Genomic DNA, 55,277 nt, shown 5'->3' with positions numbered 1-55,277 from the left:
GCCGCCCTGCCCTTGTGCTGTCAAGTCTTGGCGCCTCCGGAGGGTGGACAGCCTGAGCCGGATCCCGCTCGAAGTCGCGCGCCAGGACCTGGCTTCGCACTCCGCTCCGGCAAATGCTCATTCTCGGCCATAGAGCGACAAGCAGGTTTTCCGCCCCCTTGCTGTGCTCAGACTTCAGCCCGAGGACCGGCGGATGAACGCCCGGTCGGCAGCTAGGGGGACGGCTGAATGGCGGATGAGCCGACTGAGACCGCGTGGCGTATTCAAGCAGCTGTTGCAGATTGGACGGCCAAGGCTGATGCGAAGGCGTCGTTCGCCCTGACGATGCAGTCCACGGCGTTGGCTGTCTTGGGGCTGCTTGCGACTTCCAAGCGAGCGGTAGGTGATCTCGACTCCCCTGTGCCACGGCTGTTGTTGTGGGTCGGGGTCCTGCTCATGGTGGCAGGAGTCAGCTGCGCGGCTTGGGCGATCTCACCCAACCTCCGTAAGGAGCGACGGGGGCCAGAGATGAGCGACGACTTCCTGTACTTCGGGCACGTTCGGCACCTCGACCCGGCAGTGCTGGAAGCGGCGCTGCGGGACAAAGATCCCCTGCCGTCGCTGTCCCGGCAAGTGGTGGTGATGAGCGAGATCGCCTGGAACAAGCACCGCCGGGTGCAGTGGTCGCTGATATTGGCGGTCGCGGGCTGCGCCGCCTTCGGCCTGGCGACCGTGGTCGCATGACGCACCGGGAGGGCACTGTGATGAACTTCCGCTCCCTGGTATCCGCCGACGTATGGCGTGACTTGATCGACCGAGGACGGCGGCGGACCTATCCGTCCAACGCCGTGCTCCTCGCCCAGGGCGAGTCGCCCGACTGCGTGATCGCACTGGTCGACGGTCTGGTGAAGGTCGCGCAGAGCAATGAATGCGGCGACGAGTTGACTCTGATGCTGCGTGGGCCAGGCGAAGTCTTGGGGGAAATGGGCGCCTTGCTCGGCCGCCCCCGCTCGGCCACCGTCAGGGCGGCACGCCGGTGTACCGGAGTCGTACTGCCCGCTCATGCCTTCCGTGGCTACGTGGAACGCCACCGTCTGGAGACGGTCATCTACCAACTGACCGTCGAACGGCTCAACAGCCACGAACGCTTACGGGCTGACCTGGTTCACCTGCCTACCCTCGCCCGTGTGGCCCGGGTGGTAAGTCACCTCGCGGACGAAGTCGGCCACTCCCAGGGGACGACCGGCACGCTGGTAGAACTGGGCATGCCCCGTGCAGAGCTCGCCACGATGGCGGCGATGCGACGCTCGTCCGCACTTGCAGCCCTGGGCGAGCTTCAGGCCGCCGGCATCCTCGCACTCGGCCGTCGGCGCCTAATCATCACAGATGTGGACCGTCTCAGAGCGGTCGCCCGAGGCGAGGAGCCGCCCGGCGGCAAGAGCCGCCAGGATGCCACCCCCGCGATGTGACTCACCGCACCCCCGTACCGTCCAACGCTGGACTATTGCGTTTTCGGCTCTCCACGAGGGTGGCGTTCGCCGCGATTTGCGCGGCGACACACACGTCACGTGAGAGAGGAGCGGCACATGTTGCCGTCCTGGGAGCCGTTGTGGCCCTACCGGGCCGTCCTGGCCGTGGACGCCCGGAACTTCAGTGCGCTGGACAGCAAGAGCATGCAGCGGGTGAACGTCGATATCCCGCCCCTGCTGGCGCAGGCGCTCAGCGCCAGCAACGTCAGTGCTCACTGGGAGCGACGGATGTTCGGCCAGCACACCGGCGACGGATACGTCGCCGGCATGGACCCGGAAGTTCTGCCCGCACTGGTGGGCTGCTTCCCCGACGCACTGCGCAACGCTCTCTCGCGCCGCCGCGCCGAGGCACCAGGAGATGTGCTCCTGCAGCTGAGGGTCAGCATCCACGTCGGCCCGCTGCCGCACAGCGGGCTCGGCAGGCCGATGGTGCACACCCACCGGCTGCTGGACGATGACACACTCCGGGCGGTACTGAACCGCGCGAACCCGGAAATCACCAACACCGCAGTGATCATTTCGCAGCGGGTGTACGAAGACGTCTTCGACAGCGGATGCCTCAACGGTGACGCCCTGTCCGCCCAGTTCGTCCGGCACCTGGTGAAGGTGAAGAAGTTCCGGCAGCCGGCGTTCGTCCACATCCCCGGCTTCGACTGGGCCCTCGCGGATCCTGACATCTTCGAGCCGGTCGATGCCGCGGAACCGGTCGCGGACCAGCCCGAGGCCTCGGCGTCCGCACGGCCGCCCCTGGCAGCTGCCTCGGCGCCGGGAACCGTGAACTTCACCCACCACGGCACCGACGGCGTCCAGGCCTACAACCACTTCGGCGCGGGACGGGGGCAGCAATGACCGACCACGCGACGGAACCGCAGGCCGGCATCGGGCCCACCGCGCCGCCCAGGCCCGCCGAGCCCCACGAGCCTGCACAAGCGCCGCTCCAGCCGCAGGACGGCAATCCGAGCGGGCAGCCACAGCCCGGCCCGGTGAACTTCAGTCACTACGGGGAACAGGGCATTCAAGCCTACAACCTGCACCTGAACGGCGAGCAGGTCATCCCCGTCCCCATCACCGAGACCGACCCGGCCTACAAGGCGAGCCAGGAGGGCCGGTTTGTTCCACCGCGGACCGCGGAACCCTGGGCAGCCGCCTCCAAGCACTTGGACGAATACGGCATCGTCGTCTTGTGCGCACCACCAGGCACCGGCCGCCGTACGGCCGCCGTACGCCTACTGCGCACCGTGACAAGCAGTCCTCTGGCCCTGTTCGAACTCGACCCGGAGTGGTCCAAACCGTCGGTGCAGCCACTGCCGAAAGACAGTGCGGCCGGATACGTCCTCGATCTCTCCGATCTCCCCGAGGAACCCGAGGAACATCTGGGCAGTGACTTCGTCCGTCACGGGGAAGACCTCCGCAAGAAGGGCTCCTTCCTCGTCATCCTGGCCACCCCCGCAGACTGGTTCGGCCACTGGGCCGAACCCACATTGCCGTTCACTGTCCGCCTGGAATCACCCGACGCGAAGGCACTCGTGACGGCGGAACTCACCGCCCACCACCGAGGCGAGCGTGTGACATGGCTGAACGAAACCGCCTTCACAGGCATCTGGGAGGCCAATCCATCCGCGCGCGCGGCGTGGCGCCTGGCCGGCAAACTCATCCAGGCAACCGATGCCGAGCAGATCCAGGCAATCATCACCGAGTTCGGCGACTGGCACACGGACGTCGAAAGGCTCCTTCGCAAAGACCGGACAAATCAGAGCGACACGCAACTGCTGTCCATCCGGGTCACCGTCTGGGCCGGTGCTCTGCTGCACGGAGGGCAGCGCAGTTCCGTCATCAGGGCAGCCGACGACCTCCTGACCCGACTGGGGCTTGCCCGCACCCCAGCCAACGTCCTGACTGACGCCACGACCACAAGTCGGTTGACTGCCGCGGAAATCACCAGCAACGGGAATCTGGCCTTCCACGACGCGAAGAAGGACGGCCTGCCCTCGGCCATCCTGCGCCACCTGTGGGATGAGTTCCCCACCCAGCACGAGTTGCTTCGCTCCTGGGCCACCGGCATTGCCGCGGACCGGATCATTCCGGAAGAAGATGCCCGCCTGGTCACCGAGGCCCTGCTGCGCCTTGCGGTGGACCGCCACGAGCGGACCATCCTTGACGGCCTGGCCGACGACCTCGTCGGCGCCCGACGCTGGCTGGCCGTGGAGGCACTGACCGAAGCCGCCGACGACGCCGAACTCGGCCGCTACGTCAGGGACCGTCTGCGTACGTGGATGGATGCCAGGAACCCGTCCGAAGCCAAAGTCGAGCTCGTCATCGAGATCTGCGGCGGCACCTGGGGCATTGAGCATCCGGCGCTCGCCCTGACGCGGCTGGGCAAGGCCGCAGGCCGCGCCGACTACGGCTCCGTCACCTTGGCCAACGCCTTTCGCGAGTTGACGGTGCACAGGCCGGCGGAGGTACACAAGGCCCTCGGTCAATGGCTCAGCGATATGGAACGCCGCCAGGGGGATGCGAACCTGCGCCGTCAGACCCTCGGTGCCTTCCTGGCCCTCATCTCCAGCGGTGAGGGAACAGGCCTGATCCTGGACACGAACAGCCCCGAGACCCGACTGCACATCGTCCATGCATGGCAGAAGCTGCTGCTCACCAATGACGCCGTGGACGTGGCCCTCTTGCAACTGAAGCATTGGCACCAGCGTTTCGAGGACGACCCCGAGCGCAGGGAACGCCTGCTGGACGTGCTCGCCGATATCTTCACCCCACCGAGCCTGCGCCCCCGTCTGGACCGCCTCATGGTGACGGAGGAAGCGGCCATTCATCCGTTCTGGACGGAGGTCCTGGTACAGGCAGCCACCCGCTACCAGGCGTCCAAGGAGGAATCGTCTCCTTGAGCCAAGGACCCGCCCCCTGGTGGAACAGGCGGCGCTGTCGGATCCGGTCGCAGTGGCCAACCTCTCTGCCCGGCATTCGCTTCTCCGCCCGCGGAACCCTCACCTACCAGGCCCCCGCCCACACCAGAGCCAACGGCACCGCCTCCGCCCGAGCCGCAGCACGACTGGCCCTGGACAAACTCGGACGCGGCATCACTCAAGATCACCGTCCCGAACAGCTTGATGCTGCACAGGAAAACGTCACCCTCGCGGCTGCCCACTGGCACACCACCAAGGACACCCCGGGACTCTGGCTGAAAGCACGCATCACGCTCATGCTCACCGAGCAGGACGCAGCCCGCGCACAGAGGTTCCAGGACGCCCTGCGTGACGTGACACTTCAGCTCGAACAGGAGCAGGAACGTCGCAACCTGTTCCGACACGCAGTCTTCGACACCCCGGACACCACACGGATGTGGTGGCTCGAACGCCACCTGGACCAGCTGGACACCCTCGACTGGAACGCCTTCACCGAGAAGATCCTCCCGTTGGTCGGCGCAGCGGACGACATCCAGTCCAAAGCCGAACGCATCGCCCGAACCGTCCTGTACGTCTGGGAGAAACTGGGCCGCGACCCCGGACAGCACGCACGATTCACCACCACTGTGCGCACCGTCGCAGAACAGATGGGATGGACCGATGCCCTCTGGCCTGCATCGGACGACCCGGCCACCACCGACTCACCTGACAGCGGTGGCGACAGGGGCACGCCCGGCCCCCTCGCCGGGACGAACGCAGAGCGATGAAGCTGACTGCCCTGCGCTGGCTGCTCGACCCGGCAACCAGCCTCCTGGCCCTGCGGTTACGTGCTCAAGAACCACGCCGCATGTCCTACGACGCGGCCTGGCGGCTCGCACGGGTGACACGGCATCCCGACGAAATGGTGTACCGGCACCACGGACACCTTGCCGAGGATCCCGGCGACGAAATGCAGTGACCAATCAGTATGACGATCTTCAGAAGCTACCCTCCAAAACTAGGCAACGGGGGAGGCAGAACAACCACGTGAGGACCAGCACTTCGGTTGCACCGTCAACCTCGCCGCGCGTCGGGACTTCGAGTCCACTGGACCGCTCCACGAGTGACTCACACCTCAGGCCTCAATGTTTACAGGCTCCTGGTGCCCCGGGCAGCGTACAGGCCTCGGGCTGCGTCCGGTAGAAACGACGCATGTTGTGGAAGCGGACACGGTTGGCTGCCCTGACGGTGATCGGTGCGGGGCTGCTCGGCGGAGTGCTGGCTCTTGTTTTCACCCCGCTCACTAGGCGTCTGGCGCGTTGGGTGACGAGTGATGACTGGTCTGCCCTAGACGATGCTGCTAGGGCAGCCGCCGTGGGCCAGTTCCGTCTGGCTGTCGTTCAGGTTTTCGCCGCTGTGGGGGCCGGTATCGCCCTGACCTATACCGCCCGTACGTTCCGGCTCACTCGACGCGGCCAGGTCACGGACCGCTTCACAAAGGCACTGGAGCGGCTGAGTTCAAGCGAACCGTATGTGCGTCTCGGAGGAGTCCTGGCGATGGAGCAGATCGTTCAGGATGCGCCGGATCAGGGCGATCATGCGGCACGGGTCCTCAACGCGTTCGTGCGAGAACAGGCACCGGCCGCCGCGACGACGCCAGTTGCGGCGACGCAGTTGGTGAGGAAGCCAGATGAACAGGTGCAGGAGGCTCTGCGCGCGCTTACGGTGGCACGCTCGCGGCGCGGTGGCAGGCGGGCGCCCGTGGATTTGGCTGGTCTCCATCTGAGAAAGGCACAACTAGCGGACGCCTATCTGAACGGTGCTCTCCTGGAGGGCACTACTCTCAGTGAAGCGAACCTGCGCGGCGCGCGACTGAAGGGCGCCGATCTCAAGGGCGCCGATCTTAGAGGGGCGGATCTTACAGGCGCTGGTCTCAAGGGCACCGATCTGACCGGCGCTGACCTGTCCACGGCATTGGGTCTGACTGTCACCCAGGTCCTTCAGGTCAAGAGTTTGCTCGGGTGCCAGCTGCCGAATGCCCTAGCGGCAGACAGCTCAGTTGCCGCACGGCTTACCACGAGTGAGTGAACGGCACCCGCCTCAAGCCTTCATTCCGCCTCGGCCGGCTGTGGGCCGGAGGCACCGGAAATCAGGCTTCCAGCGCCCAGTCCGCGATGGGCTCCGGCAGGCGATCCAGGACCTCCGTGCAAGTGGTCAATTCGCGCAGATTCTGCCAGAAGCGGCGTCGGATCATCTGTGGTGTCGTGGCGTGCAGCTCGGCCAGGCGCTGTTCGAGCCGGGTGACCACTCCTGGACGGGTCGCACCGGTGGCCCGCCTGCTGGCGGGAAAGTCGGTTTCGGGCAGCAGTCGCTGCAGGGGAAATGCGGCCAGGACATCGTCTGGCATGGCGGCGTTCACCGAGAAATAGGCACCTAGGTCGATGGCCTGCTTCTGCTCTGCGGGGCTTCCGAGGAACCAGTGCAGGATGATCCCTGGATGCGGGTGACTGGTGAGCAGGTCCATGAGTGGGCCGGTGCGCCCGCTGCTGTGCACAGAGAGAATGACTGGTTCGTCGCGCGCAGCTGCGAGGATCTGGGCGAGGACGGAACGCTGCGTTTCGAAGTTGCCACGTCGGTCGAGCCCGACCTCTCCGATGAGACAGGTCTGCTGCAAGGTGGTCCGGAACTGCTGTGTGTTGAAAGCCTTAAGGGCGGTAGGCACCGCTGGATGTACACCGGTGCCCCAGACCAGGGTGGTATCCCGGCGTCGGATGGCATGGCTCGTCTCGGCCGGTGTACGGGACATCGCGAATACAACGGCGCCGTTCAGTGCCTCGACCTGAGGGGAAGTCACGTCAGGCGCAATATGAGCGTGGCAGTCCAACGCAGGCAGTTCGTTAGGGAAGAGGGACACGGCTCAGTTCCTGAAGGCCGCGCTGACACAGGTCCGCGACGGCGTCGAAGTCGGTCTCGGAAGGCAGATCACCCAGGGCGAGGATATCTATCTCGTCGATGCCGCGGAGGACGGCCTGTTGGACATCCAAGACGTCTCTGCGGCGGCGCCTGAGCAGCGACTCCCGCGCAGAACCTGCAAGATGCTTGACGAGGTAGATGGTGCGGTCCTGGCGAGGGCCGACGGTGAACGAACCCCGGCGGACCAGACAGGCCACGCACAGCCCGCAGTTGAAGTTGGCGTTGCCACCCAGGTAGCGGGCTCCGTCGAGTTTGCCGCACGACACTGTCGCGGCGGCCACGGCGAGGAGCGCGTCGCCGACCCGGTCGTGAGCCCGTTCCAGCAATTCTCCCTTGGTGCAGTGGAGATAGGGATTGCCGACCGTGACGGGGATGTCCACGGCGGTCAGGAGCGCATTGAGACGGCTGAAGGTTCCGGGGTGGGTGGACCGAGTGGTCAGGGTGCCTCCGCGGGCGGTGGTTAGCGGCGGATTGATGCTCGTGAAACCGTTCTCCGGCACCGTGACCTGTGGGCTTGAGACGGTGGCCGCAGTCGCGGCTGCGAGCGCGGCGAACAGCAGGCTCCGGCTCCGCGAGGTGGGTTCACCAGGGGTGCCGTTCTGGCGGATCTTGATGCTGTGGTGCCGCAGGCGATAAGAGGCGTGACTTCGCAGCCAGGATCCGGCAGTGGTCTGCGCGCGGCGTACCGCGGTGCTGCCGTCGTGGTGGCTGAGGTGGATCCGTGCCCTTCCGTCCGGAAGGTGGTCGACGGCGCCGCACAGCGAGTCGAGACCGCCGCTGAGAAGCATCACGTCGTCGGCTGGTGGGGCGGGCGTGAGGGTCCGGTCGGTGGGGGTGGCGGGAACGGCGTGCAGATGCCAGACATCCCCGGTGAGCCAGTGCAGGAGCTCTTCGGTGAGCTCGCCGGGTGCGCTGTTCCAGGGTTCGGGATTGACCGTGTGGGCAGTGAGCTCGATCGTTCTGACGAAGGTGGTGGGACGGGGAGTTCTGCGGTCGGCGAGATACGCCGAGACGGCGACGCGCACGAGGTCGGCGGCTGCCACAGGGACAGGGCCGATCAGGTCGAGGTCCCATCCAAGAGTGCCAGCCACCTCCGGGGTGGGGCTGTTAGCGGAGGTGCGAGCCCAGTGCAGGTGCGTGGCGGAGCGTTCATGCTGCTGAGCGTCGTGCGGCAGTACTTCGATAGCGGTTGTCATGAGCGTCGCGCGCGGAGCATGCGCAGTGCCTCCCCGGTCACCTCGGCTGCTGTTGCGGTGAACTCCCGCACGGTCATGCGTCGCGTGTCGGGCACGTTGATCTGTTTCAGGCGACGCTCCAGCCAGGAGCGGACCAGTCGTTGTTTTCCGATCGCTTCCTGCGCGGTCAGGTTGCCTTCAGCCTTTTGCGATCCGAGCTCGACCAGGGACAGCTCGTAGATCCATTCAGTGACGAGTCCCCGCAAGGCGTCCTGCTGTACGAGTGGTTCAGGATCGACGAGGACGGCCTTGACATATCTTGTGGCAGCCTTTCGTAGAGCAGCCTCGTCGGGGTGGCCTGCGTCGCCGAGGACTGCCTGCAGGATGCGGGAGACCTGCGCGAGCGGGCGCAGGCTGCGCAGTTCGGTGAGATCCAGGCCGAGTTCTTGCAGGCTGGCTGCGTCACCGTTACGTAGCGCGTAGGCGCCGGCCAGGGCAGCAGCGCCGCGGGCAGAGCCTTTGATGACTTGGCGTCGTGATCCTGCGCCGGCTCTTCCGGTGGGTATGCGTGTCCCTCCGGCCCCTCCTCCCCCGCCGCGGCCGCCCCTGGGGGAGGTCAGCAGGGCGGAGAGCGGGTATCCGCTGGCGGGTGGACTTCCGTGGTCCGCATCATCTTTGTGCAGTGCCGTAGACAGCGCGCTAAGGAGGTTGTCGAGGAGCTGCTGCTGACCATCCGTGGTGTCGGGCGGGTTTTGGAGGCCGGTGCCGGAGGGCGAGGAGCTGGGCAGAGCGTCGAAGGCGTCATGGGCTTGCTTCCAGTCCGCGCTGCCGCTGCCTCCGTAGGAACCGGAAGTACCCATCAGCTTGTCCGCTCCACCGTGACCTGCGCGATTTCCTGCGTCGCCGGCGCGATATCGGTGGCCTTGGCCAGCCGGGGAATCAGCGCCTGCAGTTCCTCGACGCCGCTGTTGTCCATGTCGACGATGGCGCCAGGACCGAGGTATTTGCGGATCTCCCACAGTCCCTGTGCGACAGCTGGACGCAGCTGGGGGGTGTGGATCGCGATGTGCGCAAGTGATTCGGCCAGCGGGTCGGTTTCACTCTCGCGGCGCGCCCGCTGAACCAGCGCATCGACGACGGCCTGTTGGTCGGCGATCAGCGCGGCCACGATCTCGACCTGGGCATCACGTCGGTGAGGTTCGGAGGCACTGGCCAAGTCGCCTACCCAGGTGAGCTGTTGCTGAGTCAAAGAGGCTGCGGCGGTGAGGCTGACGAGGGATGCGGCCAGACTCAGATAGGGACCGATCGGAGCTGTGGTCAGGTCAGGGTCGGATGCGGCCCATTCCTTGCTGTCCTCAGTGACCTCGGCAGGCTTGTCCTTCTGTTCGTCCCGCCCCCAGGCCTGCCAGCGTTCCAGCAGCTCGACACGCTGAGCCTCCTGAAGTCGGACGAGGGTCTCGAAGTCCTTGGCGTGACTGTCTTCCAGCAACATGAGCTTGGCGATCACCGCGGGGTCGATGTTGATGCCGTGCCGTTCGGCAATCCGAGTGCGGAGCGCGAACGCGTTGAGGAATCTCTTGATGCTGCGAGGGCTCCCCGAGCGGTGTGCGGCCAGACCTGCCGCGAAGCGGCTGGCCAGCCCCAGGGTGACGGCGTCGGGCACCCACGGCAACTCCTGCATGTCGGCCAGGACGGGTGAGCGTCCTAGAGCACGACGTTGCTGCGCGTGTGTGACCAACTGCCTGTAGTGGTCTTCCTGTTCGCAGCGGCGTTGAGAAAGAAGAAGAGCGATGAAGGCACCTGCTTCGTCCGTGCTGATGCGCGGCAGCGACAGCGGCAGTTGGACAATCTTCTCCAGATAGCGGAGCGCGAACTGGTCACCCCGCCCTGTGGCGTCAAGGCTGACAGCAATGGACTCCCGCACCATCTCCTGATCGGCCGCCAGGACGAAGGCCACCTTCTTGACCGACAAGAACAACTTGATGGCTTCCAGGGTGGCCATCACTGCATCTGGCAGGCATCGGTCGAGGTCGTCCACGAGGACGACCAGACGCTTTAGAGACCCCAGGCCCTGCAGCAGCTTGGCGAACTCACTGCGGAATCCCGCCAGGTTCTTCGCGTCCTCCCTCGGCTGCGGAGTGAACGCTTTGACGAGCTCTGCGGTCTGAGCCACCAGTTGGCCGCGGGCCATGCTGGCCGCGACACGTGCCCAACTGATGCGCTCCAGAAGCCCTTTAACCGGACCCTCAAGCTTCTCCTGCTCTTCCGGGTAGGCGGTTAGCAGGTCCTGCAATACTTCACCGACGACGGCGCCGCGTACGTCGAACTGGTCGTCGAACTCCCACGGATCGAGGCGGATGACGCGATAACCGTCCTCCCCTTCCAACGCACTCTTCAGGAGGCCCAGGACGGTGGATTTCCCTCCGCCCCATGGAGCGTTAATCCCAATGGTCACGGGGTCCAGAGACGCCGACTGCAGGGCAGCAACGACAGTCTCGACGATTGAGGTGAACCCCAGGAGGTCATCCGTGGTGGGGTTGTCGTCCCACAATTGCAGTTCGCTCATCAGGCGCCCCCCGGCAGGCCGATCCTCGCGCTCCCCGTCTCGCCTCGTCAGCCGGGCAGATCTCAACGAGCCGAACGGCAGGTAGAGCAGCGCCGCCACGGCAGCGGGCCTAGGTGTTCGAACGCATGCAGAAGACTCTGATGTCAGCCTCACTGCACATCATCTTCATCAGGACCATGCTTATCACAGCGCTGATGTGGCCCGAGGACGCGACACGCCGCCCGGCACGTCGTCGTATCAGGTCCCCGTCTACCCAGGACCCCCGCCGGAGCAAGCCGACGGAGGTTCTCACGTGTTATGAACAATCACAGGCGGGTCACCAACCCGGCGGACCCAGTATCCCCTCCAGGGAGCAGCACCAAGGCGCTCCCGCTCCGGCCACCCGCATCTTGTGGAACTTCCACAAGACGACAGGCCGAGCACCAAGTCCCCGTCCGGCGTGCGACTCGGTCACTCGCCAAGTCGGCATCCGTCCGGTGGCCACCCAGCCTGCAGCGACCGCCCTACCGCCGCAGAGGGCAGGCACTAGCCCTGCTGGCATCTGATAACGCGTCAGTAGAGTTAGCAAAGGGTTAGCAAGAGTCCTGCCACAGCCACCCACAGATGGAGACACCGTGGAATGGCGCAGCACCGCGCATCGGGCGCGCAACGCGCCCAGCCGCCCTCCCGCACACGACGGAACTGCGGAGGACAACGCACGGCGGCAAGTCATCACCCGTCACCGACCAATCAGCCGTTTCCGCAGGTCAGCGCACCCTTCCCCGCGGCTTCAGACGCGTCACCGGCAGGTCTGGAGCCGGCAACGGGCCCCCGTCGTACCCCTTCACCTCGCCGAACCGTGTCCCTTCCATCCAGTCCCGGCGGGCCTGTACGATCTCCTCCTGCGACCGTCCGATCCAGTTCCAGAACATGATCAGCTCCTCCTCGAACGGTTCGCCGCCCAGGAGCATCAGGCCCGCGTCCGACTCCGCCCGCAGGGGCAGTTCGCCGCGGCCGCAGCCGAGGTAGAGCATGGAGCCGGGCAAGAGGGGGACGCCGTCGACGTGGGCCTCGCCGGACATGGACAGGACCGCGTACTCGAAGTCCGGCTCGAGGGGGAGGCGTACGTCCGTGCCTCGGGTCAGGGCCAGGTCGGCGCCGACGATCGGGGTGTACGCGGTGCCGGGTGAGGTCGCCCCGTCGAGGTCGCCGAGGATCAGCGTGGCCGTGAGGCCGGGTGCCGTGACGACCGGCAGATCGGCGTGGTGTTCGAAGCGCGGCTCGGTGTGGCGGTGGCCGTCGGGGAGCGCGACCCACAACTGCGCGCCGTGCAGGAAGCGGGCGTGCGAGCGCGGGCTCTCCTCCGAGTGACTGATGGCCCGGCCGGAGGTCATCAGCCCGAGTTCACGCGGGCGGATCGTCTGGAGGCTGCCGGTGGAGTCGCGGTGCAGCACCTCCCCCTCGTGCAGCCAGCTCACCGTCTGCAGACCCATGTGGGGGTGCGGGGGAACCTGCATGCCGGGCTCGTCGGCGATGTCGTCGGGACCGTAGTGGTCGACGAAGCACCAGGCCCCGACCATGCGGCGGCCCAGGTTGGGCAGCAGTCGGCGGACCTCACTGGACTCGCCCAGCTTCACCCGGCGGGGGCTGAGAAGTTCACGCACCGGCTCCGCCACCACGAAGCCACGGCCGCCGCACAGGGAGGGGGCCGCTTCGCGCTCAAGATTGCTCATGGCGCACAACCTAGTCCGGCGCACGGGCCTGCGTCAGCGTCATGTTCGCGCCGTGGAGCAGGGGCGTGCCCCGGACGTCCGCACAGGCTGGCGTCAGCGTCACGTTCGGGCCCTGGGATCGAGGTCGTCCACGACTCCTCGGGTCGCCCTGGCCCATTACGCCGGCCGGGCTCTCCCGGAGAACGTCCTGGCCCGGCACGGCATCACCTACCCGCAGTCCGTCACCCTCCGGCTCGCCGCTCTCGCCGCTCTCGCCGCTCTCGCCGACGGCCCGGTCGGACTCACGGGCCGGGTGCTGAGCCCGATCACCGAGCGGGCCGATGCCGAGCCGGCCGTCCTGAGCAGCTGACCCCGGCCCTTCCGACCGGCGGAATATCCGGCCGACAGGCCCGGTTGTCGGCCTCGAAGGAGGCACCGAGTGAACACGACCCAGGACACCACGTACTACGCCCACGGAACCCCGGCCGAGCGCTGGGAGCGCGCGCAGCTGTTCTTCGACGCCAAGGACTACGCCGCCGCCGCGCGCGTCCTGGTCGGGCTGGTCGAGGAGGTGCCCGAGCAGACCGGGCCCCGGCTGCTCCTGGCGCGTTCCTACTACCACTCGGCCCAACTGCATCGGGCCGAGGCCGAGTTGCGGACGATCGTCGAGCGGAACCCCGTGGAGCATTACGCCCGGCTGATGCTCGGCCGCACGCTCCAGCGGCAGAGTCGGCACGAGGAGGCGGAGTCGCACCTGCGGATCGCCTCGGCGCTCGCGGGTGACTTCGAGCAGGACTGACCCGCACCGCACCCGACGATGCCCGGCTCCCTGCGGAGCCGGGCATCGTCGGCTCCGGCCGGGTCCAAGGAACCGGCCGACAGGGAGGCGGGCACGCCGGTCCACGTGCCCGGGCCCGCCGTCCCGTTCGCGGCGCTACGAGACCGGTGTTCCGTACGAGCGGCGCCCCCGCCGGTGGGCGATCTCCCCCAGCAGGATGTCGACCGCGAGGAAGGCCGCCAGTGGGATGCCGAACAGGGGCAGGAAGTATCCGAGTACGGCGATGCCCGCCAGCAGCGGCACCAGGATCTGCGGCGGAACCTGCTGCCAGGCGCCGCGCGGGATCGGGCGGCCGAAGGAGGCGCCCCGGCCCCGCTGCCACCACATGCGGTAGCCCCAGACGATCAACAGGATCAGACAGGCCGCGAGCAGCATCAGGGCGATCTGGTTGGCCAGGCCGAACAGGACGCCCGTGTGCAGGTCGATGCCCCATCGGGTGAGCTTCGCGAGCACCGGGTGGTCCGCGAAGCGCACCACGTCGGTGACCTCGCCGTCGGCCGGGTCGATCGCGACGGCGTCCTGCTTGGTGGGCCAGCCGCGCTGCACCTGCTTGACCACGTACGCCGAGTTCGCGTCTGCAGGCGGCACGATCTCCACCGGGTCGCCCAGCCCCTCGGCCCGCGCCGCCGAGAGGATCTTGTCCAGGCCGACGCCGTGCGCCGCGTCGCCCGCCTGCCCGGCGGCGGAGCCGTGGCCGGCGTGTTCGCCGCCGGCGGCCGCCGACACCGACGGTGTGGCCTGGCCGAGCGAGGTCCGCAGCTCGTCGATGGTGGCCCCGGCGTAGGCGGACCAGGTCAGGCCGGTCGCCGAGAGGAAGAAGAACCCGATCGCCGCCCATACGCCGACGGTGCCGTGCAGTCCGAGGGTGCGGCGCCGGCCCTTCGTCCCCCGCACCTTGCGCAGGGCCCGGCGCCGGGAGAACCACAGCGCCAGCCCGCCCGCCGAGATCACCCACAGCCAGCTGGCCGCCAGTTCGCTGTACAGCCGCCCCGTCTCCCCCAGGTGCAGGTCCCGGTGGAATTCGTCGATCCAGGTGCGCAGCGGCAGCGCGCCGGTCGAGCCGTACTGTTCGAGGGAGCCGCGCACTGTGGCGGTGTACGGGTCGACGAACACGGCGAGGGCGTGGCCCTCGTCGACGCCCGGGACGCCGGACAGCATCACCCTGGTCGTCGCGTCGGCCTCGGGTGAGGGGCGTACGGCCGAGACGGTGCCCTCGGGGTGGGTCTTGCGGGCCGCGGCCACCTGCTCGCTGATCGGCAGCTTCCTCTCCCCCACGGGGACGGTCAGTTCGTGGTCGTACAGGAGCTTCTCGGCTTGGAAGGAGCCGGCGTACAGCAGACCGGTGGCGGCGGCGACGAGCAGGAACGGCGCCACCAGGACCCCGGCGTAGAAGTGCAGACGGAGGATCAGCGGGCGCAGGGAGGCCCAGCTGCTCTTCGGCGATGCCGGGGCGGCTGGTGGCGGGGCCTCGTCCGTGGTGGTCGAGGGAGCGGTGGTCATCGGCGGGCTTCTCCGGGGACGTCTTCTGGGCCGTTGCGGTGTGAGCGGTGGCCGTTGCGGTGCAGTAGTCGGGGCGGCGGGGCGTTCAGTTCCCGGGAAACATGTGTGACGTGCGTCACGTGAGGCTGGAGGGTGCCGTGTCATCCTGACGCGATGGGAACACCGAGCGATCGCGCGCCCCTGGCCGAGCGGGTCGGGCAACTCCTCGACGGGGGACTCCCGTTGACCATCGTCGCGGCCGGCGACCCGGTGCTGCGGCAGGGCACCGAACCCTACGACGGTCAACTGGGGCCCGCGCTGCTGGCCCGGTTCGTCGAGGCCCTGCGGGTCACCATGCGCGCGGCCCCCGGGGTCGGCCTGGCGGCGCCGCAGGTCGGCGTGGAGCTCAGGATCGCGGTGATCGAGGATCCGGCGCCGGTGCCGGAGGAGGTGCGGCTCGTGCGCGGGCGGGTGCCGCAGCCGTTCCGTGTTCTGGTCAATCCCTCGTACGAGCCGGTCGGGGACGCGAGGGCCGCCTTCTTCGAGGGCTGCCTGAGCGTCCCGGGCTGGCAGGCGGTGGTGGCGCGGCCCGCCGAGGTGCGGCTGACCGGGCAGGACGAGCACGGACGGGCGCTGGACGAGGTGTTCACCGGCTGGCCGGCGCGGATCGTGCAGCACGAGACGGACCACCTCGACGGCGTCCTGTACCTGGACCGCGCCGAGCCGCGTTCGCTGTCGTCCAACCTGGCGATGGCGGAGCGCTGGGGCCAGCCGACACCACGGGAGGCGGCGCGGGCGCTCGGTTTCGAACTGCCGTGACGCGCGCGGAGCCGCCCCGCCGAAGGACACGTCCGACAGCGGCCGGGCGTGGCGTGCTGTCCGGCGGGAAGGCCCGCGTCCTGGCAGGTCTGGTGCACAGGACCTGTGGGACGACGACTACCGGGAACTGGTGGTGGCCGCGCACGTGTGTGGCCGGTCGGCGCCGCTCGGGCGCCGACCGGCCCGCGGGTCAGGCGTCGCGGTACGCCTCCAGCAGCCGCAGCCACACCTCACTGATCGTCGGGTAGGACGGGACGGCGTGCCACAGGCGGCTGACCGGGACCTGGCCGGCGACGGCGATGGTCGCGGAGTGGATGAGTTCGCCGACGCCGGGGCCGACGAGGGTGACGCCGCGCAGGATCTCTTCCTCGACGTCGACGACCATGCGGGCGCGGCCCTGATAGCCGTCGGCGTACAGGCCGGCCCCTGCGACGGTGGACAGGTCGACGTCGACGGCCTTCACCCGGTGACCGGCCTGCTCCGCCTCGGCCAGGGACAGACCCACGGCCGCCGCCTCCGGGTCGGTGAAGACGACCTGGGGAACGGCCGCGTGGTCGGCCGTCGCGGCGTGGGCGCCCCAGGGCTCGGCCGCGAGGGTCTCCCCGGCGGCGCGTGCGGCGATGGCGGCGCCCGCGATACGGGCCTGGTACTTGCCCTGGTGGGTGAGCAGGGCACGGTGGTTGACGTCGCCGACCGCGTACAGCCAGTCGTGGCCGTCCACACGGAGGCTGTCGTCGACCGGCAGCCAGGCGCCGGGGTCGAGGCCGATCGTCTCCAGGCCGATGTCGTCGGTGCGCGGGGCGCGGCCGGTGGCGAAGAGGATCTCGTCGGCCTCGATGCGGTCGCCCGTGCCGGTGAGGGCCACGACCGTCCCGTTCTCCCGGGTCACCGACTCCACCGAGGTGCCGGTACGGACGTCCGCGCCGGCCTCCGTGAGCGCCTCGGCGATCAGTTCCCCGGCGAAGGGCTCCATACGGGGCAGCAGGCCCTTGCCGCGGACCAGCAGGGTGACCTGCGAGCCGAGGGCCTGCCAGACGGTGGCCATCTCGGTGGCGACCACGCCGCCGCCGATCACGATCAGCCGGCCGGGCACCGTGCTGGAGCTGGTGGCCTCGCGGCTGGTCCACGGCTTGACGGCGTCGAGCCCCGGCAGGCCGGGCAGGGAGGCGCGGCTGCCGGTGCAGACGGCGACGGCCTGCCGGGCGGTCAGGACGCGCTCGCCGCCGTCGGGGCCGGTGACCGTCACCGTGCGGGGACCGGTGAGGCGCCCGTGGCCGCGGTACAGGTCGGCGCCGATGGAGTCGAGCCACCCGACCTGACCGTCGTCCTTCCAGTTCGAGGTGTAGTAGTCCCGGTGGGCGAGGACCGCGGACGCGTCGAGGGGGCCCTGCACGGACTGGCGCAGGCCCGGCACGCGGCGGGCGTCCGCGCGGGCGATGACCGGACGCAGCAGGGCCTTGCTGGGCATGCACGCCCAGTAGGAGCATTCGCCGCCGACCAGTTCGCTCTCCACGACCGCGGTGGTCAGTCCGGCGGCGCGGGTGCGGTCGGCGACGTTCTCCCCCACGGGCCCGGCCCCGAGCACCACGACGTCGTACGCGTTGGTTTCCGTTTCCGTCATGGGGTCAGTCTGGTGGGTGGTGTGCGCCCTGGCCACATGGGTAGGGGCGCGGAATACGTGTCCGGTCGGCCGTGTTGTGCCGACGGCTTGACCCCACACCAGGAAGTAGGGATGTACGCCATGAGCAGCACCGTGGAGCTCACCAAGGAGAACTTCGACCAGACGGTCACGGACAACGAGTTCGTCCTGATCGACTTCTGGGCCGACTGGTGCGGGCCGTGCAAGCAGTTCGCCCCGGTGTACGAGAAGGCGGCCGGGGAGAACCCGGACCTGGTGTTCGGCAAGGTGGACACCGAGGCGCAGCCCGAGCTGGCCGCGGCCTTCGGTATCCAGTCCATTCCCACGCTGATGATCGTCCGCGACCAGGTCGCCGTGTTCGCGCAGCCCGGTGCCCTGCCCGAGGCCGCCCTGACGGACGTCATCGGGCAGGCCCGCAACCTCGACATGGACGAGGTCCGTAAGGCGGTCGCCGAGCAGCAGGCCCAGCAGCCGGCCGAGTGACCCGGCCGGGGGGCCCGGACGGCCGGGCCCTCCCACACCGGGCTCTCCCACCCCGGGCTCTCGGGCGAGGCGCGAGGGCTCTAGAACGCAAGGGCTCTAGAAGGGGTACGGGGCGACGTCTCCGCGTACCGTCGTCCAGCGCAGTTCGGTGAAGACCTCCAGGTTGGCCTCGCCGCCGAAGCGGGCGCCTGTACCGGATGCGGCGACCCCGCCGAAGGGTGCCACGGCCTCGTCGTTCACCGTCTGGTCGTTGATGTGGACGATGCCGGTCGGGATGCGCTCGGCGAGGTCGAGGCCGCGGGCCGGGTCCCTGGTGACGATGCCCAGGGAGAGGCCGTAGGGGCTCTGCGCGGCCAGGGCCGCCGCCTCGTCGGGCGTGGTGAAGGAGCGGACGGGCGCGACCGGGCCGAAGACCTCCTCCGTGTAGGCGGGGGTGCGGTCGTCGACGTGGGCGAGGACCGTCGGCCGGTAGAAGAGCCTGTCGTGGGTGCCGCCGGCGGCGAGCTTCGCGCCCGCGGCCGTGCTGGCCTCGACCAGACCGCTGATCTTGCCGAGCTGGCCGGAGTCGATGATGGGGCCCAGGTGGACCTGGTCCCGGTGCGGGTCGCCGACGGCGAGTGAGTCCGCCTTGGCGGCCAGCCGCTCGACGTACTCGTCGTAGAGGGACGCGTGCACCAGATGGCGTCCGGTGGTCATGCAGATCTGGCCCTGGTGGAAGAACGAGCCCCAGGCGGCCGTGGAGATCACCGCGTCGAGATCGGCGTCCTCCAGCACGATCATGGCCGAGTTGCCGCCCAGTTCCAGGTGGGCCCGCTTGAGGTGACGGCCGGCGGCCTCGCCCACTGCCCGTCCGCCGGCGGTGGAGCCGGTGAAGGAGATGATCGGCACACGCGGGTGGGCGACCAGGGCCTGTCCGGCGTCCGGGCCTCCGGGCAGCACGTGCAGCAGGTCCTCCGGCAGGCCCGCGGCGGCGAAGACAGCGGCCAGGGACAGTCCTCCGCAGACGGCCGTGCGGGGGTCCGGCTTCAGCAGGACCGCGTTGCCCAGCGCCAGGGCCGGTGCGACGGAGCGGATGGACAGGATCAGGGGGGCGTTGAACGGCGAGATCACGCCGACCACGCCGGCCGGGACGCGGCGCGTGTACGACAGGCGCGGCGCCTCGCTGGGCAGCACCTGTCCGGCCGGGCGGGAGGCGAGCGCGGCGGCCTCGTAGCACTCCTGGGCCGCGACGTGCAGCTCGAAGTCGGCCTTGCCGGGGACGGAACCCGATTCGCGGACGAGCCATTCGCGCAGTTCGGCGGCGTGCGCGGTGAACAGGTCGCCGGCCTTGCGGAGCACGGCGGCACGGGCGAAGTGCGGGGTGCGTGCCCAGGCGATCTGGGCGCCGGCGGCCCGGCCGGCGGCGGCTTCGACGTCCTCGGGGCCGGCGAGGGCGAGTGTGCCGAGGGCTTGGCCGGTGGCGGGCTCGGTGACGGTGTACCCGGGCCCCGCGAGGCTGCGGGGCTGCCAGGTTTTCGTGTCGAGCAACGGCATGACGGCTCTCCGATCGATCGGTCACCGGCTGACGGGCGAGCGGAACTCCCGTGCGTGCGCGGCCGGTTCGGCGGTCACATGGCGGAACGCACGGAGCGGGCGCGGCGGTGCGTGCCGCGGCCCGCGCAGGAGCGCGTCCCCGTTTTGTTGAGCATGCAACATCCTAGCCCTGCCAAGCCCGCGGACCGGACCGTCTGCCGATTACCGTCTGCCGTCTGCCGTCTGCCGTCTGCCGTCTGCCGTCTGCCGTCTGCCGTCTAGTGCACGCTGCCCGCTGCCCGCTGCCGCTGCCCGCCGCCCGCCGATTGCGGGCCGGCGTCCGGCGTCCGGCGCTCACCCTCCGGCGGATGGCGGCCGACGTCCGCCGTCCGGCGGAAACATCGTGCCCGCCGGGTCAGCTCGATTCGCGGTGCAGCACCGTCGCCCCGAGCACCTTGTGCGTCTCGGGCTCGGTGGCGGGATGACGAACCGCCCGGTCGACCAGTTCGGCGAGTTCACGTCCGGACGGCAGCCGCAGGCGGACCGTGCTGAGCCGGGGTCGCAGCAACCGCCCGAGCACCAGGTCGTCGGCCCCGATCACGGCCGTCTCCTCGGGGATGCGGATGCCTTCGTCCAGCAGGGCCCGCATCAGCAGCATCGCGTACTCGTCGTTGTAGGTGAACACGGCGTCCAGGCCGAGCGTGCGCCAGCGGGCGGCGAGGAGCGCCGCGGCCTGCTCGTCGTAGGCGAGGGGCAGTTCCGTCACGGTGGCGTCCGTGCCGTGCACCGACTGGCGCACGCCGTCGAGGCGGGGTGCGGAGAACGCCTCGAGACCGGGCTCCTGCGGGACGACGACGCCGATCCGGCGCCTGCCGCGGTCGTACAGGTGGGCGCCCGCGCTGTGGCCGACGACGTCGTGGTCCATGAGCAGCGCGTGTGCGCCCTCGATGGTCTCGGGGCCGAGGGTGACCACGGCCCGCGCCCCCGAGCGCTTGAGCACCGCGACCCCGTGCGGGCCCAGCCCGGAGCCGGGCACGAGCACGGCCACGGGCCGCAACTCGGCCCAGACGCGGGCGGCTTCGTCGCCGTGCGGACCACCGGTACCGTGCTGCACGACGGTGTAGTCCAGGGCGGCGAGGGATCCCTGGAGGTCGGTGAGGAACCGGCCGTAGAGCGGGCCGACGGGGAAGGTCGGCGCGGGGATCAGGACCATGCGGCTGTGCCCGGCGCGCAGACTGCGGGCCGCGGCATGGGGCACGTACCCGAGTTCCTTCGCGGCCTCGTGCACCCGGCGGCGGGTGGGTTCGCTGATCCGTACGGCACTGGTGTTGTTGAGGACGTAGGAGACGGTCGCGCGCGAGACGCCGGCCAGGCGGGCCACATCGGCGCTCGTGGGCACGGAGCGCGACGGTGCGGGGGACGGGGGCGCGGGCGTTTTCGGTATCTGCACCATGACGTACGGCATCTTGGCAGAAGGCTCAACGCGCCCGTCCGGCGGGGGAGTTGTGAGAAACCCGTGAACGCTCACGGGGTACGGTGGGTGTCTACCGGCAGGCGGTGTCCGCGCCGGTCACCCGGTCGACGAGGTCGACCCACGCGGCCTCCAGCCGGGCCAGGGGGACCTGACACTGCCTGGTCAGATGGTGGATCAGGGCCGGGTCCAGCTGGCCCATCAGCGCGTGGGAGAGGAGATCGCAGTCCGCCTCGGGGACGGCCTGGCGCAGCAGCATCTCGATGTGGTGCCGCAGCACGCGGCGGGCGGGGACCACGAAGCGGCGGTGCGCGCCGGGCTCGGCCGCCAGCTGCAGTTCCAGGTCGTCGGCGGAGCGGCGCAGCATCGCGCAGCCGAACGCCCGCAGCCGCTCCACGGGCGGCGCTCCGGGCCCGAGCGGCGGCGGGCCGCCGAGGAACGCGGCCTGGAACTTCTTCTCGGAGTGGTCGAGCAGTGCCGTCAGCAGCCCCGTACGGTCGCCGAACCTGCGGAAGACCGTGCCCTTGCCGACGCAGGCCTCGGCGGCCACGGCCTCCATCGTGACGGCCTCCGCGCCGCGCTCCGCCACCAGCCGCCCGGCAGCCTCCAGCAGCCTGGCGCGGTTGCGCGCGGCGTCGGCCCGCAGGCAGGGCTCCTCGCCCTCCAGGGCGGTGCCGAGCTGAAGAAGCTCGGGGTGATCGAAGGGCTCCTGGGGCGTCGAGGAGGGGGGCGGGGCGGTGGACATGAAGCCAGCGTAAAGCATCGGGAACAAAACTGGACCGCGGTCCGGTTAAGATGCTAGAACCTTAAACGGACTCCGGTCCGGATCGTCGTCAGTGCCTCAGAGCAGCGCCTCACATGTGGGAGTCAGCATGTCCGTTCGTATCCTCGCCCTCGTCGGCAGCCTCCGCGCCGGTTCGCACAACCGCCAGCTCGCCGAGGCGGCCGTCAAGCTCGCCCCCGAAGGTGCCGAGGTCGACCTGTTCGAGGGTCTGGCCGAGATTCCCTTCTACAACGAGGACATCGACGTGGAGGGCAGCGTCCCGGCCGCCGCCGCGCGGCTGCGCGAGGCCGCGAACGCCGCCGACGGCCTGATCCTGTTCACCCCCGAGTACAACGGCACCATCCCGGCCGTGCTGAAGAACGCCATCGACTGGCTGTCCCGCCCGTACGGTGCGGGTGCCCTCAGCGGCAAGCCGGTCGCCGTGGTCGGCACCGCGTTCGGCCAGTACGGCGGTGTCTGGGCGCACGACGAGACCCGTAAGTCCGTGGGTGTGGCCGGCGGCAAGGTCCTGGAGGACGTCAAGCTGTCCATCCCCGGTTCGATGACCCGCTTCGCCGAGACGCACCCGGCCGACGACGCCGAGGTCGCCGAGCAGCTGACCGAGGTCATCGCCCGTCTGCACGGTCACGCCTCGGAGCCCGCCGCGGCCTGACACCTCACCTCGCGCCCATGGAGGGGCCGCGGCCGGACACGGCCCCGGCCCCTCCGGCACGTCGGCGGCAGCCGCTCGGGCGGGCCGGGCGGCGCCTCGCGCCCAGACCCGCCGCGGCCGCGGCTCGCGCTCGGTCCGGCCAGGGTCGCGGCCGGCGCTCACACCGGCTGCGGCTCGCATTCACGGCGGTGGATCGGCCTGACCGAGCCGGTGAGCGGTTCTCCCGTGCCGCCGTGTCGTGCCGCGATGATCTCCGCCGCGATCGACACGGCGGTCTCCTCGGGCGTACGGGCCCCCAGGTCCAGGCCGATCGGAGACCTGAGCCGGGCCAGCTCGTGCTCGCTCACCCCCGCATCCCGCAGCCGCCGTTCGCGGTCCTCGTGGGTGCGGCGGGAGCCCATGGCGCCGACATAGGCGACGGGCAGCCGCAGCGCCTCCGTGAGCAGGGGGATGTCGAACTTCGCGTCGTGGGTCAGCACGCAGAGCACCGTGCGCCCGTCGGTCCTCGTGCGCCGCAGGTAGCGGTCGGGCCAGTCGACCACGATCTCGTCGGCCTCGGGGAAGCGGGCCCGGGTCGCGAAGACGGGGCGGGCGTCGCACACGGTGACGTGGTACCCGAGGAACTTCCCCGCCCGCACCAGGGCCGCCGCGAAGTCGATGGCCCCGAAGACGATCATGCGGGGCGCGGGGGCGGCCGACTCGACGAGCAGCGTGAGACCGCCGGGGCAGTGCGACCCGTCCTCGGAGAGTTCCACCGTGCCGGTGCGCCCGGTGGCGAGCAGGGCGCGGGCCCGGTCGAGCGCGGCACGGTCCAGGTTCGGGGCGCCGCCGAGACCGCCGGCGTACGAGCCGTCGGGACGGACCAGCAGCGCCCGGCCGAGGAGGCCGGACGGGCCGCGGGCCACCCGGGCCAGGGCCACGGCTTCCTCCCGGGCGGCGGCTGCCAGAGCGGCCGTCTCGGCCGGACGACCGCCCAGGAACGGGGTGATCATGACGTCGATGGTCCCGCCGCAGGTCAGTCCCACCGCGAAGGCGTCCTCGTCGCTGTAGCCGAACCGCTCCACCACGGTCTCGCCGTCCTGGAGGGCCTGGAGGCACAGGTCGTACACCGCTCCTTCCACGCAGCCTCCGGAGACCGAGCCGACGGCCGTGCCGTCGGCGCACACGGCGAGTGCGGCGCCGGGAGGGCGGGGGGCGCTGCCGCCGACGGCGACCACCGTGGCGACGGCGAACTCCCGGCCCTCCTCGATCCACCCGTGCAGGGGCCCTGCGAGATCAAGCATCGCCGCCCGCCAGCACACGGTCGGGCCGGATCGGAAGGTCCCGCTGACGTACGCCGGTCGCGTGCCACACGGCGTTGGCGACCGCCGCGGCCGCGCCCACGATGCCGACCTCACCGATGCCCTTGATGCCCACCGGGTCTTCGGGGTCGGGGTCGTCGACCCAGTCGGCCTCGATGTGCGGCACGTCGGCGTGCGCGGCCACGTGGTAGCCGGCGAGGTCGGCACCGTAGAGGCCGCCGCTGGCCCGGTCGCGGACGGCTTCCTCGTGCAGGGCCATGGAGATGCCCCAGATCATGCCGCCGACCAACTGGTTGCGGGCGGTGAGCGGGTTCACGATCCGGCCGGCCGCGAAGATGCCCAGCATGCGGCGGACGCGGATCTCGCCGGTGGCGGGGTCGACGGCGACCTCGGCGAACTGGGACCCGAAGGCGTGCCGCTCCTTGAGGGCGAGGGCACCGAGGGCTTCGGCCGTGTCCGACCGTACGGTGACGCCCTCCGGCGGGATGTCCGCGCCCGGCGCGAGGCTGCGGCGCAGTTCCTGGGCGGCCACCGTGACGGCCCAGCCCCAGGAGCGGGTGCCGGCCGACCCGCCGGCGATCGTCGCGGCGCCGAGGTCGCTGTCCCCGATGTGTACCCGGACACGGTCCGCCGGGACATCCAGGACGTCGGCGGCGACCAGGGTCAGCGCGGTGCGGGCGCCGGTGCCGATGTCGGCGGCGTTGATCCGCACCGTGAAGGTGCCGTCCGCCTCTGCGGTCAGGGCCGCCGTGGACGGCATGGCCAGCGTCGGGAAGGAGGCGGCGGCGGTACCCGTGCCGAGCAGCCAGCGACCCTCCCGGCGCACGCCGGGCCGCGGATCCCGCCCGGCCCAGCCGAATCTGCGGGCGCCTTCCCGGAAGCAGGCGATCAGGTTGCGGCTGCCGAACGGCAGCCCGGACACCGGCCCGACCGCGGGCTCGTTGCGGACCCGCAGCTCGATCGGGTCGACGCCGCACCGCTCGGCGAGCTCGTCGAGCGCCGACTCCAGCGCGAACGAGCCCGGCGCCTCGCCCGGGGCGCGCATCCAGGTCGGGGTGGGGACGTCGAGCTTCACGAGCCGGCTGGCGGTGTGGTGGGCGTCGGCGGCGTACATCGACCGGCTCGCCGCGGCGCTCGGCTCCACGAAGTCGTGCACGGTCGAGGTCTGGTTCAGAGACCGGTGCTCCAGGGCGCGCAGCCGCCCGTCGGCGTCGGCGCCGAGCCTCACGCGCTGGGCGGTGGGGCTGCGGTGGCCGGCGAGGGAGAACATCTGCCGGCGGGTCAGAACGACCCGGACGGGGCGCTGGAGCACGGTCGCGGCCATCACGGCGGCCACCTGGTGCGCCCGGGTGCCCTTGCTGCCGAAGCCGCCGCCGACGTGTTCGGAGCGGACCCGTACGGAGGCCCGGTCGAGGGAGAAGAGGCGCGCGAGCTCGTCGGCGACCCAGCCGGTGCCCTGGTTGGAGTCGACGACCTCCAGTCGGCCGCCCTCCCACCGGGCCGTCGCCGCATGCGGCTCCATCGGGTTGTGGTGCTCCTCGGGCGTGGTGTACTCCGCGTCCACCACGACGGCGGACGCCGCCAGTCCGGCCTCCAGGTCGCCTTTTTCCACCACGGCCGGCATGTGCCCGTCGAGCGGGTAGGCCTCGGCTTCGCGCCGCGCGGAGAACGCGACGTCGTGCGGCTCGCGGTCGTAGCGCACCACGAGGGCCCCGGCGGCCTCCCGGGCCTGCTCGGAGGTCTCGGCGACGACCAGGGCCACCGGCCAGCCCATGTGGGGCACCCGGTCGTGCTGGAAGAGGCCGGTGCTCGGGTCCGGCGGGACGCCCATCATGCCGACGAAGGCGGTGTCGACCCGCGGGGCGTTGCCGTGGTGGAGCACGGTGAGGACACCGGGCATCGCGAGCACGGCGTCGGTCTCCAGGGCGCGGACGCGGCCGCGGGCCACGGTCGACAGCACCAGCCAGCCGTGGGCGAGGTCCGCGAAGGGGATCTCGCCGGCGTAGCGGGCCGCGCCGGTGACCTTGTCGCGGCCTTCGACGCGGGTGTGCGCGGTGCCCGCGCTCCGGTGGATGGCGGTGCCGGCGCTCTCCCGGGTGGTGGTGGCGGCGTTGCCCTGGGTGGTGGCGTTGCCCTGGGTGGTGGTGGTCATCGGGCGGCCTCCTCGGCGAGTTCGCTCAGGACGGCCACGACGAGGTTGCGCATCAGGGTCACCTTGTATCCGTTGTGGGGCAGAGGCCGGGCGGCCGCCAGTTCGGCGTCCGCGGCGGCGGCGAAGTGCTCCGCGTCGGCCGGGCCGCCGGTCAGGACGCGTTCGGCCGTGCGGGCGCGCCAGGGGCGGGAGGCGACCGCGCCGAACGCCAGGCGCACGTCGTGGACTTGGCCGTCCCGCACGTCGAGCGCGGCGGCGACGGAGCCGATGGCGAAGGCGTACGAGGCCCGCTCGCGCACCTTGCGGTAGCGGGAGTTGGCCGCTGTGCCGTCGGCCGGGAGGGTGACGCCGGTGATGAGCGCGCCCGGCGGCAGGGCGGTCTCCCGATGCGGGGTCTCCCCCACCGGAAGATAGAAGTCGGTGAGCGACAACTCGCCCGCACCGGAGGCGGTTTCGTACGACACGCGCGCGTCGAGGGCGGCCAGTGCCACGCCCATGTCGGAGGGGTGGGTGGCCACGCAGTGGCCGGAGGCGCCCAGGACGGCGTGGTTGTGGTGCTCGCCCGCGATCGCGGGGCAGCCGCTGCCGGGATCACGCTTGTTGCAGGGGGAGTCGACGTCGGCGAAGTAGCCGCAGCGGGTGCGTTGGAGCAGGTTGCCGCCGACGGTGGCCATGTTGCGCAGCTGTCCGGAGGCTCCGGCCAGCACCGCCTGTGCGAGGGCCGGGTAGCGGCGCCGGACCTCGGGGTGGGCGGCGAGGTCGCTGTTGGTGACGGTGGCCCCGATGCGCAGCCCGCCGTCCTCGGCCGGCTCGATGCGGTTCAGGGGCAGTTCTCGTACGTCCACGAGCCGGGCGGGCCGTTCGACGCCGGTCTTCATCAGGTCGACGAGGTTGGTGCCGCCGCCCAGGAACCGGGCTTCCCCGTCGCCGTCGAGCAGGGCCAGGGCGCCGGAGACGTCGTACGCGCGTTGGTAGCCGAACTCCCTCATGCCGCCGCCCCCTTCGTCTCCTCGGCGGCCCGGGCCACGGCCTGGACGATCGACACGTACGCGCCGCAGCGGCACAGGTTGCCGCTCATGCGTTCGCGGATCTCCTCCGGGGTCAGCGGCGGTGGTCCCGCCTCGGGCCGGACGTCGCCGGTGACCGCGCTCGGCCAGCAGGCCGCGTGCTCCTCGATCACGGCGATGGCCGAGCAGATCTGGCCCGGCGTGCAGTAGCCGCACTGGAAGCCGTCCAGGTCGAGGAACGCCTGCTGCACGGGGTGCAGCCGCCCGTCCTCGGCCACGCCTTCGATGGTGGTGACCTCGCGCCCCTCCGCGGCCACGGCGAGCTGGAGGCAGGCCAGGCTGCGGCGGCCGTCGAGCAGGACCGTGCAGGCACCGCACTGGCCCTGGTCGCAGCCCTTCTTCGTGCCCGTCATGTCGAGTCGTTCGCGCAGGGCGTCGAGCAGGGTGGTGCGGTGGTCGACGGTCAGCGTGTACTTCTCGCCGTTGACGGACAGGGTGAGGTCGCTGGACGTCGATGGGGGCATGGAAGCCTTCTCTCTCACATCGCCGGGTAAAAGGGGGCGGGGCCGCTGCGGGTGGCGGTGTCGGTCCGCGACCGGGCGGGATGCGGGGCGTGCCCGCGCGCGGAGCGTCCGACACGGGCTGTCCGCGCGGGTGGCCCGCCGATACGATGGAACAAGCGGACACTTGTCCGCTACTCGGGAAACGTAACGGACAACTGTCCGCTTAGCAAGGTCCGGTTTCGGCCACGGCCCGCGAGGAGTACGAGTGCGTCAGAACAAGGACGCCCCCCTGCGCTCGGACGCGCTCCGCAACCGTGAGCGCATCCTGGAAGTGGCGCTGGAGGAACTGACGCGTTCGGCGGACGTCCCGCTGAGCGCGATCGCCAAGAAGGCGGGCGTCGGACAGGGCACCTTCTACCGCCACTTCCCCACCCGCGAGGCACTCGTCCTGGAGGTCTACCGGCACGAGATGCAGCAGGTCGCCGACACCGCGGCGCCGCTGCTGGAGAGCCGGGAGCCCGACCGGGCGCTGCGCGAATGGCTGGACCGGCTGGCGCGGTTCGCCCTGGCCAAGGCGGGCCTGGCCGACGCGATCCGCCAGGCCACCAGCGCACCGGGACAGCCGGAGAAGCCTCGGCACACCCCGGTGACCGATGCGGCCGAACTGCTGCTCCGGGCCGCGGAGGAGGCCGGCACCATCCGCCCGGGCATCACCGCGGACGACCTCCTCCTTCTCATCGGCGGACTCTGGACGCTGCCTCCCGGCACCGACTGGCAGCCCCGCGCCACCCGCCTGCTGGATTTCGTCATGGACGGGCTGCGCGTGGGGGCGCCCGGGAGATGAGGCGCGAGGCCCTCGGCGGGCGGCCTTCGGGATAGGCACCCGCCCGGCCAGGGCGGCCCCGGGACATGAGGCGTTCGCCGCCCGCGTTGGGGCGCGTCCCCGGTCAGGGGCAGTCGTACGTGAAGCCGGTGGTGACCGTGCGCGGGGTTCCGGAGAGGATGCGCAGTTCGGCCCGGGCCGTCCGGTGACCCGTGCCCTGGAAGGTCCAGCGCAGGTGAAGGCGTGCCTGCCGCTGTCCCGGGGCCAGCACCTCCTTCAGCACGCCCGAGGCGGTGCCGTCGCTCCGGATCCAGCGGTAGGACAGCGTGCCCGGGCGGCCGTTGGTGGTGACCAGGGCGACGAGGTCCGCCGTGCCGTCGCAGCCCAGGGACGTCGGCCGGGCCCCGACCGTCACCGTGCTCACCGCCAGGGGCGGCCCGAGGCGCTGCCAGGCGAGGAGCGCGAGGACGCAGAGCACGACCAGCGCGGGCAGGGCGTGCCTGCGCAGCCGTCGCTCCCGGGGCGCGGGAGGCGGCGGGACGGCGGGGAGTGTGCGGTGGTGAACGGCGGCGGTCACTCCCGGGCCGAAGCGCAGCACGGTTCCTTCGACCCGGTCGGGGGACGCCGGCCGGGCAGGCGCCTCCTCCGTCGCCGCCTGCTCCGCGAGGGTCTCGTCGGCTTCGGGTCGCTGGATCCAGTGGCTGGCGAGGACGGTGGCGCTGTACTCCGCATCGGCTCCGAGCGTCAGGGTCCGGTCGGCGGGACACCCCGGCGCCGCGGTCCGGTCGCCGACGCGGCCGAGCATCGCGGTCTGCTCAGCGGCGGAACTCAGCACCGCGGCCTGCTCGCCGGCGGAACTCAACACCTCCGTCCGCTCGTCGTCGGTGGGCGCGGCTGTGTGGTCGTCGTCGTGTGTGGTCATCGCAGGTCGCACCCCCTGGTCAAAAGTTGTTGCGAGGCGCCGCCGTCGGCGGCGGCCGGGGTCGTGGTGACCTGCACCGTCCAGTAGCAGCCGAGGGTCTGGAAGGTGTGGTCGACGCCGAGCGTGTACTGGGTGGCGCCGCTGCGCTCGAAGGTCTGGGACGTGCCGTCCGCCGTGCCCGGCTGTCCCGCGGTGTCGCCCGCGAACCAGGAGACGGTGATGGAGACGGGGCCGGTGCCGTCCGTCGTGATGCCGAGGGTCGCCGTCGCGGTCATGGGGCCGGTCTGCCGGAAGGCCGTCACGGCGACGTGCTTGACGGCGGGGCCGGAGGGTGGCGCCGGGGCCGTGGTCGTCGGCGTCGCGGCGGTGGGGGGTGCGGTGGTCGTCGCGGCGGGAGCGGTCGTCTCCTCGCCGCCGGGCGGGGCGGCCGAGGCCGTGGGCGCACCGGTGCCGGTGGTCGCCGCATCCGAGCCCGACACGGTGGAGGACGGCGACGGGGCGGCCGAGTCCGTGGGAGTGGCGGCCGGGGAGGAGGCGGCCGGGGCGGCGGACGCCGTCGGGCCCGCCCCCGGCCCGGCGCTGGTGGTCGCCAGGGCCTGCGCCGCCCGTTGCGCCGCGGTTCCGGGGTCGTAGGGCAGTCCGTACGTCAGGAGGGCGCCGAGCAGTACGGCGGCGGCGGACACGAGCAGTCCGGGGCGGCCGGGCAGCCACGGGTGGGTCCGGCCGGGGCCCGCCGTCCGGCTCAGCACCGTGCGAGCGGTGTCCGTGGTGGTCCGAGGGGCCGTGCGGGCCGAGGGAAGGAGCAGCGGCAGGAGGGCCACCAGCGCGGCGAGCCGTCCCCGGCCGTTTTCCTCCCAGTCGGTGCCGTAGGCGGCGCCGGCGACCGACTCCAGTTCGGTGACGAACGCCTCGGCCTGCGCGGGGCGTTCCGCCGGATCCTTGGCCAGACCGCGCCGCACCAGTTCCCGCACCGCGTCGGGGACCTCCTCGGCGGGGACCGGCGCGTCGAGGTGCCGCAGCGCCAGCTCCGCGAGGTTCTCGCCGTCGTACGGCTTGTGCCCCGTCAGGCACTCGAAGAACGTGGCCGTGGCCGCGTAGACGTCGGAGGCGGGCGAGGCGGGTGCGCCGGTCCACTGCTCGGGGGCCATGTAGGAGGGGGTTCCGGCCACACCGGCGCTGGTGCCCGCGTCCACGGCGATGCCGAAGTCGACGAGCTTGGAGGAGCCGTCCGGCCCGACCAGGACGTTCTCCGGCTTGTAGTCGCGGTGGACGACACCGAGGTGGTGCGCGTCGGCCAGACCGAGCAGCGAGCCCTTGAGGACGACGAGCGCGGCCTCCGGAGCGAGGGGGCCCTCCCGTCTGAGCAGCGTTCGCAGCGGGACGCCGTCGACCAGCTCCATCACGATGGCGGCGCCGTCCGGGCTCTCCACGTACTCGTACAGCCCTGCGACATGAGGGCTCTCCAGGCCGCCGAGCAGCCGTGCCTCGGCCCGGAAGCCGCGCACGAACCCGGGCCGGGTGCGCAGCGACTCGCTGAGGTACTTCACGGCGACCGGCACACCGGTCTCCTCGTGCACGGCGAGGACGACCCGGCCGCTTGCCCCCGCCCCGAGTTCGAGCGACTCGGTGTATCCGGGCACCGCCCATGTGTTCATTTCCAGCCCCCCAAGGCGGCCGCTCCCCAGCGGCCGGCCACGCTCGGAGACACATTTTTCGGCCACTTCGGTTGCGTGGCCAGAAGGAGACGGGAGGCGTGCCCGGACCGTGACAGAGGCGCGGTCGCGCAGCCGAAGGCCGCGAACCGGTGGTGCCCGCTCAGGCTGGGGGCAGGTTCGCCGCCGGGCCGGGCACGCCGAGCAGGAGCAGCGTCACGTCGTCGTCGGAGGTGTCCGTGTCCGCGATGAGGGTTTTGACCAAGCGGCCCGCCGCCTGATCGAGGATGTCCGGGTCGTCCACGGGCGTGCCCTTCAGCGTGGTGTCGACGGCGCGGACGAGGACGTCGACCTGTGCCTCGATGTCCGTGCCGGGCCTTTCGACCAGTCCGTCGGTGTAGAGCACGAGGGCGCTGCCCGGCGGCAGCGGCCTGGTCGCCTCCTCGAACGGCACCCCGTGTCCCGCGTCGTTGACGCCCAGCGGCACGCCGACGGGTGAGGCCAGCCGGCAGGCCGGGGCGTCGGGCGGCAGGGAGATGACGGGCAGGTGTCCCGCCGAGCACAGGGTGACCTCGTGCCTGCCCTGGTCCAGGACCAGGTAGACGCAGGTGACCAGCTGGTCCGCCAGGTCGCCGACGAAGGTGTCGAGGGCCCTCATCAGCCCGCTGGGCGTGGCACCCGTGCGGGCCAGGGCGTGGGAGGCGGCGCGCAGTTGCCCCATGACGGCCGCGGCCTCCAGCCCCCTGCCCATCACATCGCCGATGAGGACGCCGGTGCGGCGCTCGTCGAGGGGGATGACGTCGAACCAGTCACCACCCACCCCGGGGTCCTGGACGGACGCCAGGTACCGGTAGGCGCACGGCAGGTACGCCAGACGGGGCGGCTCCCCCATGAGGCTGTGCTGCAGGGTGTAGGCGATACGCCGCTGCTGCTCGTAACGCTCGGCGCGTTCGGCCTCCAGCCGTCTGCGCTCGGTGATGTCCCGGACGGTCAGGACCACCAGGGTCTCCTGCTCGGAGCGCAGGCTGCTGACGCTCACCTCGACGGGGAACTCGGAGCCGTCGCCGCGCAGCCCGAACAGGTCCGTGTCCGCGACCGTCGGCTTCGGGGCCCGCAGGCGGAAGTACGCATCCAGGAGGGCGCCGTGCCGCCGGCGCCGGGAGGCCGGCACCAGGCCGATCACGTCGGTGCCGACGAGGTCGCCCGGCACGCGTCCGAACAACCGCTGGACCTGCGGATTGGCCATCAGGACGATGCCGTCGCCGTCCGTGATCAGGGTGGCGTCGGGAGCGGACTCCAGCAGCGCGAGGAACCGCCGGTGCGAGCGTTGGACCTCGCGCTGCGCCGCGACCCGCTCGGTGATGTCGGTGACGACACCGCACAGGGCGTAGGGCGTGCCGGAGGCGTCCCTGAGCGGGAACAGGGTGGACAGGACCTCCCGCGGACCCCCCGGCAGGGCGAGCTTTTCCTCTCGCTGCACGGGCCTGCCCTCCGCCAGCATCGCGAGGTCGGCGGCTCGCGCCTGGCGCGCGAGGCCGGACGGCATGACGTCGTCGTCCCGGCGGCCGAGCACCTGTTCCCGGGACAGGTTCAAGCTCTGCTCGAACGTCGTGTTGACGGCCAGGAAGCGGCCGTCCAGGTCCTTGATGAACACCACCGCGGGCGTGTGGTCCATGAAGGCCTGCAGCAGTGCGTTCTGGCGGACCTGCCACTCGAGAAGGCCGTGCGCCACCTCGACACGACGGCCCACGGTCAGGGTCGCGAAGATCACCGCCGTGAACACGGCCACGTGGGCGCAGACGAGCAGCGCGGTGCCCAGCCGCGACCCGAACACCCCCTCGTCCTCACCCACCAGGGTGGCCAGTCCCAGGAGAGGCGGCACGATCACGACGGTGACGAACAGCCAACGCCCCAGCGCACCCGTCGTCCCCGCGTTCAGCAGAAGCCCCGCGCAGCCCTCTCCCGGACGGGCCAGGAAGAGCGCCGTCCCCAGCAGCGCCAGTGCCACCGCGGTGTGCAGGGCCATGCCCGAGTACGGGCCGAACTGCTCCAGTTGCGGCACCGCGTAGGCGGCCCCGTACAGCCTCAGCATGCCGAGAGCGCCGACGGCCAGCCCCAGGACCTGACTCACCCAGGCGGGAACCCGGGGCGCACCGGCACACAGGGAACCGGCCCCCGCGGCCATCAGCGCCACAGTCGTGTTCGGCGCCATCCGCCCCGGCGGCCCGGTTCCCTGGTGGACGGTGTCGTCCCCGAAGAGGAGCTCGTCGATTCCCAGAGCCGTCCCGGTCGCGTACTCCGCGAAGGTGAGCGCACCGAGCAGGGCGACCAGGACCGCCGCCACGCGGGAGACGGCGAGCGTCGCCGGGCGGGCCCCGCCCCGTACGACCACGGACAGGGAAAGGCCGAGCACCATGAGGGCGACAGCCGTGTTGGCCTTCATGGCGACCGCGACGCCGGGCAGCACTTCCTTCAGGGCATCGGCCCCCGAGATCCATCCGACGAGGCCCACCAGGCCCAGCAGACCGCCCGCCAGGGCCGCGGCCCGGGCCACCCGGTGCGCGGTGGCGAGAGCGCGGGGGTGGAACGGCAGCCCGTCGACCTGCTCCGCACCGTCGGCGCCAGGCAGCCCAGGCGTCTGCTGGTCCCTCGTCACCGCATTCTCGTCCCTGCCGGATGACTATCAACCCGCATCAAACAGCCTAAGTAATAGGAAAGGGTATAGCTGCGAAGGGTGACGGGCCGGGTGAGGTGGGCGGGCTTCGGGAGGCCGGTGGGTTTTGTGGTGACGGGGCTGGCGGGGCTGTTGAGTCCCCTGAGGTCCTGAGCCACGAGGGAGCGGTCTGAGGCCGAGATGCCGAGCACCACGCCTCCACCCCGCTCCCCCGGACCCCAGGAACGCCTGACCCACGCCGAACACCTCCTCGGCCGGCCGGTACGCACACCGCAGGGACGGCTCCGCCTGCATCTCGCCCTCCCCATGCGCCGCCTGGCCCGGCCCTGAGCGACCACAGCCACGACCCGCCCCGCACGAAGGAAAAACCGCACGTCAGCGCTACCAGCACGCTCCGAAACCGCCCATCGGCGTGATCCGGATCGCGTCGGCGGCCCGCCCTCCCGCTCCCCTCCTGGGGCAGACTGTCCGAGCGCCCTCCGTACACGATTCGGGAGCTTGAGGCATGAGCGTGCAGCGGTACCCCCTGGCCGGGGTCACGGTGGTCAGTCTGGAGCAGGCCGTGGCCGCGCCCTACGCCACCCGGCAGCTCGCCGACCTCGGGGCCCGGGTGATCAAGGTGGAGCGGCCCGGCGGCGGCGACTTCGCCCGCCGGTACGACACGACCGTGCACGGGCACTCCAGCTACTTCGTCTGGCTCAACCGCTCCAAGGAGTCCCTCACCCTCGACCTGAAGGACCCCCGCGGTCACGAGATCCTGCACGACCTCCTCGACGGCGCCGACGTCTTCGTGCAGAACCTCGCCCCGGGCGCCGCCACCCGGCTCGGTCTGGACGCCGCCACCGTCACCAGCCGCCGGCCGGGCCTGATCCCCTGCACGATCTCCGGCTACGGCACGACCGGCCCCTGGTCCGACCGCAAGGCCTACGACCTGCTCGTCCAGTGCCAGACCGGGCTGGTGTCGCTGACCGGGACGCCCGAGGGCACCGCCCGGACCGGGATCTCCGTCGCCGACATCGCCGCCGGGATGTACGCGTACAGCGGCGTCCTCACGGCCCTGTACACCCGCGCCACCACCGGCGAGGCCCACCCCGTGGAGGTGTCGCTGTTCGAGGCGCTCGCGGAGTGGATGGGCCAGCCCGCCTACTACACCCGGCACGGCGGCACCCAGCCCCCGCGCCTGGGCACCCAGCACGCCACCATCGCGCCGTACGGGACGTACACCGCCGCCGACGGCAAGGACGTGCTGTTCTCCATCCAGAACGAGCGGGAATGGGTGGCGCTGTGCGCCGAGTTCCTCGGCCGTCCGGAGCTGGCCGACGATCCGCGGTTCGCCACCGGCTCCGACCGTGTCGCCCACCGCGAGGAGCTCAACGCCGTCGTCGTCGAACGGTGCGCCCGCTCCGGGTCCGACGAGATCCTCAAGGACCTGGAGCGCATCGGCATCGCCTGCGCCGGGGTCAACGACGTGGCCGCGTTCCTGGACCACCCCGTGCTGGCCGCCCGGGGGCGCTGGAGCGAGGTCGAGGTGCCGGGCGCCACCGTGGAGGCGCTGCTCCCGCCCGCCGACCTCGCCGGTCTGCCCGCACGCATGGACCCCGTGCCGGCGGTGGGCGAGCACACCGAGGCGATCCTCGCCGAACTGGGCCGCACCGACGAGGAGGTAGCGGCCCTGCGTGCGGACGGGGTCGTCTGACGGCAGCTCCTCCCCTGCCGTCCGGCGGGACTCCCCCGCCGCCTACCGGGTCTCCGCGGCAGGCTCTCCCGCCGCCCCGGCCTGCTGCTGCTTCGACGCGCGCAGGCTGGTGAATGTCGTGACCGCCAGGACCAGCACGATGAAGCCCAGCGAGAACGGGATGCCGATCTCGGGAACGTGGACGCCCGACTCGTGCAGCGCGTGCAGCACCAGCTTCACGCCGATGAAGCCCAGGATGATCGACAGGCCGTAGGAGAGGTGGACCAGTCTCTTCAGCAGGCCGCCGATGAGGAAGTACAGCTGGCGCAGGCCCATCAGGGCGAAGGCGTTCGCGGTGAACACGATGTACGGGTCCTGCGTCAGGCCGTAGATGGCCGGGATGGAGTCCAGGGCGAACAGCACGTCGGTGGAGCCGATCGCGAGCATCACGACCAGCATCGGGGTCATGATCCGCTTGCCGTTCTCGGTGATGAACAGCTTCGTGCCGTGGTAGCGGTCGGCCACGCCGAAGCGCTGCTCCGCCATCTTCAGCAGCTTGTTCTCCTGGTACTCCTCGTCGTGGTCCTGCCCCCGGGCATCCTGGACCAGCTTCCAGGCCGTCCAGATCAGAAACGCTCCGAAGAGGTAGAAGACCCAGGAGAAGGCGGAGATGATCGCCGCGCCGGCAGCGATGAACACCGCCCGCAGCACCAGCGCCATCAGGACGCCGATCATCAGCACCCGCTGCTGGTACTGCGCGGGCACCGCGAACTTCCCCATGATCAGCACGAACACGAAGAGGTTGTCGACACTGAGCGACTTCTCGGTGATGTACCCGGCGAAGAACTCGCCCGTGGGCCCGCTCCCACCGGCGAACCACAGCCCCACGCCGAACAGTACGGCCAGGACGACCCACACCACCGTCCAGGTGCCGGCTTCCCTGAGGGACACCTCGTGCGGCTTGCGGCCGACGAAGAAGTCGACGGCGACGAGCACGCACAGCGCAGCCACGGTCAGCAGCCACACGGACAGCGAGACGTTCACTTGTTACTCCTGATGCAGGTGTGGGGAGGGACATCTTTGTCCGGTGTGGCTGGTTCTCGCCACCTCTGCCAGGTGAACAACGGGTCAAAGCTGCACGTGCAGGGCTTCCATCACGTCCTCGTCCGTCAGCTGGTCGAAGTTCTCGTACCAGAGGCCCACGGCCATGAAGGCGGCCGGGCGGTGCAGGCAGATCACCTCGTCGGCCTCGGCTCGCATCGACTCGGCGCCCTCCGGGGAGCAGACGGGCGCGGCCAGCAGAAGCCGCGCGGGCGCCTGACGGCGTACGAAGCGCAGCGCGGCCCGGGCCGTGGAGCCGGTCGCCAAGCCGTCGTCGACGACGATCACGGTCCGTCCGCGCAGGTCCGGGGCCGGCCGACCCTGCCGGTACAGCCGTTCGCGGCGCCGCAGTTCGGCCCGCTCCCGCTCGATGACGGGGGCGAGGGCGGCCTCGCCGATACCGAGATACCGCAGCGCGTCCTCGTCGAGGAGCGGCACCTCGTCCCCGGCCATCGCGCCGACGCCGAGCTCCTCCTGGTGGGGCGCCCCGATCTTCCGTACGACGAGCACGTCGAGCGGGGCGTCCAGCACGGCGGCGACCTCGCGCGCCACGGCGACCCCGCCCCGGGGCAGGGCGAGCACGAGGGGGTCGGGCAGGTCTCCCGCGCGCTGCCGGGTACGCAGTGTTTCGGCCAGTTCCCCGCCGGCCTGCCGGCGATCACGGAACCGCATGACGGTCACCTCTGCTTCCCGCACGAAAGGGCCCCCGGCCCGTCCGGCTCCCGCGTACCCCCGTGCCCGCCGGACGATGCGCTCCTCCCGGACCCGGCGGTCATCGGCGCGGGGCCGTCCTCAGCTGGTCGTCACACCACTGACGGGCGGCGTCGGTGACCTGGTCCAGTGCGCCGGGTTCCTCGAACAGGTGGGTGGCGCCGGGCAATACGTGGAGGGTGTGCGGGGCGGGCAGCCGCCGGGCCGCCTCCTCGTTGAGCCCCCGCACGTGTGTGTCCCGGCCGCCCACGATGAGCAGCACCGGGGCGCGAACGGCGTCCAGGGCGTCGCCCGCCAGATCGGGCCGTCCGCCGCGCGAGACGACCGCCCGTACCCGGTCGGGGCGTTGCGCGGCGGCGACCAGGGCCGCGCCCGCGCCGGTGCTGGCGCCGAACAGGACGACGGGCAGGCCCGAGGTGCCGGGATCCCGCGCCAGCCAGTCGAGGGCGGCCACCAGCCGGCGGCCCAGCAAAGGGATGTCGAAGCGGAGTTCGGCGGTGACGGCGTCCTGGCGTTCCTCGTCCTCGGTGAGCAGGTCGATGAGCAGGGTGCCGAGCCCGGCGGTGCGCAGGCCGGCGGCGACTTCGCGGTTGCGGGGGCTGTGCCGGGAGCTGCCGCTGCCGTGGGCGAAGAGCACGACCGCGCGGGCGTCCGGCGGCACGGTCAGATCACCGGTGAGGTCCGCGCCGCGGGCGTTCAGGGTGACCGTCCGGGAGATCATCGTCTGCCTCCTCTCCTCCGCTCCCCGTGGTACCCACGCCCGGCCGGACGTCCCATGGCGCGATCTGTGGGATGTGTGTCGTTGACGCCGTACCGCGCGCCGATGGAGCGTGAGGGACGTGACCGATCGCCGCATCGTCTTCGTCGTCTTCGACGGCTTCCAGCCGCTCGACCTGACCGGACCGCACGAGGTGTTCCACAGCGCGGGCGGGTACGCCTGCGAGGTCGTGGCCACCAAGGCGGGGCCGGTCCGGTCGGTCAGCGGGCTGGTCATGGCGGCCGCGCACGGTGTGACCGGCCTCGATCCGGCCGGCACGGACACTCTGGTCGTGGTCGGCGGCCGGGGCGTCGACCGGGCCCGGCAGGACGCGGACCTGGTCGCCTGGGTCGCCGCCGCGGCGGCCGGTGCCCGGCGGGTGGCCTCGGTGTGCAGCGGTGTCTTCCTGCTGGCGGCCGCGGGGCTGCTGGAGGGACGGCGGGTCACCACACACTGGGCCCGCGCGGAGCAGCTGACCCGGGAGCATCCCGAGGTGCGGGTGGACTGCGAGCCGATCTTCGTGCGGGACGGGCAGGTGTGGACGTCGGCCGGAGTGACGGCGGGGATGGATCTGGCGCTCGCCCTGGTGGAGGACGACCTCGGCCGGGACGCCGCGCACGAGGTGGCCCGTCGGCTGGTGCTGTTCCTGCGCCGCCCGGGTGGCCAGTCGCAGTTCAGCGTGGCGCTGTGGTCGCGGCAACCGGCGACGGACCCGGTGCGGGCCGCCGTCACCGCTATCCACGCCGACCCCGGTGCCCGGCACGACATCGCCGGCCTCGCCGCGCACGCCGGGCTGAGCCCGCGTCACCTGCAGCGCCGCTTCACCGCCGAACTCGGGGTGCCCCCCGCGGCGTACGTCGAGCGGGTGCGTGTCGAGGCGGCCCAGAGGGCGCTCACGGACGGAGACGAACCGGTCGACGCCATCGCCCGCCGCTGCGGCTTCGTCACCGCCGAGACACTGCGCCGCACGTTCCACCGCCGTCTCGGTGTCGCGCCGTCGGACTACCGCGCCCGTTTCCGCTCCACCTCGGGATCCACGGGGCCGTCGGGGCCCCGGACAGATCCCTCAGAGGAAGGACGTACCGCATGACCACCTACGGCCTGCTGGTCTTCGAGGACGCCGAGGAGCTGGACTTCGTGGGGCCCTGGGAGGTCTTCACCGTCTCCGCCCGGCTCCGGGACGGCGCCGACACGGCCGTGCTCGTCTCCGAGCACCCCGGGCCGGTGCGCTGCAACAAGGGCCTGCGGGTCCTGCCCGACCACACTTTGGACGACCATCCGCCGCTGGACGTGCTGCACGTGCCGGGCGGGCTGGGCGCCCGGGAGGCACAGCTGCACAACCCGGTGGTCACCGACTGGATCGGGAAGACCGCGCAGCGGGCCGCGTGGGTGCACGGTGTGTGCACCGGCGCGTTCCTGCTGCACGCCGCCGGGCCTGCCAGGGGACGCCGGGTGGCCACGCACTGGAGCCGGGAGGACACCTTGGAGGCGCGGGGGGACGTGACCGTGGTCCGGGGCGCCCGCTACGTGGTCGACGGCAACCTGGTCACCAGCCAGGGGGTATCGGCCGGTATCGACAGTGCGTTGTGGCTGGTCGGGCGGTTGCACGGCCGGGAGCACGCGCGGGCCGTGCGGCGCTGCATCCAGTACGACCCGGCGCCGCCGTACCTCGCGGACGAGCCCGTCTGATCGCCCCGCACAGGACCGGGCCGCATGGGTCGGCGAGCCCCGGGCAGGCGATGTTCATGGGCGGTGACACGGGCGACGGCGGGCAAGGGCGGCAGCCGGGCGAGTGCGGGCACCGGGCGGTGCCGCATCCCGGTGACATCCGGATCGAGGCGTGGGCGGCGTGCAGAGAGCACTGTCTGGCGGAGGCCGTCCTGGCGATGGTGGAGTGCTTCGCGGACGTCTCCCGGGTGCGGCCCACCGCCGTGGACCGGGTCCGTCTGCCCGAGGCCAGCGACGACGACCTGCTCGCCGCGCTGCTGGACGAGGTCATCTTCCGCCTGGAGGAGTACGGCCAGGTGCCCGTGGACGTGGAGGCCGACGAGGCCGACGGCGGCCTGGACGTGCGGCTGGCGGTGACCGGCCTCTCGGCTGTGGAGATCACGGGCGCGGTCCCGACGGCGGTGTCCTGGAACGCACTGCGGATCGGGCCTGACCCGTACGGGTGGTCGTGTGCGGTGAGGGTCGACGCCTGACCCCGGCGGCCGGGGTGCGCCTACCGTGGAGGGGTGGGCGGCGCAGTCGTGACGCTGTTCCTGTGCGGTGACGTGATGCTCGGGCGCGGCGTCGACCAGATCCTCGCGCACCCCGGCGACCCGGCACTGAGGGAGGCGTACGTCGACGACGCCCGGTCCTATGTCCGGCTGGCGGAGTCGGCGCACGGCCCGGTGCCCGTGCCGGTGGCCGCGTCGTGGCCGTGGGGTGCGGCGCTGCGGCTGCTGGACGAGGCCGCTTTGGACGCCCGGATCGTGAATCTGGAGACCTCGGTGACGCGCGCCGGTACGTTCGCGCCCGGCAAGGAGATCCGCTACCGGATGCACCCGGCGAACCTGCCGGCCCTGGCGGTGGTCCGGCCGGACGTGACCGTCCTCGCCAACAACCACGTCCTGGACTTCGGCCGGGGAGGGCTGCTGGAGACCCTGGAAGCCCTGGCCCGGGCGGGCCTGCGGACGGCCGGCGCGGGACACGACGCCGACGAGGCGTACGCACCCGCCGTCGTCCCCCTGGCCGGCGGCCGCCGTCTGCGGGTGTTCGCCCTCGGGGCGCAGTCCAGCGGCATCCCGTCGGGCTGGGCGGCGACGACGGACCGGCCGGGCGTCGCGTATCTGCCCGCTCTCTCACCGTCCGTGGCCCAGGACGTGGTCCGGCGGCCGGGCCGGCCGGGGGACCTCACCGTGGTGTCCGTGCACTGGGGCTCGAACTGGGGGTATCGCGTGCCCCGGGAGCAGGTCCGCTTCGCGCACGCGCTGATCGACGGTGGAGCCGACGTCGTCCACGGGCACTCCTCGCACCATTTCCGCCCGCTGGAGGTGTACCGGGACCGGCTGATCCTCTACGGCTGCGGGGACTTCGTCGACGACTACGAGGGGATATCCGGTCACGAGCAGTACCGCGACGACCTGCGCCTGGCCTTCCTCGTGTCTCTCGAGGCGGACAGCGGGCGGCTGGCGGGCCTGCGCATGGTGCCGCTCCGGGCTCGCCGGATGCGGCTGGAGCCCGCCTCCGGGGAGGACCGTGTCTGGCTGCGCGCCACACTGGAGCGGATCAGCGGTGGGGCGGCGGTGCGGCAGGCGTCCGACGGTTCGCTGGTGCTCGCGGCGCCGGGCGCGTGATGTGGCCCGTGGTCAGCCCGCCCACGCCACCAGCCGTTCGCGGCTCTCCGGCTGCCGCAGCCGGGCGAGCGACTCCTTCTCGAGCCGGCGCACCCGTTCCCGGGTCAGACCGACCCGTCCGGCGACCTCGTTCAGCGTGCGGGTGTGCCCGTCGTGCAGCCCGTAGCGCAGGCTGAGGATCATGGCCTCGCGAGGCGCGAGCGTGCCGACGGCCTCACGCAGTTCCTCGGCGAGCGCCCGCCGCTCGACCTTGGCGATCTTCTGCAGCTGCTCGACGACGTGCATCGGCAGCCGGACGGAGCGCGCGTGGGCGGCCAGGCCCCGTTCGATGGCCTGGCGGATCCACCAGGTGGCGTACGTGGAGAACTTGAACCCCTTGGTGTGGTCGAACTTCTCCACGGCCCGGATCAGCCCCAGGTTGCCCTCCTGGATGACGTCCAGCAGGGGCAGACCGCGATGGGCGTGCCGTTTGGCCATCGACACCACGAGCCGGAGGTTGGCCCGGACCATGTGGTCCTTGGCGGCCTGTCCGTCGCGGACGGCCTCCTCCAGTTCCCGGCGCCGCTTCGCCGTGAGGTCGTGCTCGCCGGCGTCGGCCCGGTCGAGCTCCTCCAGCGCCCGTACGCCGGTCTCCAGCCGCCGGGCCAGGCGCACCTCGCGGTCCTCCCGGGCGCCGGCCGCGGGGTCTTCTGCCAGGGGAGACATCGTCGGGTTCCTCCCGGTCCCGTCTCGTTCCGGCTCGCCACCGCGGGTACCCGGGGCGATCGGCCCCGAACCGTGTGCCCCGCGGCCCCCGGGGGTACCCCGGGGGCCATGACCGGCATCGAACTCAGCAGCAACGCGTTCGACGACCATTCCTTCATCGCGCGCCGGTACGCGTACGAGGGACCCAACGTCTCTCCGCCGCTGACCTGGAGCGGCGTACCGGACGACGCGGCGGAACTGGTCCTGCTGTGCGAGGATCCCGACGCCCCGTCGGGCACCTTCGCGCACTGGGTCGTGGTCGGCATCGACCCGCACAGCGACGGCGTCGAGGCCGGACAGGTCCCACCAGGCGGCACGGAACTCGTCAACGGCTACGGCCAGCACGGCTGGGGCGGGCCGCATCCCCCGCCGGGTGACGACGCCCATCACTACTTCTTCCGGCTCTACGCCCTGTCCGAGCCGTGCGTCCTGCCTGACGCGCCGCACGCGGACCAGGTGCACGAGGAGGTCGAGGGGCGCCGCCTCGCGGACGGGACGCTGGTGGGGCTGTACCAGCGCTGAGCCTTCCCCCGTACCGCCGCGTCACAACGGTCGGTTGTGGCGGGGGCGTCAGGTGGTTGTTTGCCCGGCCCTTGCGATCTCGCTTGGATGACTCGCGGACGACGCCGGGTCGTCCACGGGAGCGGGGAGTGCGCCGGGTATGGCGGGCAGGCGGTCGCTGGGGCGGCGTTTCGGGTGGCTGTGGGGCGCGTACGCGGTCAGCACGGCCGGCACTTGGCTCGCGTTCGACGCGTTCGCCCTGATCGCGGTCCTGGCACTGGACGCCGGTCCGGCGCAGGTGTCGCTGCTGGCAGCGGTGGGACCGGCGGTCGGCGCGGCCGTGTCGGTACCCCTCGGGCCGTGGGTGGAGGTCCGCCGCAAACGGCCGGTGATGATGGCGACGGACCTGGTCCGGTGCGCGGTACTGCTGAGCATCCCCGTGGCGTTCGCGCTCGGTCGGCTCACCTTCGGCCAGTTGCTGCTGGTGTCGGTGGCCGTCGCGGCGGCCGACATCACCTTCAACGCGGCGGCGGGGGCGTTCCTGAAGGACCTGCTGCCGCGGGAGGACCTGCTCGTGGCGAACGGGCGGTTCGAGGCGACGACCTGGACCGCCAGCATGGTCGGCCCGCCGCTGGGCGGGGCCGCGATCAGCCTGTTGGGCCCGGTGACGACGGTGGTGGCGGACGCGGTGAGCTATCTGCTCTCGGCGTTCGGCCTCCGGGCGATCGGCGACGCCGAGAAGCGCCCCGTGCGACCGCAGCCGGCGCCGGCCCGGCCCGGTGATCTGCTGGAGGGCTGGCGCCACATTCTGGCCGATCCGGCACTGCGCCCGCTCTTCTTCAACTCGCTCGTGGTGAACTCCCTGATCATGGCGGCTTCTCCGCCGCTGCTGATCCTGATGGTGGACGATCTGCACTTCGCGCCCTGGCAGTACGCCCTCGCCTTCGCGGTGCCCTGCACCGGCGGCCTGCTCGGCTCCCGCCTGGCCCCGCGGCTCGTCGCCCGCCACGGCCGGCACCGGGTCCTGCTCACCGCCGGGGTGCTGCGGGCCTGCTGGTCGATCGGCCTTGCGTTCACCGGTCCCGGCACGCCCGGTCTGATCCTGGTCATGCTGGTCGAGTTCGGCCTGATCACCTGCTGCGGCGTGTACAACCCGGTCCTCGCCACGCACCGTCTCGACCGCACCCCCGCCGGCCGGGTCACCCGCACCCTGGCCGCCTGGTCGGCCACCGGCAAGGCGGCCACCGCGACGGTCACCGCCCTGTGGGGCGTACTGGCCGCCTGGACCGGTCCCCGGGCGGCCATCGCGCTGGCCGGTGCCCTGCTCCTGCTCACGCCGCTGCTGCTGCCCCGCCGGGACCACACGCAGGAGGCCGAACCCGAACGGGCGGCCGTCGCAGTGGAGTCGGACGGCGGCTGACCTCGTGGCCCGCTCACCGGGGTGGGTCGGTCCGGGCGGACGCGGCAGCGCCCTGCCGGGTCGGGCTCACACGCCCCGGGCACCTCTTCGTCCCAGCCGGTCCTGACAATTGTCAGGACCGCGTCGGCACGGGGCTCCCTACAGTTCTGAACGTCGGCAGGCCGCCCGTCCCGGTGGCCGTCCGAGCCGGATCAGGACCATGTCCGGCACTCTTTCTCGCCTTCGTCCTTCGGGGGACAGACACATGAAGCGACTGACCAGCCGTACCGCCATGGGCCTCGCCGTGACCGCGCTCGCCGTCGGGGGTCTCGCCACCACGGCCCAGGCGGCCCCGGCCACCGCCAACGGCGGCGACCCGACGCTCACCGACGTCTACATCTGGGCCACCGACGTCAACCTGCGCCAGCAGCCGACCACGGACTCCCCGCGGCTCGCGGTCCGTTCGCGGTGGTATGCGGACGCCCTGTGCCAGAAGCAGGGCCAGACCGTGCACGACCCGGCGGTCGGCACCAACAACTGGTGGACCGCCGTCATGGAGTTCTCGGGCAGCGACATCGCCTGGGTGAACAACCTGTACATCCGGGGCGGCGAGAAGATCGCCGGGGTCCCGGACTGCTGACGCACCTGCCCTTCAACACCCCTGCGGGGGGCCACCGTGAGACCGGTGGCCCCCCGCAGGGCGTGCGGTGCGGCTCAGTACCAGCCGGTGTTCACCAGGTCGTGGCCGTCGCACGCGAGCAGGGCGCGTGAGACACGGCCGTTGAGGTTGTTGCCCATCTTGGTGTACGCGTAATTGATGCCCGCGTCGACGGTCTCGGAGACCCAGCCGTCGTTGCGGCCCGCGCCGTTGTCGGAGCGCTGCAGCACGGCCGCGCAGCCGGGCCGGGAGTTCTCGATCCGGGCGAACGAGCCGCACTTGTCGGAGTAGAAGTACTTCAGGGCCATGCCCTCGAAGTACTTGGTGGCTCCGATCTGCCGGAACGTGCCCGAGCAGAACGTGGTGGTGGGGTACTGCCCCTCCTGCCCGTAGATTCCGTAGTTGCCGCCCGAGTACGGCTGGGCCTGGGCGGTGGTCGGAAGGAGCGCCATCACCGCGGCGGCGCCCCCCGCGGCCAGCAATGTCGTGAGTGATCGGCGGCTCATGAGCCCTCTTTCGTGTGTGTCGGCGGGTGAAACGGTCGTGCGCGGCGACCGGCCCCCGGGCCGGCCGTCACTCGCTGGTCGTGACCGTACGGGGCATCACCGCACCACCGGCACCTGACACTTATCAGGGTCGGCGCCTCACGACGCCGCGCTCCCCGGAGCCCTGACATTCGTCAGGACCGCCCGCCCCGCCCCCGCTCCTATCGTGGCTCCGCGGGCCAAGGCCCCGTAGGACCACCGGGCCATCCAGGAAGGGAAACCATGCGCATGCCCCTGCGCGGCGCCGCCGCGCTCGCGGCCGTCGTCACGGTCGCGTCACTCACGAGCGGTGCGTCGGCACAGCCCCGGGCGGGCGGGGCGGTGGAGGGCGCCGGGACGGCACGGACCTCGGCAGCCGCCCAGATCCCGCCGGGCGTCACCGCCGGCGTGGCCGTCTTCGACCGCCGGACCGGCGCGTTCACCGAACAGGTCGACGCGAGCAAGCAGTTCCGGTCCGCCTCGGTCGTCAAGCTCCTGCTGGTGCTGGACTTCCTGTGGGACCGCGGGCCCGACTACACCATCCCCCCGGCCGACCGTGCCCGGCTGGAGCCGATGCTGCGCGGCAGCGACGACGACGCCGCCAACCACTACTGGTCGACGTACGGCGGTTCGGCGATCATCGACCGGATGACCGCCGAGCCCGCGCTCGGTCTGCGCGACACCGCGCCACCGCCTCCCGGGTACGAGGGTTTCTGGGGTTACACCGCCATCTCCGCACGGGACACGGTGGCGATCTACCGGTACATCCTGGAGAAGGCCCCGGCGCCCGTCCGTGACTTCGTCATGGACAACCTGCGCCGCTCCACCCGCTGCTCCGCCACCGACCACTTCGACCAGCACTTCGGCATCGCGGGGTCGTTCGACAAGCCCTGGGCGGTGAAGCAGGGCTGGTCCGGGAAGTACGCGAAGGGCACCTGCGGCCCTGGGACCACGTCCTCGGGAACACAGGGGGAGCCGGCCGCACCCGCTCCGCGCGTCGCCGCGGCCGTCGACCTCACCCGGCCCGCACTGCACACCACCGGCACGGTGGGAGCGGACGACCGCACGATCGTGGCCGTGCTGACGCTGCACCAGGCCGGCACGTCGTACGGCAAGGCGTACACCGACATCGGCCGGCTGACCCGCTCGCTGAACGTGCCGGGCGGTGCACGGCCCGCCGGGACCTGGTTCGGCACCTGGGGCGAGTTCGTGAACGTCCGCAGGGGACCGGCCACGGGCGGTGACCGCATGACACAGCTGCCCGCCGGGGTCGAGGTGCTGGTGGGCTGCCAGATCCGGGGCGAGGTGGTGAACGTGCCGCCTTACACCAATGAGTGGTGGGCCTATCTGCCCCAGTACGGCGGCTACATCTCCAACATCTACATCAGCTCGCCGGACAACCGGCTGCCGAACGTCCCGGAGTGCGGCTGACCGCGGCCGGTGACGGGAACGGGGGACGAGCGGTGGGCGGGGCAGCGGCCCTGCCCACCGCTCGCGTTCGTACGGCCCCGCCGGCGGCGTCCCGCGACGCACCACGGGCCGCCGCGGCCCCCGGGCCCCCCGCTCCCCACCGTCCGCCCCACCTCGCTCGCGTGAGCGCGGCTCAGCGCTCGTACTCGGCGAGGTAGCGCATCACCTTGTCCACGTGCGGCCGTACCCTCTCCGGTACGCCGCGCTCCTCGATGACCGTGCGGTCACTGGTGCGGTAGCCGGCCGCGACGAGCGCGGGCAAGTCCTTCTTCGGCAGGCCGGCCTGCTTGAAGCGCTGGTCGAGCCAGCACACGTACAGGCTCATGGTGGAGATCGCGTCCGGCGGTGACATGTGGTCCTTGTCGCCGTCGCCGTCCCCGTCCACCGCCCAGGCGCGGAACACCGACGGCGTCCACATGGCGATGCCGTACTCCTCGCTCTGCGGGCGGGAGGCTTTCGGGTCGAAGTTGCTCTCCGCCTTGATCAGGGCGGCGAGCAGGGCGGGCGTGATCTCCTCGTCGGTGCAGCGGTGGGCCGCACGGGCGATGACGGGGCGCAGCGCCTCGGGTACGTCGGAGTCCTCGGGGATCTCCCCGGCCGGCGGGCTGGGCGGGTTGGAGACGGTGGGGGTGGCGCGGCCCTGCTTGTCGTCCTGGGTTGCGCCCCCTCCCCCGAGCAGGGCCGCCCCGGCGACCGCGGCGGCGGTCAGGACGGCGAGTCCCGCCGCGACGGCCGGCGTCATGTGTCTTCGGCGGCGGTGTGGACCGCCGGTGGCGGCCTCGATCCGGGCGGCGACACCGGCGGCCGTGTGCGGGAGGCGGGCGGCGTGGTCCGGGGCGAGACAGTCGGCGATGAGCCGGCGCATCTCCTCGTCGAGACCGGCGTCGAGGCGCAGGGGCGCGGTGCCGCGCGCGTAGGACTGGGCCGCGAGCGAGCGGGCGCGGGCCGTCGCGCCCGGGAAGGGGTGGAGTCCGCCGGTGAGGACCTGGTGGGCGAGGACGCCGAAGGCCCAGATGTCGGCGGTTGGCCGGACGACGGCGCCTTCGGTGCCGGTGCGCTGCGACCACCACTCGGGCGGCAGGTGGTCGAGGGTGCCGAGCGGCGGCAAGTGGGCGTGGGTGCCGTCGAGTTCGGCGGCCAGGCCGAAGTCCGCGAGCCACACCCGACCGCCCGGGCCGAGCAGGACGTTGGCGGGTTTGAGGTCGCCGTGCACCCAGCCGGCGTCGTGCATGTGGGCGAGTCCCGCGGCCACTCCGCGCAGGACGCGGTCGGCGTCCGCGATCGGCCCGCCGGCCTCCGCGGTGTCCAGTACGTCCTGCAGACTGGCCTCGGCCCGGTCCATGACCAGCGCGATCGCGCCGTCCAGGGCGGGGAGGTCCGGTGCGTGAACGGTGCACACGGCGTGGGTGCGGACGAGGTGGGGGTGGTCGGCATCCGCGCTGAACCGGACCTCGCGCGCGACGAGTTCACCGAGCGCCGCGCGCTGCCCGGGCCCCAGGGCGCCGGTCGGGAGCACCTTCACCGCGACGGGCGTGCCGTCGGCGACCGTACGGGCCTCGTACACGGTCCCCCAGCCGCCGGAGCCGATGACCGCGCCCACCTCCCAGCCGTCGATGCGGAAGCCCTCCGGAAGACCGGGCGGGCGGGGCGCCTCCAGCTCGTCGTCCCGTTCCTCCGGCCGGGTCATGCGTCCGCCTCCTGCGGGTCGGCGAGGCGGGCGGCGCCGCGGGGCGGCAGCAGTCCGAGGTGCTCCTCGCGGACCAGGCCGAAGCGCAGGGCGACGGAGGCGAGCCGGGTGCGCTTGGCGCCGGTGCGGCCGCCGTCCGCCCCCGCGGCCTCCTCGCCGAGGTCCAGGCGCAGTTTGGCGAAGGCCAGGTAGTCGATGTGGTAGTTGACGGCGGAGCGGGTCAGGTCCCGGCAGGACTCCAGGGGCCGCAGCCGCTCCACGATCTGGCCGACGCCGGGCAGCGTGGAGTCGGAGGGGTCGCGCAGCCGGGGCTCGCACAGCGCCACCAGGACGAGGAAGTACTTCGACGTCGGGTCCAGGGCGAAGGGGTGGACGGTCTGTTCGCCGCCGCCCGGCACGGACTGCTCGCCGAGGTAGGCGTGCTGGGGTGCGAACACCTTGAACGTGGCGGTGCCGGACAGGGCGGGCAGCACCACGCGGGAGAACTCGAAGGGCACGGGCGCCCCGAGCCGCCCGGGCGCGACGGTGAGGTACTCGCCGGCTCCCTCCAGGTTCTCCACCACGTACGACACGCTGCGACTGAAGTTGGAAAGCCGCCAGTAGTCTCCTGCGGCTTCCAGCTGCCCGGCCCGGCGGGAGATCCCGGGATCGGCCAACACGATGCGGACCCCCGCCCCACCGCGTCCGAAATCCGCGATGTCCCCCGGCCCCAGGTGGATCAGTTCGGGACTGCCCGTCTCGTCCCCGCCCCACTGGGCGGTACCGGGCAACTGCACGATGATCGTTTCCACGCGGACTCCCCCGCTGATGTCGCCCCCGATTTGGTCGCGAGGATTGTACGGGCGGTCCTCGCTCGCCACGGAGGCGGCGGGGCCGCGTCAGCGGCGCGTTCCGCCTCGATCTCCTGCCGCTCTCGAGAGCGGCAGGGTCGAGTCCGACGTCAGCGTCCGCCCGTCCGCCGCGAACGCAGAGGTCCACCGGGACGTCACCGGCGGTCCGTTGACGTCCGGCATGCCGGCCCAGGGCTCGACGGCGCCCGCACCCGCAGTGTCTGTCACGCCGTACGCGGCCTCGCGGTTCCAGTGCTCCCAGGCGCGACGGTCAGGGTCGAGCCGGTCGTGGACCGTGGCGATTCGCGGATGCCGGAAGCACTCGTCAGCCATGGGCCCCGCGATACGAAGGCCGGCTGCGCACGGCCACCGGCCGCCGGTTCAGCCACCGAGGCAGATGACCAGCAGGCAGAGCTCCTTCGACTTCGGCGCGGAGGGGGACGTCTCGGCCGGAGTCGTCGCCGCGGGCGCGGGTGTGGAGGAGGAGGCCGGCTGCTGCGCGTCCGAACCGGACTCGGCGGCCGGGGGTGCCGTCGGCTCGGTGGCCGTCGAACCGGACGACCCGGATGACCCGGATGACCCGGATGAACCAGATGAACCAACGCTGCCGGTGACCGTGCCGACGGTGTCCCTGACGGTCTTGCGGGGCGCGGTCGTCAGCGGGAGCTCGCGGGGAGTGGCGGCCGCGTCCGTCCGCGTGTCCGTCGGCGTGGTGCGGGGGTCGGCGGCCCGGGACTGCTGATGGCGCGAGGCGCGGTCGTCGTGCGACGGGGCCGTGGAGGCGGAGCGCGGGGTGTCCTGCCGGCTCGACGTCGGTTCGGTGAACGTCGGTGCCTCACCCAGGGCGCCGCCCATGGTGGTGTCCTCCGGCGTCGCGGACGCCTGCACGCCGGGCTTCGCGTTGCCGTTCATCGCGGCGACCGTCAGACCGCCTCCGACGAGCGCGACCGCCGTCGCCACCACGGCCCGGCGCTGGTTCTTCTTCCAGCGGGCCAGCTGGCGCCGGCGGGCCGCCCGGCCCGCCGGCCGGGCTTCGTAACCATCGGCCCCGTCGGCATCCGAGGGGCCGTGGGCGCCCGTGGAGTCGGGGGCGTCGGAGGAGTCGTGGGCGCCGGACGGGCCGGAGGCGTCCTGCGTGCGCGCGGGGGTCTCGTCCCACACGGTGCCGTCGTGCCAGGTGCCGAGGTCCGACGGGTACTGCCAGGACGCCGGTCCGCCCGGGTCCGTGGCGGGCCCGTGGTCCGGGCCGGGACGGCCGCCGAGGACGGAGGGGTCGATGTCCGGGGCGTAGGCGCCGCACCCCGGGCAGACCAAGGCGCCGTTGAGGTGCCGACGGCACGACGAGCAGTAGTCCATGTGTGCTGTTCCCGATCTGGCTGTTCCGGCGGCTCGCCGGCCGCGCCCTGGTCACGTTCGCACGTGGGATCGAGCCGTAACGCTAACGAGACTTTGAAAGGGCGGTGTGCAGCCTGTGTGACACCCCTGCACAGATCCTCGGGATCTCGCGTGTGCCTCAAGTGACTCGTGAGTAAAAGAGTCGCCACATGGGAACGCTCGGGCCTCCACCGTCACGGAGCCCGCCCCTCCACTCGCACCACCGCTCAACTCCCCCGATTTTCCTGCCGACTGACGCACAACCCTTTGAACTCCCGGCGGGTCACACCATGCAGGAGCAACCACCTCGAAGAGTTGCATGGGGGAAATATGCGATTCACCCGTTCCATCCTGGCGGCGTCCGCCGTGGCGGCACTGTCCGTGGGAACCATGACCGCCCTGGCGTCGCCGGCCTCGGCCGCGCCCAACACCACTCCGCAGAAGGTCTGTGGCAGTGGGTACAAGACGGTCAACTCGGCGGCCGTCGGCTCGTTGGGGACCGTCTACCTGACCTACAACGCCTCCAACGGCAAGAACTGCGTCACGACCATCCGCAACAACCCGGGCACGGCCGTGGACATGTCGGCCTGGGTCTCCGTCCCGGACACCGAGCAGTACGACAACGACGAGGGCCTGTACACGTCGTACGCAGGGCCGACCTACGCCTACGGCAAGGGTCACTGCGTGGACTGGGGCGGCAGCATCGCCAACACGTACGTGCAGGTGTACGGCTCCAACTGCGGTTCCCTGAAGGAGCACCGGGTCACCTTCACCCGCTGACCCCCCTCCGGCCGGGCTCCACGGGCGACCGTGGGGCCCGGCTTCCTCCGTGCCGCCCTACGCCCAGGCCGTCACCGGCACGAACGAGCTGTCCTGCCGGAACCGGTCCGTTCCGTCGGAGCGGTCCACCCGGAGCTCGTAGGCGTAGTGGCGCAGGTAGCGGCCCGGGTAGTTGTACGACTCGAAGCGGACGGAGCCCGAGGCCGTGCCGGCGCGGAGGACGAACGTGGCGTCCTTGGCGAAGGTGCTCGTGCCGTCGTTCGGGTCGAAGCGGGCGCGGAAGTCCCAGTGTCGCAGGTAGGCACCGGTCGCGTCCCGGAAGGAGTAGCCGCCGGCGTCGGCGAGCCCGGCGACGACCGTGAAAGTGGCGGACCGTCTCTCGGCGGCGGTGCTGGAGGCGCTGACCACCGGCAGGTTGAGCAGTGCGGACTGCTGCTGCCAGGAGCGGGTCGGGTAGTTGACCGAGCGGAACGAGCGGGTGCCGTTGCGGGCCAGGGCCGGGCCGCCCGCGACCGTCTCCTTGACGACCGTGAAGTGCCGGGCCGTACCGGAGATCGCGGGCAGGGCGGCCGGGGGCGACCAGGTGGCGAAGGTGTCGTAGCTGTCGCTGTAGTAGTAGTTCCCGTCGCCGTAGCCGTCGAAGAACATCCGCCAGCCGCCGTTGTCGAGCTGCACCAGGGCCGGGCCCTCGCGGTAGCTGCCCCAGCCCGCCCAGTCACCCGTCCGGCGGATGGTGTACGGGCCGGTGAGATTCGAGGCGGTGGCGTACTCGATGTACTTCGTCGTCTCGTTCTTCGGGAAGGCGTGGTACGTCGAGCCGATCCTCACGATGAACGTGTCGATGTGGTTGGCGCCGATGCCGGAGAGGGCGACCGGCGTGCTCCATGCCGTGAGCGCCGCGTTCGCCGCCCTCAGCAGGTACGGCGTGAAGATCCACTCGTCGTTCGTGGTGGAGCAGGACACGATGACGTTCACGCTGCCGTCGCCGTCGACGAACCACTCGGGTGCCCAGGCGCGGGAGAGGCGCGCGATCGGCACGGTGTAGTCGTAGAGGAAGGTCCAGTCGGCCCGGTCGGAGCTGCGGGCGAAGCCGATGGTCGTGCTGGGGTCCTGCCAGGTGTGCGTGGTGTAGGTCAGGTAGTAGAAGCCGTCGGTGTGCCTGATGACGCTCGCGTCGCGGATCCGGTTCGCGGGCGGGGTGTACGCGGCGGAGCGCAGCAGCCGGAAGTCCGTGGCGTCGTCCGACTGGTAGACGTCGACCGTGCCGTCGTTGCTGTTGAGGAACGGCACGATGGTGTAGCGGGTGGCCGAGCCGTTCGGGGGTGCGGCGGCCAGCGCGCCGCCGAGCAGTCCGGGCGATCCGCCGAGCAGGACGGCCGAGGCGGGCAGCGCGGTCAGGGCGCGCAGCAGCGTGCGGCGGGACGGGGCGGCGGGGGGCGGGTGTGGGGTCACGGGCGGCTCTCCCTTGAGCACAGGTTCGATATACCGGACAGAGTTCGGCACATCGGTCAGTCGTGAGGGCTCAGAAGGTAAGGGCGAGCCAGAGGGCGGTCAATGGTTTGAACGGGGCGCGACGCGCCCAGTGAGGAGGAAGCGGCCGGTGGGTGAACATCCACTCCCGTCGTCGGCATCACACTCCCGGCCCGCGGACGTTACCGTTCGGTAGAGAGGCTGCTTCCGGAGGTGTCCGTATGACGCTCGACCGTTGCGAAGGCCTGGCGGAGACCGCCCGCGCGCTGGCCGCCGGCGAGGTGACGTCGCGGGCGCTGGTGGAGCGGACGCTGGCGCGCATCGAGGCGACGCAGGGGAGCCTGAACGCCTTCCGGATCGTCCGGGCCGAGGCCGCGCTCACGGAAGCCGACGCCGCGGACCGGGAGGCGGCCTCGCAGGGCCCACGGAAACCGCTGCTCGGTGTGCCCGTCGCGGTGAAGGACGACATGGACGTGGCCGGTGAGCCGACCGCGTTCGGCTGCTGCGGCGAGTTCCCGCCGGTCGCCGAGGACGGTGAGGCGGTGCGGCGGCTGCGCGCTGCCGGAGCCGTGATCGTGGGCAAGACCAACACCTGCGAGTTCGGGCAGTGGCCCTTCACCGAGGGGCCCGCGTTCGGCGCGACCCGCAACCCCTGGAGCACCCACCACACGCCCGGCGGTTCCTCGGGAGGGTCGGCCGCCGCGGTGGCCGCCGGTCTGGTGCCGGCCGCGCTCGGCTCGGACGGTGCCGGTTCGGTGCGGATCCCGGCCGCGTGGACGCATCTGGTCGGCATCAAACCGCAGCGCGGCCGTGTCTCGACCTGGCCGCGCGGCGAATCCTTCCAGGGCATCACCGTCAACGGCACTCTGGCCCGAACGGTCGCCGACGCTGCCCTGCTGCTGGACGCGGCGAGCGGCAACCACGCCCAGGACCCGCACCAGCCCCCGCACCTCGACGTGTCCGCGGCCGTCGGCCGCGATCCGGGCCGACTGCGCATCGCGCTCTCCCTCAAGCCGCCGTTCACGGCGGTGCCCGCCCGGCTCCTGCCCGAGGTGCGGACCCGCGTGGTCGAACTGGCCGAGCGGCTCGCCGCGTTGGGGCACTTCGTCGAGGAGGCGGACCCGCCGTACGGGCAGATCGGGCTGACCTTCGTGCCGCGTGCCACGGCCGGGATCGCCGAGCGCGTGGGCGAGGCGCCCTTCCCGGCGTTGCTGGACCGGCGCACCCTGGGCGCGGCCCGGTTGGGGCGGTTGCTCGGCGGCGCCCCGCTGCGGGCGGCCCGGCGCGCGGAGAGCGTGCTGCACCGGCGCATCGGCGGCTTCTTCACCTCGTACGACGTCGTCCTCGCGCCCACGACCGCCGCTCCCCCGCCCCGCATCGGGGCCCTGCTCGAACTCAGCGGGTTCGCCACCGACCGGGTGATGATCGCCGCGTGTCCGTACGCCTGGCCGTGGAACGTGCTGGGCTGGCCGGGGGTCAACGTGCCGGCCGGTTTCACGCCGGACGGGCTGCCGGTCGGCGCGCAGTTGCTGGGGCCGGCGAACAGCGAGCCGCTTCTCGTACAGGTGGCGGCGCAGTTGGAGGCGGAGCTGCGCTGGTGGGAGAAGTGGCCGTCGCCGCCGGTCACGGCACGTTCCGCTGCCGCCTGAGCGACCGTACGCTGTCCTCATGGCGGACGCGTCGATGGTCGGGCTCATGGGACGGGTCACCGGAACGATCGGGCCCGGGCTGGTCGGCGAGGTGATCGTCCGGGTGCGCGGCGGCGCCGAGCACTTCCTCGCCCACCCGGCCTCGGCGGCGGACCGGATCGAGACGGGCACGGTCGTGATGGTGGTCGAGTACCTGCCGCCGAGAACCGTCTACGTCACGCCGGCGTACGACAGTTGAGCCCCCTGCGACGCAGGTGAGAGCCGTACGCGTCAAGCTTGTGCCAAGGATGCGCCGGTGTCTGTACCAGGGCTCCGGGCAGGAGCACACTCCCCTTCGTTCGGTGCCGAGAGGGCACCAGGCAAAGGGGGGCGAATGCCGATGGTCGTCGGCGTCGTTGCGGGGGTGGCGGTTGCCGCCGTCCTCGCGCTGATCGGTCTGTTCAAGCTCATGTGGCGGGTCGCCGAACCCAACGAGGCACTGATCATCTCGGGCTCCAAACACCGCACGGAGGGCATCGAGGAGGGCATGGGGTTCCGCATCGTCACCGGACGCGGGACGCTCGTGATGCCCGGCGTGCAGGCGGTGCGCAAGCTCTCGCTCGATCTGAACGAGACCGAGTTGCACGTGGACTGCGTGACCCACCAGGGCATTCCGCTGAAGGTGCGGGGCGTGGTCATCTTCAAGGTGGGCGACGACTTCGTGTCGATCGCGAACGCGGCCCGCCGCTTCCTCGACCAGCAGAAGCTGATGTCGGAGCGGGTGCACAACGTCTTCGCCGGTCATCTGCGGTCCATCGTGGGCGGGTTGACGGTCGAGGACATGATCCGGGACCGGGAGAAGCTCACCGGTCAGACGCGGGCCGCGTGCGGCACCGAGATGGAGAAGCTGGGCCTGATCGTGGATTCGCTGCAGATCCACGAGATCGAGGACCCGACCGGGTACATCCAGAACCTCGCCATGCCGCACGCGGCGGCCGTGCAGCGCGACGCGCGGATCGCTCAGGCGGAGGCCAACCGGCTGGCCACCGAGGCCGAGCAGCAGTCGTTCGCGCGGATGGCGGAGGCGACCCGGGACAGCGAGATCCTCCAGGCCG

Annotated in this window: 52 protein-coding genes and 2 pseudogenes (1 of these 54 only partly in view); 27 read left to right on the top strand and 27 right to left on the bottom strand. The window is 71.6% G+C overall.

Going from position 1 to position 55,277, the window contains the following annotated elements; translation table 11 throughout:
• Positions 1-228 precede the first annotated feature (228 nt).
• The 7 genes from AB0B29_RS14150 to AB0B29_RS14120 all read left to right on the top strand — a co-directional run bounded on the left by AB0B29_RS14150 (position 229) and on the right by AB0B29_RS14120 (position 6,487).
• Positions 229-723, top strand: coding sequence for a Pycsar system effector family protein (locus AB0B29_RS14150; protein WP_362238460.1), 495 nt, complete (start codon positions 229-231; stop codon positions 721-723).
• Entirely contained in the window at positions 720-1,448 is a 729-nt protein-coding gene (locus tag AB0B29_RS14145; RefSeq protein WP_362238457.1) for a Crp/Fnr family transcriptional regulator, read from the top strand. Before AB0B29_RS14150 ends, AB0B29_RS14145 begins: the two co-directional genes overlap by 4 nt.
• Before the next feature lie 117 nt (positions 1,449-1,565).
• Positions 1,566-2,357 (top strand): hypothetical protein, encoded by a 792-nt coding sequence (locus AB0B29_RS14140; protein WP_362238454.1) that lies wholly within the window; start codon positions 1,566-1,568, stop codon positions 2,355-2,357.
• Complete coding sequence (locus tag AB0B29_RS14135; RefSeq protein WP_362238451.1) at positions 2,354-4,402, top strand: hypothetical protein; 2,049 nt, start codon at positions 2,354-2,356, stop codon at positions 4,400-4,402. Before AB0B29_RS14140 ends, AB0B29_RS14135 begins: the two co-directional genes overlap by 4 nt.
• Positions 4,399-5,187 carry a hypothetical protein gene (locus AB0B29_RS14130; RefSeq protein WP_362238449.1) on the top strand — a complete coding sequence of 263 codons (789 nt, stop codon included), beginning with the start codon at positions 4,399-4,401 and terminating at the stop codon, positions 5,185-5,187. The genes AB0B29_RS14135 and AB0B29_RS14130 overlap by 4 nt, the downstream gene beginning before the upstream one ends.
• The gene (locus tag AB0B29_RS14125) at positions 5,184-5,378 is read left to right on the top strand and encodes a hypothetical protein (protein WP_362238446.1); all 195 of its coding nucleotides are present in this window, start codon (positions 5,184-5,186) and stop codon (positions 5,376-5,378) included. Before AB0B29_RS14130 ends, AB0B29_RS14125 begins: the two co-directional genes overlap by 4 nt.
• 233 nt (positions 5,379-5,611) lie before the next feature.
• Positions 5,612-6,487, top strand: a complete 876-nt coding sequence (locus AB0B29_RS14120) for a pentapeptide repeat-containing protein (protein ID WP_362238443.1) — start codon at positions 5,612-5,614, stop codon at positions 6,485-6,487.
• 61 nt (positions 6,488-6,548) lie between these two features.
• Here AB0B29_RS14120 and AB0B29_RS14115 read toward each other — a convergent pair whose 3' ends face one another.
• The 5 genes from AB0B29_RS14115 to AB0B29_RS14095 all read right to left on the bottom strand — a co-directional run bounded on the left by AB0B29_RS14115 (position 6,549) and on the right by AB0B29_RS14095 (position 12,825).
• A complete protein-coding gene (locus tag AB0B29_RS14115; protein WP_362238440.1) occupies positions 6,549-7,313 on the bottom strand; it encodes a TatD family hydrolase in 765 nt (254 codons plus the stop codon).
• The gene (locus AB0B29_RS14110; RefSeq protein WP_362238437.1) at positions 7,297-8,415 is read right to left on the bottom strand and encodes a hypothetical protein; all 1,119 of its coding nucleotides are present in this window, start codon (positions 8,413-8,415) and stop codon (positions 7,297-7,299) included. Before AB0B29_RS14110 ends, AB0B29_RS14115 begins: the two co-directional genes overlap by 17 nt.
• 149 nt (positions 8,416-8,564) lie before the next feature.
• A complete protein-coding gene (locus AB0B29_RS14105) occupies positions 8,565-9,407 on the bottom strand; it encodes a hypothetical protein (RefSeq protein WP_362238435.1) in 843 nt (280 codons plus the stop codon).
• Complete coding sequence (locus AB0B29_RS14100) at positions 9,407-11,212, bottom strand: KAP family P-loop NTPase fold protein (protein WP_362238433.1); 1,806 nt, start codon at positions 11,210-11,212, stop codon at positions 9,407-9,409. Before AB0B29_RS14100 ends, AB0B29_RS14105 begins: the two co-directional genes overlap by 1 nt.
• 647 nt (positions 11,213-11,859) lie before the next feature.
• Positions 11,860-12,825 (bottom strand): pirin family protein, encoded by a 966-nt coding sequence (locus tag AB0B29_RS14095; protein WP_362238431.1) that lies wholly within the window; start codon positions 12,823-12,825, stop codon positions 11,860-11,862.
• Positions 12,826-12,937: 112 nt separating this feature from the next.
• Between AB0B29_RS14095 and AB0B29_RS14090 the strand changes: the two are divergent.
• A pseudogene (locus AB0B29_RS14090) lies at positions 12,938-13,102 on the top strand (MarR family transcriptional regulator); the annotation flags it as partial.
• A 141-nt stretch (positions 13,103-13,243) separates the two neighbouring features.
• Positions 13,244-13,603 carry a tetratricopeptide repeat protein gene (locus AB0B29_RS14085; protein WP_362238428.1) on the top strand — a complete coding sequence of 120 codons (360 nt, stop codon included), beginning with the start codon at positions 13,244-13,246 and terminating at the stop codon, positions 13,601-13,603.
• 135 nt (positions 13,604-13,738) lie between these two features.
• On the opposite strand, the gene AB0B29_RS14080 is transcribed toward AB0B29_RS14085, so the two are convergent.
• Positions 13,739-15,142, bottom strand: a complete 1,404-nt coding sequence (locus AB0B29_RS14080; RefSeq protein WP_362238425.1) for a PepSY-associated TM helix domain-containing protein — start codon at positions 15,140-15,142, stop codon at positions 13,739-13,741.
• 153 nt (positions 15,143-15,295) lie between these two features.
• Between AB0B29_RS14080 and AB0B29_RS14075 the strand changes: the two genes are divergently transcribed.
• Positions 15,296-15,940, top strand: coding sequence for a peptide deformylase (locus tag AB0B29_RS14075; protein WP_362238423.1), 645 nt, complete (start codon positions 15,296-15,298; stop codon positions 15,938-15,940).
• 190 nt (positions 15,941-16,130) lie between these two features.
• Here the strand turns inward: AB0B29_RS14075 and AB0B29_RS14070 are convergent, their stop codons facing one another.
• Positions 16,131-17,561, bottom strand: a complete 1,431-nt coding sequence (locus AB0B29_RS14070; protein ID WP_362238420.1) for a dihydrolipoyl dehydrogenase family protein — start codon at positions 17,559-17,561, stop codon at positions 16,131-16,133.
• Positions 17,562-17,681: 120 nt separating this feature from the next.
• Between AB0B29_RS14070 and trxA the strand changes: the two genes are divergently transcribed.
• Entirely contained in the window at positions 17,682-18,062 is a 381-nt protein-coding gene (gene trxA, locus AB0B29_RS14065) for a thioredoxin (RefSeq protein ID WP_053673779.1), read from the top strand.
• 96 nt (positions 18,063-18,158) lie between these two features.
• Here the strand turns inward: trxA and AB0B29_RS14060 are convergent, their stop codons facing one another.
• From AB0B29_RS14060 to AB0B29_RS14050, 3 genes are all read right to left on the bottom strand, one after another.
• Positions 18,159-19,595: a benzaldehyde dehydrogenase gene (locus AB0B29_RS14060; protein WP_362238417.1), complete on the bottom strand. Its 1,437-nt coding sequence runs from the start codon at positions 19,593-19,595 to the stop codon at positions 18,159-18,161.
• A 394-nt stretch (positions 19,596-19,989) separates the two neighbouring features.
• Positions 19,990-21,039, bottom strand: a complete 1,050-nt coding sequence (locus AB0B29_RS14055; protein WP_436845842.1) for a LacI family DNA-binding transcriptional regulator — start codon at positions 21,037-21,039, stop codon at positions 19,990-19,992.
• Between the two features lie 79 nt (positions 21,040-21,118).
• Positions 21,119-21,790, bottom strand: a complete 672-nt coding sequence (locus AB0B29_RS14050; protein WP_362238411.1) for a TetR/AcrR family transcriptional regulator — start codon at positions 21,788-21,790, stop codon at positions 21,119-21,121.
• Positions 21,791-21,917: 127 nt separating this feature from the next.
• On the opposite strand from AB0B29_RS14050, the gene AB0B29_RS14045 reads away from it, so the two are divergent.
• Complete coding sequence (locus AB0B29_RS14045; protein WP_031110747.1) at positions 21,918-22,481, top strand: NAD(P)H-dependent oxidoreductase; 564 nt, start codon at positions 21,918-21,920, stop codon at positions 22,479-22,481.
• A gap of 158 nt (positions 22,482-22,639) precedes the next feature.
• Here the strand turns inward: AB0B29_RS14045 and AB0B29_RS14040 are convergent, their stop codons facing one another.
• From AB0B29_RS14040 to AB0B29_RS14025, 4 genes are read right to left on the bottom strand one after another with little or no spacing between them, the layout of a single operon-like run.
• The gene (locus AB0B29_RS14040) at positions 22,640-23,764 is read right to left on the bottom strand and encodes an XdhC/CoxI family protein (RefSeq protein ID WP_362238408.1); all 1,125 of its coding nucleotides are present in this window, start codon (positions 23,762-23,764) and stop codon (positions 22,640-22,642) included.
• Complete coding sequence (locus AB0B29_RS14035; RefSeq protein ID WP_362238406.1) at positions 23,757-25,934, bottom strand: xanthine dehydrogenase family protein molybdopterin-binding subunit; 2,178 nt, start codon at positions 25,932-25,934, stop codon at positions 23,757-23,759. The genes AB0B29_RS14040 and AB0B29_RS14035 overlap by 8 nt, the downstream gene beginning before the upstream one ends.
• The gene (locus tag AB0B29_RS14030) at positions 25,931-26,923 is read right to left on the bottom strand and encodes an FAD binding domain-containing protein (RefSeq protein ID WP_362238403.1); all 993 of its coding nucleotides are present in this window, start codon (positions 26,921-26,923) and stop codon (positions 25,931-25,933) included. The genes AB0B29_RS14035 and AB0B29_RS14030 overlap by 4 nt, the downstream gene beginning before the upstream one ends.
• On the bottom strand, positions 26,920-27,465 hold the full coding sequence (locus AB0B29_RS14025) for a (2Fe-2S)-binding protein (RefSeq protein ID WP_362238400.1): 546 nt from the start codon (positions 27,463-27,465) through the stop codon (positions 26,920-26,922). Before AB0B29_RS14025 ends, AB0B29_RS14030 begins: the two co-directional genes overlap by 4 nt.
• Before the next feature lie 244 nt (positions 27,466-27,709).
• Between AB0B29_RS14025 and AB0B29_RS14020 the strand changes: the two genes are divergently transcribed.
• Positions 27,710-28,288, top strand: coding sequence for a TetR/AcrR family transcriptional regulator (locus AB0B29_RS14020; RefSeq protein WP_362238397.1), 579 nt, complete (start codon positions 27,710-27,712; stop codon positions 28,286-28,288).
• A gap of 103 nt (positions 28,289-28,391) precedes the next feature.
• On the opposite strand, the gene AB0B29_RS14015 is transcribed toward AB0B29_RS14020, so the two are convergent.
• From AB0B29_RS14015 to AB0B29_RS14005, 3 genes are all read right to left on the bottom strand, one after another.
• Complete coding sequence (locus tag AB0B29_RS14015) at positions 28,392-29,189, bottom strand: hypothetical protein (protein ID WP_362238394.1); 798 nt, start codon at positions 29,187-29,189, stop codon at positions 28,392-28,394.
• Complete coding sequence (locus tag AB0B29_RS14010; RefSeq protein WP_362238391.1) at positions 29,186-30,844, bottom strand: serine/threonine-protein kinase; 1,659 nt, start codon at positions 30,842-30,844, stop codon at positions 29,186-29,188. Before AB0B29_RS14010 ends, AB0B29_RS14015 begins: the two co-directional genes overlap by 4 nt.
• Before the next feature lie 160 nt (positions 30,845-31,004).
• Positions 31,005-33,497: a SpoIIE family protein phosphatase gene (locus AB0B29_RS14005; RefSeq protein WP_362238388.1), complete on the bottom strand. Its 2,493-nt coding sequence runs from the start codon at positions 33,495-33,497 to the stop codon at positions 31,005-31,007.
• A gap of 237 nt (positions 33,498-33,734) precedes the next feature.
• Between AB0B29_RS14005 and AB0B29_RS14000 the strand changes: the two are divergent.
• A pseudogene (locus AB0B29_RS14000) lies at positions 33,735-33,845 on the top strand (PucR family transcriptional regulator); the annotation flags it as partial.
• A gap of 175 nt (positions 33,846-34,020) precedes the next feature.
• Positions 34,021-35,211: a CaiB/BaiF CoA transferase family protein gene (locus AB0B29_RS13995; protein ID WP_362238385.1), complete on the top strand. Its 1,191-nt coding sequence runs from the start codon at positions 34,021-34,023 to the stop codon at positions 35,209-35,211.
• A gap of 42 nt (positions 35,212-35,253) precedes the next feature.
• Here AB0B29_RS13995 and AB0B29_RS13990 read toward each other — a convergent pair whose 3' ends face one another.
• The 3 genes from AB0B29_RS13990 to AB0B29_RS13980 form a co-directional block, all read right to left on the bottom strand.
• On the bottom strand, positions 35,254-36,234 hold the full coding sequence (locus AB0B29_RS13990) for a TerC family protein (RefSeq protein WP_362238383.1): 981 nt from the start codon (positions 36,232-36,234) through the stop codon (positions 35,254-35,256).
• Between the two features lie 84 nt (positions 36,235-36,318).
• The gene (locus AB0B29_RS13985; protein ID WP_362238380.1) at positions 36,319-36,963 is read right to left on the bottom strand and encodes a phosphoribosyltransferase; all 645 of its coding nucleotides are present in this window, start codon (positions 36,961-36,963) and stop codon (positions 36,319-36,321) included.
• Positions 36,964-37,063: 100 nt separating this feature from the next.
• A complete protein-coding gene (locus AB0B29_RS13980; protein ID WP_362238377.1) occupies positions 37,064-37,723 on the bottom strand; it encodes a dienelactone hydrolase family protein in 660 nt (219 codons plus the stop codon).
• A 118-nt stretch (positions 37,724-37,841) separates the two neighbouring features.
• On the opposite strand from AB0B29_RS13980, the gene AB0B29_RS13975 reads away from it, so the two are divergent.
• The 4 genes from AB0B29_RS13975 to AB0B29_RS13960 are packed head-to-tail and all read left to right on the top strand — an operon-like array spanning position 37,842 to position 41,097.
• Positions 37,842-38,849 carry a GlxA family transcriptional regulator gene (locus tag AB0B29_RS13975; RefSeq protein ID WP_362238374.1) on the top strand — a complete coding sequence of 336 codons (1,008 nt, stop codon included), beginning with the start codon at positions 37,842-37,844 and terminating at the stop codon, positions 38,847-38,849.
• Positions 38,846-39,448 (top strand): DJ-1/PfpI family protein, encoded by a 603-nt coding sequence (locus AB0B29_RS13970; RefSeq protein ID WP_362238371.1) that lies wholly within the window; start codon positions 38,846-38,848, stop codon positions 39,446-39,448. The genes AB0B29_RS13975 and AB0B29_RS13970 overlap by 4 nt, the downstream gene beginning before the upstream one ends.
• Before the next feature lie 56 nt (positions 39,449-39,504).
• Positions 39,505-39,960: an archease gene (locus AB0B29_RS13965; RefSeq protein WP_362238368.1), complete on the top strand. Its 456-nt coding sequence runs from the start codon at positions 39,505-39,507 to the stop codon at positions 39,958-39,960.
• A gap of 33 nt (positions 39,961-39,993) precedes the next feature.
• Complete coding sequence (locus AB0B29_RS13960; RefSeq protein WP_362238365.1) at positions 39,994-41,097, top strand: CapA family protein; 1,104 nt, start codon at positions 39,994-39,996, stop codon at positions 41,095-41,097.
• 12 nt (positions 41,098-41,109) lie between these two features.
• Here the strand turns inward: AB0B29_RS13960 and AB0B29_RS13955 are convergent, their stop codons facing one another.
• A complete protein-coding gene (locus AB0B29_RS13955; RefSeq protein WP_362238362.1) occupies positions 41,110-41,802 on the bottom strand; it encodes a sigma-70 family RNA polymerase sigma factor in 693 nt (230 codons plus the stop codon).
• A gap of 108 nt (positions 41,803-41,910) precedes the next feature.
• Here AB0B29_RS13955 and AB0B29_RS13950 point away from each other — a divergent pair, with 108 nt between their 5' ends.
• The 3 genes from AB0B29_RS13950 to AB0B29_RS13940 all read left to right on the top strand — a co-directional run bounded on the left by AB0B29_RS13950 (position 41,911) and on the right by AB0B29_RS13940 (position 44,381).
• Positions 41,911-42,363, top strand: a complete 453-nt coding sequence (locus AB0B29_RS13950; RefSeq protein ID WP_362238359.1) for a YbhB/YbcL family Raf kinase inhibitor-like protein — start codon at positions 41,911-41,913, stop codon at positions 42,361-42,363.
• Positions 42,364-42,502: 139 nt separating this feature from the next.
• Complete coding sequence (locus tag AB0B29_RS13945) at positions 42,503-43,762, top strand: MFS transporter (RefSeq protein WP_362238356.1); 1,260 nt, start codon at positions 42,503-42,505, stop codon at positions 43,760-43,762.
• 244 nt (positions 43,763-44,006) lie between these two features.
• On the top strand, positions 44,007-44,381 hold the full coding sequence (locus tag AB0B29_RS13940) for a peptidase M23 (protein ID WP_362238353.1): 375 nt from the start codon (positions 44,007-44,009) through the stop codon (positions 44,379-44,381).
• A 74-nt stretch (positions 44,382-44,455) separates the two neighbouring features.
• Here AB0B29_RS13940 and AB0B29_RS13935 read toward each other — a convergent pair whose 3' ends face one another.
• Positions 44,456-44,905 carry a hypothetical protein gene (locus AB0B29_RS13935; RefSeq protein ID WP_362238350.1) on the bottom strand — a complete coding sequence of 150 codons (450 nt, stop codon included), beginning with the start codon at positions 44,903-44,905 and terminating at the stop codon, positions 44,456-44,458.
• Between the two features lie 261 nt (positions 44,906-45,166).
• Between AB0B29_RS13935 and AB0B29_RS13930 the strand changes: the two genes are divergently transcribed.
• Positions 45,167-46,354, top strand: a complete 1,188-nt coding sequence (locus AB0B29_RS13930; protein WP_362238347.1) for a hypothetical protein — start codon at positions 45,167-45,169, stop codon at positions 46,352-46,354.
• A 172-nt stretch (positions 46,355-46,526) separates the two neighbouring features.
• Here AB0B29_RS13930 and AB0B29_RS13925 read toward each other — a convergent pair whose 3' ends face one another.
• The 4 genes from AB0B29_RS13925 to AB0B29_RS13910 form a co-directional block, all read right to left on the bottom strand.
• On the bottom strand, positions 46,527-48,080 hold the full coding sequence (locus AB0B29_RS13925; RefSeq protein WP_362238344.1) for a serine/threonine-protein kinase: 1,554 nt from the start codon (positions 48,078-48,080) through the stop codon (positions 46,527-46,529).
• The gene (locus AB0B29_RS13920; protein WP_362238341.1) at positions 48,077-48,871 is read right to left on the bottom strand and encodes a serine/threonine protein kinase; all 795 of its coding nucleotides are present in this window, start codon (positions 48,869-48,871) and stop codon (positions 48,077-48,079) included. The genes AB0B29_RS13925 and AB0B29_RS13920 overlap by 4 nt, the downstream gene beginning before the upstream one ends.
• Positions 48,872-48,958: 87 nt before the next feature.
• Positions 48,959-49,243, bottom strand: a complete 285-nt coding sequence (locus AB0B29_RS13915; protein WP_436845841.1) for a hypothetical protein — start codon at positions 49,241-49,243, stop codon at positions 48,959-48,961.
• 48 nt (positions 49,244-49,291) lie between these two features.
• Entirely contained in the window at positions 49,292-50,266 is a 975-nt protein-coding gene (locus AB0B29_RS13910) for an SCO2400 family protein (RefSeq protein ID WP_362238338.1), read from the bottom strand.
• 348 nt (positions 50,267-50,614) lie between these two features.
• Between AB0B29_RS13910 and AB0B29_RS13905 the strand changes: the two genes are divergently transcribed.
• The gene (locus AB0B29_RS13905; RefSeq protein WP_362238335.1) at positions 50,615-51,064 is read left to right on the top strand and encodes a spore-associated protein; all 450 of its coding nucleotides are present in this window, start codon (positions 50,615-50,617) and stop codon (positions 51,062-51,064) included.
• A gap of 57 nt (positions 51,065-51,121) precedes the next feature.
• Here AB0B29_RS13905 and AB0B29_RS13900 read toward each other — a convergent pair whose 3' ends face one another.
• Positions 51,122-52,516: a glycoside hydrolase family 43 protein gene (locus tag AB0B29_RS13900; protein WP_362238332.1), complete on the bottom strand. Its 1,395-nt coding sequence runs from the start codon at positions 52,514-52,516 to the stop codon at positions 51,122-51,124.
• Positions 52,517-52,755: 239 nt separating this feature from the next.
• On the opposite strand from AB0B29_RS13900, the gene AB0B29_RS13895 reads away from it, so the two are divergent.
• The 3 genes from AB0B29_RS13895 to AB0B29_RS13885 all read left to right on the top strand — a co-directional run.
• The gene (locus AB0B29_RS13895; RefSeq protein ID WP_362238330.1) at positions 52,756-54,183 is read left to right on the top strand and encodes an amidase; all 1,428 of its coding nucleotides are present in this window, start codon (positions 52,756-52,758) and stop codon (positions 54,181-54,183) included.
• 19 nt (positions 54,184-54,202) lie between these two features.
• Positions 54,203-54,421: a hypothetical protein gene (locus tag AB0B29_RS13890; RefSeq protein ID WP_362238327.1), complete on the top strand. Its 219-nt coding sequence runs from the start codon at positions 54,203-54,205 to the stop codon at positions 54,419-54,421.
• A gap of 135 nt (positions 54,422-54,556) precedes the next feature.
• Positions 54,557-55,277, top strand: the 5' portion of a protein-coding gene (locus AB0B29_RS13885) for an SPFH domain-containing protein (RefSeq protein WP_362238324.1). 749 nt of this gene lie beyond the right edge of the window; 721 of the gene's 1,470 nt are visible here — the first part of the coding sequence; the start codon lies at positions 54,557-54,559; its stop codon lies beyond the right edge, outside the window.

This window comes from Streptomyces tibetensis, from assembly GCF_040647715.1.
In the GTDB taxonomy this organism is placed as follows: Bacteria; Actinomycetota; Actinomycetes; order Streptomycetales; family Streptomycetaceae; genus Streptomyces; species Streptomyces tibetensis_A.
The sequence above is the reverse complement of the archived record's forward strand: the minus strand, read 5'-3'. Positions and strand labels throughout refer to the sequence as shown.

Excerpts from the sequence above, each read along its gene's own strand:
- AB0B29_RS14010 (WP_362238391.1), bottom strand. The coding sequence starts at position 30,844 with ATGAACACATGGGCGGTGCCCGGATACACCGAGTCGCTCGAACTCGGG.
- AB0B29_RS14015 (WP_362238394.1), bottom strand. The coding sequence starts at position 29,189 with ATGACCACACACGACGACGACCACACAGCCGCGCCCACCGACGACGAG.
- AB0B29_RS13970 (WP_362238371.1), top strand. The coding sequence starts at position 38,846 with ATGACCACCTACGGCCTGCTGGTCTTCGAGGACGCCGAGGAGCTGGAC.
- AB0B29_RS13980 (WP_362238377.1), bottom strand. The coding sequence starts at position 37,723 with ATGATCTCCCGGACGGTCACCCTGAACGCCCGCGGCGCGGACCTCACC.
- AB0B29_RS14120 (WP_362238443.1), top strand. The coding sequence starts at position 5,612 with ATGTTGTGGAAGCGGACACGGTTGGCTGCCCTGACGGTGATCGGTGCG.
- AB0B29_RS14095 (WP_362238431.1), bottom strand. The coding sequence starts at position 12,825 with ATGAGCAATCTTGAGCGCGAAGCGGCCCCCTCCCTGTGCGGCGGCCGT.
- AB0B29_RS13925 (WP_362238344.1), bottom strand. The coding sequence starts at position 48,080 with ATGACCCGGCCGGAGGAACGGGACGACGAGCTGGAGGCGCCCCGCCCG.
- AB0B29_RS13955 (WP_362238362.1), bottom strand. The coding sequence starts at position 41,802 with ATGTCTCCCCTGGCAGAAGACCCCGCGGCCGGCGCCCGGGAGGACCGC.
- AB0B29_RS13895 (WP_362238330.1), top strand. The coding sequence starts at position 52,756 with ATGACGCTCGACCGTTGCGAAGGCCTGGCGGAGACCGCCCGCGCGCTG.
- AB0B29_RS14060 (WP_362238417.1), bottom strand. The coding sequence starts at position 19,595 with ATGCCGTTGCTCGACACGAAAACCTGGCAGCCCCGCAGCCTCGCGGGG.
- AB0B29_RS13905 (WP_362238335.1), top strand. The coding sequence starts at position 50,615 with ATGCGATTCACCCGTTCCATCCTGGCGGCGTCCGCCGTGGCGGCACTG.
- AB0B29_RS13910 (WP_362238338.1), bottom strand. The coding sequence starts at position 50,266 with ATGGACTACTGCTCGTCGTGCCGTCGGCACCTCAACGGCGCCTTGGTC.
- AB0B29_RS13965 (WP_362238368.1), top strand. The coding sequence starts at position 39,505 with ATGGGCGGTGACACGGGCGACGGCGGGCAAGGGCGGCAGCCGGGCGAG.
- AB0B29_RS14040 (WP_362238408.1), bottom strand. The coding sequence starts at position 23,764 with ATGCTTGATCTCGCAGGGCCCCTGCACGGGTGGATCGAGGAGGGCCGG.
- AB0B29_RS14045 (WP_031110747.1), top strand. The coding sequence starts at position 21,918 with ATGTCCGTTCGTATCCTCGCCCTCGTCGGCAGCCTCCGCGCCGGTTCG.
- AB0B29_RS14105 (WP_362238435.1), bottom strand. The coding sequence starts at position 9,407 with ATGGGTACTTCCGGTTCCTACGGAGGCAGCGGCAGCGCGGACTGGAAG.
- AB0B29_RS14135 (WP_362238451.1), top strand. The coding sequence starts at position 2,354 with ATGACCGACCACGCGACGGAACCGCAGGCCGGCATCGGGCCCACCGCG.
- AB0B29_RS14070 (WP_362238420.1), bottom strand. The coding sequence starts at position 17,561 with ATGACGGAAACGGAAACCAACGCGTACGACGTCGTGGTGCTCGGGGCC.
- AB0B29_RS13915 (WP_436845841.1), bottom strand. The coding sequence starts at position 49,243 with ATGGCTGACGAGTGCTTCCGGCATCCGCGAATCGCCACGGTCCACGAC.
- AB0B29_RS13890 (WP_362238327.1), top strand. The coding sequence starts at position 54,203 with ATGGCGGACGCGTCGATGGTCGGGCTCATGGGACGGGTCACCGGAACG.
- AB0B29_RS13940 (WP_362238353.1), top strand. The coding sequence starts at position 44,007 with ATGAAGCGACTGACCAGCCGTACCGCCATGGGCCTCGCCGTGACCGCG.
- AB0B29_RS13945 (WP_362238356.1), top strand. The coding sequence starts at position 42,503 with ATGGCGGGCAGGCGGTCGCTGGGGCGGCGTTTCGGGTGGCTGTGGGGC.
- AB0B29_RS14125 (WP_362238446.1), top strand. The coding sequence starts at position 5,184 with ATGAAGCTGACTGCCCTGCGCTGGCTGCTCGACCCGGCAACCAGCCTC.
- AB0B29_RS14145 (WP_362238457.1), top strand. The coding sequence starts at position 720 with ATGACGCACCGGGAGGGCACTGTGATGAACTTCCGCTCCCTGGTATCC.
- AB0B29_RS13985 (WP_362238380.1), bottom strand. The coding sequence starts at position 36,963 with ATGCGGTTCCGTGATCGCCGGCAGGCCGGCGGGGAACTGGCCGAAACA.
- AB0B29_RS14140 (WP_362238454.1), top strand. The coding sequence starts at position 1,566 with ATGTTGCCGTCCTGGGAGCCGTTGTGGCCCTACCGGGCCGTCCTGGCC.
- AB0B29_RS14080 (WP_362238425.1), bottom strand. The coding sequence starts at position 15,142 with ATGACCACCGCTCCCTCGACCACCACGGACGAGGCCCCGCCACCAGCC.
- AB0B29_RS14035 (WP_362238406.1), bottom strand. The coding sequence starts at position 25,934 with ATGACCACCACCACCCAGGGCAACGCCACCACCCAGGGCAACGCCGCC.
- AB0B29_RS14025 (WP_362238400.1), bottom strand. The coding sequence starts at position 27,465 with ATGCCCCCATCGACGTCCAGCGACCTCACCCTGTCCGTCAACGGCGAG.
- AB0B29_RS13950 (WP_362238359.1), top strand. The coding sequence starts at position 41,911 with ATGACCGGCATCGAACTCAGCAGCAACGCGTTCGACGACCATTCCTTC.
- AB0B29_RS13995 (WP_362238385.1), top strand. The coding sequence starts at position 34,021 with ATGAGCGTGCAGCGGTACCCCCTGGCCGGGGTCACGGTGGTCAGTCTG.
- AB0B29_RS13930 (WP_362238347.1), top strand. The coding sequence starts at position 45,167 with ATGCGCATGCCCCTGCGCGGCGCCGCCGCGCTCGCGGCCGTCGTCACG.
- trxA (WP_053673779.1), top strand. The coding sequence starts at position 17,682 with ATGAGCAGCACCGTGGAGCTCACCAAGGAGAACTTCGACCAGACGGTC.
- AB0B29_RS13935 (WP_362238350.1), bottom strand. The coding sequence starts at position 44,905 with ATGAGCCGCCGATCACTCACGACATTGCTGGCCGCGGGGGGCGCCGCC.
- AB0B29_RS14150 (WP_362238460.1), top strand. The coding sequence starts at position 229 with ATGGCGGATGAGCCGACTGAGACCGCGTGGCGTATTCAAGCAGCTGTT.
- AB0B29_RS14030 (WP_362238403.1), bottom strand. The coding sequence starts at position 26,923 with ATGAGGGAGTTCGGCTACCAACGCGCGTACGACGTCTCCGGCGCCCTG.
- AB0B29_RS14050 (WP_362238411.1), bottom strand. The coding sequence starts at position 21,790 with ATGTCCACCGCCCCGCCCCCCTCCTCGACGCCCCAGGAGCCCTTCGAT.
- AB0B29_RS14075 (WP_362238423.1), top strand. The coding sequence starts at position 15,296 with ATGGGAACACCGAGCGATCGCGCGCCCCTGGCCGAGCGGGTCGGGCAA.
- AB0B29_RS14055 (WP_436845842.1), bottom strand. The coding sequence starts at position 21,039 with ATGCCGTACGTCATGGTGCAGATACCGAAAACGCCCGCGCCCCCGTCC.